This is a genomic window from Citreicoccus inhibens, assembly GCF_019039035.1.
In the GTDB taxonomy this organism is placed as follows: domain Bacteria; phylum Myxococcota; class Myxococcia; order Myxococcales; family Myxococcaceae; genus Citreicoccus; species Citreicoccus inhibens.
The window spans coordinates 115,344-173,014 of record NZ_JAHNZT010000008.1; the positions used below are offsets into that span (position 1 = coordinate 115,344).

The following is a 57,671-nucleotide window of genomic DNA, read 5'->3' on the forward strand; positions in this document are numbered from 1 at the left end:
CGAGCTTGCGGAAGTCGTCGAACTCCTTGCCCTGGATGGCGAGGAACGCATCGAAGGGGGCCACCGCGCCCACGCGCCCCAGCGCGCCGCGCAGCGCCTCCGCGCCGCCCTTCAAGTCCACCAGCACCGCGCCGGGCACCCGGCCACTGCGGAACAGGACGCGCATGTCCTTGGAGACGTGGGACACGGGCACGAGCGCGGCCTCGGCGCCCTTGGCCTCCAGCATCTTCAGGGCGGACTCGACGTTGGGCACCGGCACCAGCTTGAAGTGCTTCTGCGCGTCCAGGTCGCCGCCGAGGACGACGTGGGTGACGAACTTCGGATCCGCCGGGCCCGCGCCCTTCACCAGCGCGAGGCGCTTGCCGGCCAGCTCCTTCACGGTCCCCTTCTGGAGCGCCACGATGGCCCAGCGCTGCTGCGTCTCACCCGAGCGGGAGGCATAGGCGACGGGCACCGCGCGCGCGCCCAGCTGCGCGGCGGCCCACGCGTCCACCACCGCGAACTCCAGCAGGCCCTCGCTCACCGCGCGGGCGAAGTCCTCGTAGCGACCGAAGCTCTTGGCCGCCACGGGCCGCCCGAGCTCGGCCTCCAACTTCGAGGCGAGCGCCTCCGCGTACTGGAAGCGCTCCTGGCCATCCGCGAGCGTGGTGGCCAGGAAGACGCCCAACGTGGACTTCTTCGGAGCGGCGAACGCGGGGGTCGCCAGCGTGCCGAGGATGAGCGCGCCCAACAGGGCGACGATGCGATGGGCCTTCATGGGGTCTCCTCCGCGGCGGCCTCGGCCGGCGCACCGCTCGCGGACTCCGTCAGGCCGTACAGGCCCTGGAGCCGCTCCTTCCACTCGCGCACCTGAGCGGCGCGAGCACCCTGCCCCGAGGCCAGATAGCGGCGCCACGCGTCCACGGCCTCGGCCGGCTCGTGGCGGCGCTCCTGCGCGTCGATGCCCAGGTTGAGCGAGGCCGTGGCCACGGTGGGCTCCAGCCGCTTCCACACGGTGAGCGCCTCGGCGGCGCGGCCCTTGCGCCAGTCGACGCACGCCAGGTTGTGCTGCACGAACGCATCCTCGGGCTCGGTGGCGAGCGCCGCGCGCAGGGCCTTCTCCGCGCCCTTCATGTTGCCCGTGCCGTACGCGAGCGAGGCCTCGCGGCGCAGCAGCGCGCCGGTGAGCGAGGCCACCCACTTGGGCTGCCCGGGCATGGGCTTCTTCGCCGCCCCCGGCAGCAGCTTGCGCGCGGCGGGCACCTTGCCCTGGCGATAGAGCACCCACGCCTCCGCCAGGGGCCGCGTGTTGGGCCAGGCCCAGCGCTGCGCCGGAACCAGGGCGCGCTTCAAGCCCGCGCTGGCGTCCGCGTAGCGTCCCTCCTCGGCGCGGGCGAGGGCCCGGGCGAACTGCGCGAGCTTCGCGAGGTCCGCGCGCTTGCCTGTGCCCACCCGATCCACCGCGTCCAGGTCGCGGTTCGCGCTCGCCGCGTCCCCCGCTTCCAGCCGGCTCAGCGCCCGGCGGACCAGCACGCGCGGGAGGTTGGCCTCGGCCACCTGGGACGCGGCCTTGGACGGGCCCACCGCGGACAGCCGCTGCACGGCCGCGTCCACCTGGCCCAGCTCCACCTCGGCGAGCGCCGCGCCCACCGAGGCCTCGGCCTGCTCATCCGGCTCCTCGGTGGCCTTGCCCGCCTGGGTGAAGGCATCGAGCGAGGCCTGCGCGTCCTGCGCCCCCAGCCGCGCGTAGCCGAGCAGCAGGTGGTCGCGCCACGTCGCGCCGGGGAGCGCCACGCCCGCCTCCAGCGTCTTGCGCGCGTCCGCGTACTGGCGCGCGTCGAGCTGCGCCGCGCCCAGCCGCCGCGCCGTCGCGGTCGAGCGGTCCAGGTCGAACGCGCGCTTCAGGTCGCGCACGGCGTCATCCAGCCGCGACGCCTCCGCGCGGTCTCGCGCCCGGTGCGCCAGCGCGCGCGCCAGCCACAGCTTGGCGCCCGCGTGGTCCGGCTCCAGTTGGAGCGCGTTCGCGTAGTCATCGATGCACTGGTCCCACTGCCCGGTGGCGAAGTGGTCCGCGCCCAAGAGCACCCAACCCAGGGCCCGTCGCGGCACCATCTCCACCACGCGCCGATGCACCTCCACCGCGCGCTGGAATCGGCCCGCGCGCCGGTTGACCGAGCCGAGCGTGGACCACAGCTCCAGGCTGTTGCCGCCCGCCTGCACCGCGGCCTCCAGGAACCGGATGGCCTCCTCGTGGCGGCCCTGCGCCTGGAGCGACTTGCCCACGGCGATCTGCCCCACCACCAGTCCCGGCTGGAGCGTCAGCACCTGACGGAACTCGGTCTCCGCTTGCGCCGGCTGCTTCTGCGCGAGCCGCACGTCTCCCAACAGCAGGTGCGCCGCGGACGTGTTGCCCAACTTCACGAGCGCCTGGGCCTGGGCCTCGGCGCGCGGCACGTCCCCCGCCGCCAGGTACAGCCGCCCCAGCCGCTCCTTGGGCTCCGGCGCGGTCGGGAACTTCGGCGCCAGCCGCTCCAAGAGCGCGGTGGACTCCGGCATCCGGCCCTCCAGCTCCAGCACCGAGGCCAACCCCAGTTGCAGCGAGACCGCCTCGGGGCGTCCGGCCTGGGCCTTCTCGAAGGAGGCCCGCGCCTGCGCCGCGTCCCGCCGCAGCAGGTGCGCGCGGCCCAGGAGCTCCTGCACCTGGAAGTCGTTGGCCGCGAGCTTCTCCGGACGCAGCGCCAGGTAGCGCTGGAGCCGCGTCACGGCGCGCTCTCCGTCCTGCGCGTAGAGGTAGTAGCTGGCCAGGTAGTAGTGGACGATGAGCTGCTCGGGCTGGTCGGCGGCGGCCACCTTCTCCAGCACCGGCACGGCCTCGGGGAAGCGCCGCAGCTTGAAGTACGCCGCGCCGAGCGGATACGCGAGCGACAGCTCCTCCGGGTGCGCCGCGTACACCGGCTGCACCCGGTCCACCGTGCGCTGGAAGTCCTGCAGCGCGTTGGCCGCGTCGCCCACACCCGCCGCGGCGGCCACCGACTGAGGCTCGGTCGCGAGCGCCTGCTCATAGAGCTGGAGCGCCTTGCGGAACTTCTCCTCGGCGCCCTTCTTGTCACCCGAGGCGCTGGCGGCGTTGGCGGACACCTGGGCGGACTCGCCCTGGCGCACCAACCGCTGAGACTCGGACATGGGCGGCTCGCGGTACTGCGCGAGCGCGGGAGGCGCGGCCAGCGCGGCCAGGAGCACGAGCGCGGCGGCGGGGCGCGAAGACGAGGAACGTGGGCGCATGCGGTTCGTCACGGCGGGTCAGGTGGCGGGGCTGAACTCGGCGACGACGACGGTGATGTCGTCGCGCTGCGGCTGTCCGGCGCTGTAGGCCCGCACATCCGCGAGCAGGGCGTCGCGCAGCGCCTCGATGGAGAGGTGCGCGTGGGCCTGCACCGCGGCGGCGAGCCGCTGGGTGCCATAGAGGCGGTTGGCGCCGTCGCGCGCCTCGGTGAGGCCGTCCGTGAACCAGACGGCGATGTCCCCGGGCCGAAGCTGCGCCTGGCGCGAGGTGAACTGGGACGCCACGTTGGCGCCCAGGAGCGGGCCGCGCGCGGGCAGCGACGCGACCTGCCCGCTGTGGCGGTTGTAGACCACGGGGCTCGGGTGGCCGCCGGCCGCGTAGTCGATGACGCCGCTGCGCGTGTCGATGACGGCCAGGGCGCTGGACATCTGGTGCTCGCCCCGGCCCACGTTGGCCAGGGTGACGTTGAGCGCGGTGATGAGCATCTGCGCGTTGACTTGCGAGGGCTCGCGCAGCGTCATGGCGGAGGCGAACCCGCTCGTCGCGCTCGTCGCCACCAGCGAGGTGGACAGGCCGTGGCCCGTGACGTCGCCCACGCCAATCACCACGCGGACCTCGTCCAGCGCGGCGCGGAACCACCAATCCCCTCCGCACGCGTCCGCGGGCACCACCAGTCCGGCGATGCGCACCGCGCCCACCTGCACCGCGTCGCGGCCCGGCAGCAGCGTCTCCTGCACCGTGCGCGCGAGCGACACCTCGCGCTCCAGCTGCGCCTTGGCGCGCACGTCATCCAAGAGCACCTTGATGCGCTCGGCCATGTGGTTGAACACCACGCCGAGCGTGGTCACCTCGCGGCCCGCGCCCCGGGACGTCCCCGCGCGGGCGCTCAGGTCTCCGGCGGCCAGTTGCATGACGCGGCGGGTGAGCACGCCCAGCGGCCGGGTGATGCGGCGGCTCTGCACCGCCACCAGCACGCCCGCGAGCAGCACGAAGCCCAGGCCCAGCCCCAGCATGCGCACGGTGTTGGCGCGCACCGTGGCGCGCTTGCTCTCCTCCAGGGACTGGAGCTGCTTCTGGAGCTGCTCCAGCGAATAGCTGATGACGACCACGCCCTTGCCGCTCTGCGAGCCGTAGTCGAGCGGCTCCTGGAACTCGAAGACGGGCTGGCCCTGGAAGAAGGCGCTGGCCCAACGGCGCTCGGTGGAGCGCCCCGCCGAGGCGGTGCCCAGCTTCGCGTCCGCGTCGCTGTCCGCCACGAGCAGGCCGTCCGCGTCGAACATCTGCACGCGGAGGATGTTGCGGTTGTCCGCGATGATGGAGCGCGCCACCTCGGTGAGGAAGGCGTAGTTGTTGTCGCGCAGGCTGGTGGCGGACGTGAGCGCCAGGGTGTGGCTCACCGTCTGGCCCAACTCGCGGGCCTGCTCCTGGAGGCGCTGGGTGAAGCGGCTGGAGGTCTCCTCGAACTGCGCCTGCGTGGACACCGCGGACAGCCCCGCGAGCAGCCCCACGATGAGCACCACCAACGCGCCGGTGGTGAGGAGCAGGAGCTGATCCAACCGGAGCCCCTTGATGGCCGCCACGTTGGGCAGCTCACCCGCCTCCAGGGGCGCGAGCAGCGTGCCCGTCGCCTCCTGGGCGAGCCCCACGCTGCCCGTCAGGCGGGTGGCCGTGGCGTCCCCGCGCGTGGCGGTGATTTCACGCGAGTGCGTGCCGGTGTGGCCCGGAATCTCGACGGACGTGGGCACCGGCGCGGTGCCGGAAACGTCGTCGGACTCCGACTCGGAGTAAGGGTGCGGATTCGGTCTGGACACGGCGCACCTGGGAGAGCCGCGCGGGCGCGGGAGGCGGGCAAGGAAGCGCCGGGACTCTAGCGCACTTCGCGCGCGACGCGAGGGGCTGTGGCGCACGAAGCAAGGACCTGCCGCGTGCGACTACCATGGGTCCTGAATGCCGCCCCATTTCCGCGTGCTCGGGTTCCCCGTCCGCGTCCACTTCCTCTTCGCGCTCACGGCCCTCGGCCTCGGGTGGGCCCTGGGTGAGTCCGGCCTCTTCCTCGCGAGCTGGCTCGCCATCGCCTTCGTCGGGGTGCTCGCGCACGAGCTGGGGCACGCCCTCGCCCTGCGGCGCCTGGGCCACGCGGCCCGCATCGCGCTGCACGGGTTGGGAGGGACGACCACGGCCGGGAACACAGGCCGGCTGACGCACTTGCGGGCGGCCTGGGTGGGGCTCGCGGGGCCGATGATGGGGCTCGCGCTGGGCGGCCTGGTCTGGGGGCTGACGCGCGTGTGGCCGCCGGCGCCGGGCGGCACCGCCCACCACGTGGCGTGGCAGGTCCTCGCGGTCTTCTTCGGCTGGAGCGCCATCAACCTGCTGCCCCTGTGGCCCCTGGACGGCACGGACATCCTGGCCGAGTTCGTGGCGGAGCACGCGGGCGCACCCCGCCCGCGGGCCGTGGCGCTCGTGGGCGTCCTGGTGGCGGTGGGGCTCTGCGTCCTCGCGGTGGTGAAGGCCCTGAACGGGCTCGCCCTGTTGACGGTCCTCGCGGCGGTGGTGCATCTGGCTCGATTCTTCCAGCGGTGGCGCATGCCCGAGCCCGCGTGGACGGGCCCCACCGCGGGCTTGGAGCCGACCGTCCGCCGCGCCGGGTTCCGTCCTGCGCATCCACCCGAGCGCAAGGCCCCGGAGGCGGACGCGCTGAGCGCCCTGCTCGGCAGCCTGCCGGGGGCTCGCGTGACCGGGCGCGGGCAACGCGATGCGGCGCGCGCGCTCACGCGGCCGGACGACGGGCCCGAGCCGCCCCCCGACGCGGGCTTCGTGGGCGGCCTGCTGCTGGAAGGCGGGTTGGCCACGCTGGCGGTACGTCCCTTGCGCGAGGCGTTCACGCGGGCACCCTCGCCCCGCGGCGCCCAGGCGCTGGTGTCGGCGCTGCTCGCCTCCGGAGGACTCGCCGAGGTGGAGACGCTCCTGCGAGGCGCCCACGTCGCGCACCTGACGGACGCGACGCTCGAGGAGATCGTCCGCCATGCGGACTCCGTCGGCGCGTCCGAGCTGGCCCAGCGGGCCAGGGCCGTCGCCGCGGCTCGGACTCCTAAGAAGAATGAGACGCGCTGATTGCCGCGCCGCGCCACGGATGATGAACGCCCGACGCACGAGCATGCGGCCCTTCAGCGCGCTTGAGCGGACGGGCCGCGTTCGGGTTATAGGGGCATCCCATTTCAGCCTTCAGCCAGAGGATGTCGCGCGTGTCCCGACCCCGACTGATCAAAGAAGCCTCCGCGCCGCTCCCGCTCGAGCGGGAGCTGCTCATTCGCATCCATGACCTGATGGTCAAGGCACGCGTGCTCGAAGAGCGCCTCATCCAGATGTACAAGCAGGGCCACGGCTACTTCTGGATCGGCGGCCCCGGCGAGGAGGCGTTCAACGTCCCCCTCGGGTTGCTCATGAAGGTGGGCCAGGGTCCGGCCTACGACTTCCTGCACGCGCATTACCGTCAGTCCGCCACGCTGCTCGCCATGGGCGAGGAGCCCATCGGGGCGCTGCGGCAGATGAAGAACACGGCGTCGGACCCCTACTCCGGCGGCCGCAACTTCGCGGGCCACTTCTCCATCCGCGCCAAGAACGTGGTGCCGGTCTCCTCGCCCATCGAGGTGCAGTACGCGATGGCCCCGGGGACGGCGCTGGCCCAGAAGCGCCTGGGCGGCGACAGCATCACCATCGTCACTGGCGGAGACGCGGGCACGGCCGAGGGCGACTTCGCCTCCTGCCTGGTGTGGTGCAGCCGCCCCGCCGAGCCGCTGCCGGTGCTGATGATCGTCACCAACAACAAGTGGGGCATCTCCACGAGCGGAGCGGAGCAGCACGGCGAGCAGCGCGTGGCCGACCGCGGCCGGGCCTTTGGCATCCAGTGCAAGACCATCAACGGGAATGACCCGGTGGAGGCCTACCAGGAGCTGAAGGAGGCCATGGCCTACGTGCGCAAGGAGCGCCGGCCCTTCCTCCTGGAGGCCAACGTGTCGCGCCTCTACGGCCACTCGTCCGCGTCCGGCGCCAATCTGGTGACCGAGGAGGTGGACTGCCTCAAGCAGTTCGAGGCGCGCCTGGAGCAGGACGGCGTGCTCACGCGCCAGCAGATGGACGACACGCGCAACCGCTACGCCGAGGAGATGGCCGCGGCCGCGCGGCTGGTGCGCGACGAGCCGCTGCCCGCCCCCGAGACCATCTGGAACCACATCTACGCGGAGAAGAAATAACCATGGCCAACATGGCACAGGCCATCCGCATGGCCCTGCACTACGCCGAGGAGAACCTGGGCGTCACGGACATCTTCGGCGAGGACGTGGGCGCGCCCCTGGGCGGCGTCTTCACGTGCACGCAGGGCCTGAAGACGGCGTGGAACAGCCCGCTGGACGAGCGCGGCATCATCGGCATGGCCATGGGGTTGGCCATGGCGGGCTCGCGCCCCGTCGCGGAGATCCAGTTCTGCGACTACGTCTACAACACCATCGACCTGCTCAAGCTGGCGGGCAACACGTGCTGGGCGAGCAACGGCGACTGGAACATGCCCATGGTGGTGCGCACGCCGGTGGGCAGCGGCATCCGCGGGTCGATGTACCACTCGCACTCGTTCGACGCGACGATGACCCACATCCCGGGCTGGAAGATCGTCATGCCCTCCACGCCGCTGGACGCGTACGGGCTGCTCATCTCCGCGTGCCAGGAGCCCAACCCCGTCATGTTCCTGGAGCCCAAGGCGCTCTTGCGCGTGAAGGGCGAGGAGCGCATCCCGGGCGAGCCCGATGACGACCGCGCGCTGTCGAAGATGATCGACGCGCCGCTCGGGGACCGCAGCCAGTGGCGGCCGCAGTGGCCGAACCTGGAGGCGTTCGCCGTCCCCATCGGCAAGGGCAAGATTGTCCGTGAGGGCACGCAGCTCACCGTGGTGAGCTATGGCCGCACCCTGCCCCTGTGCGCGAAGGCCGCCGCCGCGCTCGCGGACGAGGGCATCAGCGCGGAGGTCATCGACCTGCGCTCGCTGTGGCCCTACGACTGGGAGATGATCCAGGCCTCCGTCCAGAAGACGGGCCGCGTGCTCTACGTCAACGAGGACACCGAGGTGACGAACTTCGGAGAGCACCTGGTGCGCCGCACCGTGGACGAGCTGTTCTACTCGCTGCTCGCGCCGCCCAAGCTGCTCGCGGGCAAGTTCATCCCGGGCATCGGTCTGGCGGACACGCTGGAGATGGCGTCGGTGCCGCAGCTCGGTGACATCACCGAGGCGATGCGCGCGCTCGCGGTGCAGCAGCCGTAAGCGCCGCACCTACACAATGATGTGCGGGCCGCCGTTCCTCTTTGGAGGTCCGGCGGCCCTGTCATTAGAATCCCAGGTCCCGTGTCCTCGCCCATCGTCCGCGCCACCCCTGTAGGTACCGAGGCCAACGCCTTCCGCATCCGCCGCGCTCGCCGGGGGGATGCCGAGGCCATGGCGCTGCTGCTTCGTGAGCTGGGCTATCCCCAGGGAACGGATCAACAGACGGTCCACTGGGTCATCAGCCATCCGGAGATTGAAATCTTCGTGGCCGGCGACGCGCAGGACCGCCCCGTGGGCATGGTGTCGTTCTCTCACCGCCCGCAGCTGCGGCTGCGCGGGCGCGTGGCCACGGTGGACGAGTTGGTGGTGTCCGAGCCCTGGCGTCGTCGGGGCGTGGGGCGGGCGCTGCTCGCGCAGGTGGTGGAGCGAGGCCGGGTGCTGAGCGTCAAGCAGCTCCAGCTCATCTCGCCGCTGGCCTCCACCCCGGAGACGCGCCAGTTCTACCAGGCCTGCGGGTTCAGCGAGATGGACTCGGGCATCTTCCGCCACGCCGAGACGGAGACGCGCCGCTAGTCAGCCGCCCGCGTGCCGGATCCGGGACGCACGCCGTACCACTCTCGGGAATCGCGGCCCCTCGCCGTGTTCAGCGGTTCCCGCGCGCCTGCGGGGTGGCACGATGCGCGCCACCATGCATCGACTCGTCACGGCGCTCCTCGTCTGTGGTGTCCCGTCCCTGGTGCTCGCGCAGGCTCCCTCGACGGAGCGCTGGGTCGTCACCACGGACCTCTGGGGCAACGCGCTCTACCAGGGGCTCACGTGGGAGCGCACGGGCAAGCGGCTCGGCGGCGAGCTCGATGGCGACGCGCTGGAAGGGGAACGCACCGGCAACGACGTGCGCTTCGTCGTCACGGACGCGCAGCACGCGCGCGCGACGTACACCGGCAAGGTGAGCGGCGACACGCTGCGCGGCACCGCGGACCTGCCCGACTCCAATCACCCGAACGTCCGCGTGAAGCACGCCTTCAGCGCGCGGCGGGTTCCCGAGCGCCCCGCCGGGCCTCCGCGCACGCACGACTTCAAGCCGACCACCTACTCCAACGAGTTCTCCGCGAGCCGCGAGCCCGTCCTCACCCTCTGGGCAGGTGACACGCTGCATACGACGACGCTCGACTCGGGCGGCGTGGACGAGCACGGCGTCACGCAGGCGCTGTTCGGCAATCCGCAAACCGGGCCGTTCTTCATCGGGGACGCGCGCCCGGGGGACACGCTCGTCATCCACCTCAAGCGCCTGAAGCTCAACCGCCGCTTCGCGGACAGCCTGGACACCGTCGTCGGGCGGGCGCTCACGCCAGCGCTGGCCGCCAAGGCGGCGGACCTGGGCAAGCCCGTGCGATGGAAGCTGGACCTGGAGCGCGGCGTGGCGAGCCCCGAGACACCCACGGAGCGCCTCAAGGCCTTCACGGTGCCGCTGCGCCCCATGCTCGGCGGGCTCGCGGTGGCGCCGGGCTTCGGGCTGCCCGCGTTCTCCACCGGAGACACCAGCCGCTTCGGCGGGAACATGGACTTCAACGAGGTGGTGGAGGGCAACACCGTCTACCTCCCCGTGTTCCAGCCCGGCGCGCTGCTCTACCTGGGCGATGGCCACGCCGCGCAGGGCGACGGCGAGACATCGCAGTACGCGCTGGAGACCTCGATGGAGGTCGAGCTGACCGTGGACGTCGTGCACGGCAAGGCCGCCTCGATGCCGCGGGTGGAGTCGCCCACGCACCTCATGGTGCTGGGACAGGCGGGCTCGCTGGATGATGCCTTGCGCGCGGCGACCAGCGGCCTGACGCAGTGGCTGGAGCAGGACTACGGGCTGACGCTCTCGGAGAGCGCGCAGGTGCTGGGCAGCAGCGCGCAGTACGTCGTGGCCAACCTGGCGGGTCGCAGCGTGGGCGTGGTCGCGAAGCTCGACAAGGCGCGGCTCGCGACCCTCAAGCCCGTGGCGAAGTAGGGGCGCGCGGGCCGCCAGGGGTGTCCCGTCCAGGCGAGGACGGGCCCCACCGAGCGCTCAGCGCTTGAAGGACTGCAGCACACGCGACAGCCGCGCGTGGTCCTCGTCGCTCAGGTCGGTGAAGCGCACGCCGATGGCCTCGGCCTCATCCCGCACCCACGCGATCACGCCGGTGAGGTTGAACTCCTCGCCACCAATCACCATCGCCAGCCGCACCTGCGCGCCCACGTCGTAGGCCTTGCGCGTGCGCAGGCACAGCCCTCCAGCCGACACGTTGAGCGAATAGGCACGCAGCGCGCGCGCGGCGTCCTGCATCTGTTCGAACCGCACCTCGAACCGAGCGGCCACCCGCTCATCCGTGCGTCGGTTCGCATACGGATTCGGCTCCCCCGCCGCGTCCGGTGCATCCGCCTTCGTAGTCATGCGCACCCGCTACCCCCACGGTTCAAGCGGCAAGTGTCCGCTGGTTCCCAGCCCCGGTTCAAGAGGCCCCGGCGAATGGATTTCGTCGTGTAAGTCCCATCGGACCTCCACGCCAGGAGTTCCGAATGCGTGTGCATGCCGTGTTGTCGGGTGGTGCCCTCCTCGTGGCGCTCTGGGTGGCCGCGTGCACGGGAGAGGTGGGAAGACGTCCACCGGTGGACTCGGGCCAGCCCTCGGGCCCCGGGCGCGACGCGGGCGATGGCGGCTCGCCCCTCCCCGACGGCGGACTGAACACGACCCCCTCGGATTTCACGTGCAACGTGGCCAAGCAGGAAGGTTGTGGGGCCGGAACGACCTGCCTCTTCGCGCAGCTCGCGGATGGTGGCACCGGCAGCCGCTGCTTCGCGGGCGCGTGCGACGCCGTCCGGCAGGACTGTCCGGCGGGGCAGCGGTGCACCTACGCGACGACGAGCGCCGGGGTGACGCAGCGCCAGTGCGTGGCGGAGGGCACAACGGACGAAGGCGGCGCGTGCACGATGTCACCGGACGTGTCCGGCCCCTCGTTCGACACGTGCAAGAAGGGCTTGTTCTGCAAGGACGAGGCGCTGACGGACGGCGGCACGGGCTTCTTCTGCCGCAAGCTGTGCGACGCCAACACCCAGTGCAGCGCGGGCACCGAATGCAACACCGTGCTGCGCCTGCAAGGCACCCTGGAGCTGCCGCTGTTGTGCGGCCCGCCCGCCAGGCCCTGCGATGCCCTGGGCCAGGACTGCGCCGCGCCCCTCGCCTGCTATCCGTCCACCCAGGGGCCCGTCTGCGCGAGCCGAGGCACGCTCTCTGAGGGCGCGGCCTGTGACTTCAGCAACCAGTGCGCCCCGGGCAGCACGTGTGTTCGCTCGGGAACGGAACTCCTGTGCCGCCCGCTGTGTCGTTTTCCCACCGGGAGTCCCGCGTGTGCCTCCGGCACCTGCCGTCCGGTGGACAACAATCCCAACGTGGGCGCGTGCGTTCCCTGACCTTCGCGCCTCGGCCTGGGAACACCGGCGACCTCGAGGGACAACGGGCTTCCCCGCGTGGGGAGCGCGGAGCCTCGCGCGCTCCCGTCTTCCGTCGGGAGGAGGAGACCTGAGTCGCTGGGCGGGGCCGCGCCGCGCCGCGCCGTCCTTGGCAGTCCGCGTGCAACGGGACGGGCCGGGAGGTGGCGACATGGCGTGGAGCGACAGGCTGCTGGGAGTCATGGGGACGCTCGGGCTGTTGGCGGCCTGCGGCCTGGGAGGCGACACCTCGCGCACGGAGTCCCTCGCGACGAGCCTCTCGTCGCGCACCGCGCAGGACGCGGCCCAGGCTCCGCTGGAGCCCACGCCCGTGTTGGACCTGCGCGATGACCGGCACACCACGCCTCGCCCACCGCCCGCCGCGAAGCCCACGTTCCAGCCAGGCTTCCATCAAGCCCTGCGCGGCTCCATCTCCACCGATGGACTGACAACGTTCCGCCTGCGCCTGCGCCTGGGGCGGGCGGGGGACCGCGTGCGCATCACGTTCCGCGCGGGCGACGGCGGACTCACGCTCCAGCGCGCCACCATCGCCCAGGCGGGCGATGACTCCGGCGCGCTCGCCTCGACGCCCGTCCCCATCGCCTTCCATGGCACGGCGGGCTTCTCCACCGAGGCGCGCACGCTGGTGACGTCGGACCCCGTCGCGTTCCCGGTGACGCTGTCCGACGAGGTGATCATCTCGTTCGAGGCCCAGGGCAACGTGGCCGCCAGCATCATTGACGCCTTCCCGGGCAGCTTCTCGCGCGCGGGAGCGTTCGCGATGACGCAGGGCCCGATGGGCGGCGCGCCGTGGGAGAAGGCCGTGGGCGTGGCCACGGTGGACGTGGAGGGCCCCCCCGGCCGCGCCTTCGTGGCCATTGGAGACAGCATCACGGAGGGCTACATGAGCAGCCACAGCGACACGCGCAAGGCGTGGCCGTCGCTGGTGGAGCAGCAGCTCGGCATCCCCGTGGTCAACTCGGGCGTCTCCGGCGAGGGCTTCTGGGACGCCCAGCTCAACCTCCAGCAAGAGGTGCTGTCGCTGGAGGGCGTCACGGACTGCATCGTGCTCTTGGGCACCAACGACTTGAGCAGCGGCCTGAGCGTGGGGGAGCTCGAGGACCGGATGACGCGCCTGCTCGACAGCCTGGAGCCCTTCTGTCGGCTCTGGGTGGGCACGCTGCTTCCCAAGGAGAAGACGCACTACGGCGACTATGGGCAGGTGAAGGCCCAGCGCCACGCCCTCAATGCGTGGATCCGCCAGCTCACGCGTGCGACCGTCATCGACCTGGAGGCCGTGATGCGGCAGCCGAGCAACCCGGACCTGTTCCTCCCCGGGCTCTCGGTCGATGGCATCCACCCGAGCGAACAAGGCCACCAGGTGATGGCCGCCGAGGTGGTCCGCGTGCTGCGCGCCAAGGGCGGCCTGTAGTCCTCAGCGCGCGCCAAGCACGCCGAACCGAGCGAGCACCCCCACCAGCGCGGGCGGCGCCAGCACCCAGTCCGTGCCCACGGCCAGCCAGCGCACGGGCGCACCGTGCGCCTCCAAGCGCGCGTTCACCGCCGCGAGCAGCGGCGCGAAGGTGGGTCCCGGGGCCTCCCTGGAAGCCCGAGGCGCCTCGACCTCGACCGCGTCGGGCGCCACGCGGAACGCCGCCTTCCCCGCCACCGGATGCACCGCCAGCTCCGGCAGATGCGGGCGTGTCGCCGCCACCAACCGCTCCAGCAGCCCGGCGTCTTCGTAGGGGTGGGTGCCGCCCCGGTCCAGGAAGGTGGGGAGCTGCGTCAGCAGCGCATCCTCCAGCGGGTGCTCGCGGCTGTCGCGCCAGTGGTGCTCGGCGAGCGCCACCGCCTCGAAGGGCAGGTGCAGCGACCAGCGCTCCAGCAGCGCGAGCAGCTCGCCCATCCGCTCCACCTCCGCGTAGGGAACCGGCGCCTTGTGCACCCACGCCACCTCGGAGACGGTCCGCCCGCGGCGCAGGCCCTGGACCCGGTCTCCCACGCGAAGCTGTTGCAGCGAGGGGCCCCCGGCCTCCGAGTCCGGATACAGCGCGGTGGGGAGCGCATCCCCGCCCTCCTCCGGCCGCAGCAGCGCGAAGCCGTGCTTCGCGTTCAGCTCCACCACCGTGAACGTCCCTGACGCCATCCCGTCGTCCACTTTCCCGAGCGCTAGCCCGTGTTCCGCATGCCCGCGGCGATGCCATTGAGGGTCAACAGCAGCGGGCGATCCACGTCCCCGCTCCCCTCGCGCTTGCGCCGCAGCAGCTCCACTTGCAGGAAGGACATGGGGTCCACGTAGGGATTTCGCAACGAAATGCTGCGCTGGAGCTGCGGCATGTTGTCGAGCAGCCGCGCCTCGCCGGTCAGCCGCTTCACCTGCCGCCGGGTGCGCATGTACTCGGCGCGGATGGCGCGCCACAGCGGACGCGTGGCCGAGGGCGCCAACGCCGCGTAGCGCGAGGCGATGGCCATGTCCGCCTTGGCCAGCACCATGGTCACGTTGTCGATGACGGAGCGGAAGAAGGGCCACTCCCGGTACATGCGCTGGGACAGGGCCGCGCCGCCGGGCCGCGCCGCCAGGGCCTCCAGCGCGGTGCCCACCCCGTACCAGCCCGGGAGGATGGCGCGCGACTGCGTCCACGCGAAGCTCCAGGGGATGGCGCGCAGCGTCTCCAGGCCCCCCGCCTTGCGCTTGCTCGGGCGCGAGCCGATGGGCAGCGCGGCGATCTCCTCCACGGGCGTGGCCGCCATGAAGAACGGGACGAAGCGCGGCTCGTCCCAGACCAGCGCCCGGTACGCGCGCCGCCCGTCCTCGGCCAGCGCATCGAACGCCGCGCGGTAGGTGGCCTCCTCCTCGGGCGGGGGCCGGGGCTGCGCATCGAGCGTGTGCAACAGCACGCCGCCCACCACCAACTCCAACGTGCGCCGCGCCAGCTCCGGCCGCGCGTACTTGTGGTCCATGGCCTCGCCCTGCTCCGTGGCCTTGTACGCTCCGGCCACCGTGCCGGGCGGCAGCGCGAGGATGGCCGTCTGAGCCGGTCCACCGCCGCGCGCCACGGTCTCGCCTCGGCCGTGGAACAGCCGCAGCGTCACGCCGTTCGCTCGCGCCACCTCGGTCAGCGCCACCTGCGCCCGGTACAGCGCGGCGCTCGCCGCCAGGAGCCCCACCTCCTTGCCCGAGTCGCTGTAGCCCACCATCACCTCCTGCACGCCTCGCGCGCGCAGGTGTCGGCGGTACACCGGGTTGGCGAAGAGCGCGCGCAGCACGTCCGGCCCCGCGTCCAGCGCCCCCAGCTGCTCGAACAGCGGGACCACGTCCACCGTGGCGCAGCCGCGCGCGTCGTCCCAGAGGCCCGCGCGGCGGGCGCACGCGAGCGCCGCCAGCACGTCCTCCGCGGTGCTGGCCATGCTGAGGATGAGCGTGCGGCACACCGCCTCGCTCCCCACCGCCTGCGCTTCCTTCAAGCGCTCCAGCACCGCCATCAAGCGCGCGCCCCCCTCGCTCGCGGGGGGGCCGCCCTCAGCGGCCCGCGTGGCGCTCACCGCGTCCTCGGCGGGCGCGCGGATCTCCAGCTCGGCCAGCCCCAGGCCCAGCGCGCGCACGCGCTCGTGCATGCGCCGCACCTCGCGCAGCCCCGCCTGGTCTCCCCGGGCCTCGGCCAGGGAGCGCTCCAGCACGCCCAGGTCCGCCATCAGCGCCTCGGGCGAGTGGTACGCCGCGTCCGGCAGCTTCGCGTCCACCCCCTGGCGCCGGGCTTCGACGAAGCGCAGGCCACGCAGGAGCCGCTCCTCCATGAAGCGCAGCTTGCGCCGCCAGGGTTCGCCCTCGGTCCGCGCGCCCTGGAGCTTCGCCACCTCGGGCAGCTCGCGCGCATCCTCCGCCAGGGAGCGCTCCAGTGCGTCACCCGGGGCCACGTGCCGCACCGACTGGGACAGCATGCCGCCCAGCCGCGCCACCTCGCGCAACAGCAGCCGCAGGCCCCGCGCGTGGTGCGCGCGCAGCGTGTCCGCGAACACCTCGGGCGTCACCAGCGGGTTGCCGTCCATGTCCCCGCCCACCCACGAGTGCACCCGCACGGGCGTGGCCACCGGCCCGAGCGGCTCGCCATAGGCGCGCTCGAAGGCCCACGCCAGCGACTCGGGCACGCAGCCCACCTCGTCCGCCAGCATCTCCTCCACGTACCAGAGGACGTTCTTCACCTCGTCACCCACCGTGGGCCGCTCGCGCCGCAGCTCGTCCGTCTGCCAGAGCGCGGTGATCTCCTCGCGCATGGCGGCCAGGTTCTCCGCGCGCTCTCGCGGCGTGAGGCGGCAGCGGTCTCGCTCTTCCAAGAGTTGCGCCAGGCGGTACAGCTTCTCCAGCAGCGTGCGGCGCACCGCCTGCGTCGGGTGGGCCGTGAGCGTCAGCGTCACCCGCATGCCGTCCAGCGCCTCGCGCACCCGCGCCGGAGGCACGCCCGCGCGCTTCAGCTCGCGCATCGTCGCCTCCAGTGAGCCGCGCTGAGGGCGCGTCACGCCCTCGCTGGCGTGGGCCCGCGCGCGGCGGATCCGGTGGTGCTGCTCCGCCAGATTGACGAGCTGGAAGTACACCGCGAACGCCCGCAGCACCGGCTCCGCCTGGGACAAGGGCAGCCGCTGGAGCACCTGCGCCAGCTCCGCCGCCGCCGCCCGGCGCCCCTCCATGGGCCCTCGCCGCCGCTGGATGGCCAGGTGCCGCACCCGCTCCTCCAACTCGAACAGCGCGGGCCCCTCCTGCTCCACGAGCACTTCGCCCAACAGCCGGCCCAACAGCCGGACATCACGCCGCAACGGGGGATCCACAGGTCGGATGCGCGCCATACCGCCGGGCACCGTACCCCCTTCCCTCGCGGCCTGTGTCGCCAAACACCCGCACCGACCACCGCTCGACGAAGCACCTCCTCCGACATTTCGCACATCGAAGTCATGTCGGACCTGACTGCTAATACGGCACTGTTTCACCTATGCCGTATTTCCAACACCTCATGTTTCGAATTAGAAACACGGATTACCCCCCGGACGGACATGGACATGAGGTCGCCTTCCCACCCACCGCAAGAGGAGCAGCAATGAGGAAGCCCAATCCGTGGCTCGCATGGAGCCTGATGACGCTGGCGGCGCCGGCGGCGCTGGCCGAGCAGCCCTGGTACGAGAAGCCGGAGATGGAGGCCGAGGCCCAGACGCAGCTTCGGCGCGCCTCCCCGGAAGTGTCGGATGACCTGCCGCACCCGCAGGGTGAGCGGCAGAAGGCCATGCGTCAGCGGGCCCTTCGCGAGCGGCTGCACGGTCAGGGCAACGGCAAGGTCCACAAGCTGGGCAAGGGCCAGTACGTGGAGCTGGGGCTCGAGCGCGAGGACAAGGTGTTCGTCATCCTCGTGGAGTTCGGCAACCAGGTGCACCCGGTCTACGGCAACCCCGCCACCAACCCGGGCGGTGACCTGCCCGGACCGCTGCACAATCAGATCGTCTCGCCGGACCGCACCAAGGACAACACGACCATCTGGCAGGCGGACTACAGCCGCGAGCACTTCGAGAACCTCTACTTCTCGACCACGCCCGGCTACGACTCGGTGGCCAACTACTACCGGGCGGCCTCCTCGGGTCGCTACACCATCAACGGCGTCGTGACGGACTGGGTGAAGGTCCCGTACAACGAGGCCCGCTACGGCCACGACCTGTGCGGTGGCAGCAACTGCTCCAGCGGCGTGTGGCCCCTCATCTCGGACGCCATCCACGTCTGGACGCAGAACCAGATCGCCGCGGGCAAGACGCCCGAGGAGATCTCCGCGTACCTGGCCACCTTCGACACGTGGGACCGGTACGACTACGACGGCGACGGCGACTTCAACGAGCCGGACGGCTACATCGACCACTTCCAGATCGTCCACGCCGGCATGGGTGAGGAAGTCGGCGGCGGCGCGCAGGGTGCCAACGCCGTGTGGAGCCACCGCTGGTTCGCGTACTCGAACCGCGCCAGCGCGGACGGCCCCGGCCCCGCGTACAACCAGAAGGGCGGCACGCGGTTCGCGCCGAACGTGGACTTCTGGGTGGGCGACTACACCATGCAGCCAGAGAACGGCGGCCTGGGCGTGTTCGCGCACGAGTACGGCCACGACCTGGGTCTGCCGGACCAGTACGACACGACGAACCTGGCGGACAACAGCACCGGCTTCTGGAGCATCATGTCCAGCGGCTCGTACCTGAACGACGGCACCACGGACATCGGCTCGCGCCCGGGTGACTTCTTCGCCTGGGACAAGCTACAGCTGGGCTGGCTGAACTACGACGAGGCGTTCGCGGGCAAGCGCTCGAACCACACCCTGGGCCCCGCGGAGTGGAACTCGCGCGCGGCGCAGGGCCTGCTGGTGCACCTGCCGCTCAAGCCCCGCCCCGAGCCCGTCGCCGCGCCCGTCACGGGCACGTACGCGTGGCAGGGCGGCCAGGGCAACAACCTGGACGTCGTGCTGGTGAAGACCGTCAAGCTGCCCAAGAAGCAGTCCGCGACGCTGTCGCTCCAGACGTGGTTCGACACGGAGGAGGACTGGGACTACGGCTATATCTCGTTGGCGGTGGATGACGGCGACTTCGTCAACCTGGCCTCGTCGGTGAGCAAGCAGACGAACCCCAACGGCAACAACCTGGGCAACGGCATGACGGGCGCATCCAATGGCTGGGTGCCGCTGAGCTTCGACCTCAGCGCCTACGCGGGCCACAGCGTCACCGTGAAGCTGCGCTACAAGACGGACCCCGCCTCGTTCGGCGCGGGCTTCCTCTTCGACGACGTGCGCGTCACCACCGACAAGAAGACGCTCTTCTTCGATGGCGCGGAGAGCGGCGCCGACGCGTGGGACCAGGCGACGTTCCGCCTCACGGACGGCCAGAGCACCTACTACGAGAACTACTACCTGGCCGAGTACCGGAGCTACCTCGGCTACGACAAGACGCTGCAGACCGGCCCGTACAACTACGGCTTCTCCGCGGACGGCCTGCCCAAGTGGGCCGAGCGCTATGCGTACAACGAGGGCCTGCTCGTCACGTACTGGGACACGTCCATGTCGGACAACAAGGTGTATGACCACCCGGGCGAGGGCCGCCTGCTGCCCGTCGACGCGCGCCCCATCCCGCTGCGCCGCGCCGATGGCCGCTACTGGTCCGGCCGCGTGCAGATCCACGACGCGACGTTCGGCGTTCAGCCCAGCCTCGGCCTGTCCATCAAGCCCAATGGCCAGCCGCGCGAGAACTACCCCTCGATGCCCGCCGAGCCCATCTTCAACGACCTGAACACCTTCTGGTACCCCGAGCAGCCGTACGCCGGAGTCAAGGTGCCCCACACCGGCACCATCATCGAGGTCGTCAAGGAGAAGCCGGCCGCGGACCTGATGAAGGTCCGCGTCTACCCGGCCTCCGAGCTGCACTAGCCCGCCGCGCCGACGGGCCGGGGCCGCGTCCTCCCTGACGCGGGCCCGGCCGTTGCAATCCACGGCTTCCGGGAGCGCCCGTCACGGTGCGCCCCCGGGAGCCGTGGCCATGAAGACGACACATCGTCTGCTTTTCACCCTCACGTGCGGCTGGCTGGCCGCGACCTCCGCGGTCGCTGAGCCCCTGTCCGCCACCCCCGAGGATCCCGACGAGGCCGAGGCCCGGCTGAGGGATGCGGACGCCCTGCCCTGCCCCCTCGCACCGGGCGGCCGGGTGTGGCTGGAGCAGATCGACGCCTGCGGCGCCTCCGCCTGTGAGGCGCTCACGCGCGCGCACGTCGGCGCGTGGACCTTCGAGGACTCAGGCCTCCAGGTGCGCTGCACGCCCGAGCGCGTGGAGCTCATCGCCCCGGCGTGGGAGCTGGCGCTCGCCCCCACCGCCACCGGGAGGCTGCGCGTGGACGACGAGGCCGCGGTGGAGCTGGCGCGCAGAGCGAGCACCGAACCGCTCGATGAAGCCGCCCGGCGGCACCTGGCCCGGTTGTATGAGGGGCTGCGCGTCGCGGATGGCGCGCCCCCTTACGCGCCCCGCACGCTCCGGGCCGGGCTCGCGCTGCTGCGCGCCGAGCTGGCCGTGGGACAGTGGGCCCAGGCCCGCGCGCTGCGTGAGGACCTGGAGGCCCAGGTGCCCGCCTCGGACATCGATGCCCGTGGCGAACTGTCCGCGCTCACCCCGCCCGCGCTCACGGAAACATCCGAGAGCCAGCTCTAGCAGGCTCGCCTCCGAGGTGAACGCGCGCCCCCCGCGGCGCGCGTCACTCCAGGCTCACCCGGGGTGCGCTCCCGCCCCCACCCCGGGTTGGAAACCGGGGGGGACGTGCCGCGCGGGTGACAAAACGCACATGGGACGCAACCCGCGCCACGCCGCGCCGAGAATGGGTCATCGCTCACCTTGCTGCGAGGCACCGCATGGCCATCCTCCCGTCCCGCTCCACGACCGCGCCCCGCGCCGCGACCCCCGCCGAGGCCCGCACGGCCCGGCCCTCGACGCAGGCCCCGGCGGCCGCCAAGAAGCCCCAGCGCCCGGTGGACGTGTTCACCCCGGCCGGCAAGGACCCGCGCTACGACGGGCTGAAGGACCAGGCCCTCATCCGCGCGCTGCACGACGCGGTCTCCAAGCACAAGGACCTCGGCTACAACCAGGCGCGCAAGGTCATCTTCACCGAGTTGGACAACCACGATGGCAAGGTGAAGTGCGTGTACACCGGCCGCGAGGTGACCACGAAGAAGATCCCCTCCAGCAGCGACATGAACGTGGAGCACACCTGGCCGCAGTCCAAGGGCGCCACGGGCGCGGCGAAGGCGGATCTGCACCACCTGTTCCCCACGGACAGCAAGGCGAACTCCATCCGGGGCAACTATCCGTTCGGCATCGTGAAGGACGTGAAGTGGAGCCAGAACGGCGCCAAGTTCGGCAAGGACGCCCAGGGCCGCACCGTCTTCGAGCCGCCCGATGAGCACAAGGGCAACGTCGCGCGCGCCCTCTTCTACTTCTCCACCGTCTACAGCAAGCACATCCCGCCCGAGGACGAGGCCATCCTCAAGCAGTGGAACAAGGCGGACGCGGTGGACGCGGCGGAGGTGAGCCGCAATGACGCCATCGAGAAGTACCAGCAGAACCGCAACCCGTTCGTCGACGACTCGACCCTGGCCGACCGCATCGCGGACTTCTAGAGTCCCGAGGTTTCATGTCCATGAACCTCGCGCCGCTGTGGGCGCTCATTCCTGGCCGCCCCGGCGTGCCGCTCGCCAAGGTGGGCGGCTTCCCCGAGCCCACGGGCCTGTTGAACTGGCCCGTGTGCGCGCAGTGCGGTGAGCCCCAGCAGTTCCTCTTCCAGCTCCCGCACACGCCCGGAAAGCTGGACCTGTCACCCTTCGGCAGCGTCCACGTCTTCCAGTGCCAGAACCCGGAGACGGTCTGCTTCCGCTGGGACGCGGACTCGGGCGCCAACGCCACCGTGGCGGTGCGCCCGGGTGCGCCTCGCGTGGAGGGCGCGCCCTCGAAGCGCGTCCCCCAGGCCGAGTGGCCGCTGAACTTCGCGCCCGCCCAGGAGGACACCGCCGCCCTGTCCGTGGATGTCAACGAGGCCACTGACGCGCAGTTGGAGGCCCTGGACCGCGCGCTGGACGCCGCGCCCGAGAGCAAGGTCGGCGGCGTGCCCGGCTGGCTCAACGGCGACGCGGCCCCCATGTGCTGCGAGGAGCCCATGCGCTTCGTCGCCCAGCTCTCGGCCATGCCGTTTGGCCTGGAGTTCGGTGACGCGGGCCGGGGCTACCTCTTCCGCTGCACGCAGGCTTGCGAGCAGCCCTTCCGCTTCCTGACCCAGGGCGCCTGAAGGCAGGTCCGCTCGCGGGGCGCCCGGTGCGCCCCGCGGTCCGGACTCCCGAAGCTCAGGTCCAGGCGGACACGCCGCCAATCCGCTTGAGCATCAGGATGGGGCCGTCATCCAGGCGGCGCCCGCGCAGGTCGATCTCACAGTCGAGGACCCAGTCGCCGTGGGACTCCGGATCGATGATGCGCTGCTGCGCCTCCCACTGGCGCTGCCCCGCCTCCTTGAGCTGCGTGTGCGCCGGCTTGCGCGCCTGCGGCGTGAGGAGCACCAGCTTGTGCTCCTCGAAGTAGGGCGCCATGGCCTGCTCCAGCTTGGGCGCGGTCCACTCGCCCAGCGCGTTGTCGAGCATGCCCAGCGCGTCCATGTAGCGGCGCTGTCCCAGCGCGCGCAGCAGGCGGTGCAGTTCCTCGCGCACGCGGGCGGCGAAGGCCTTGGGGTCCTCGGTGAGCTCCTTGGGCTTCAGGTCCACCACCGGCTTGGCCTCGATGACGGCCTCCGGGTTCTTCATCCGCTCCCACTCATCGATGAGGCTGGAGTCGACCTGACGCACGGTCGCGCGGAGGTGGTCGAGGATGTCCTCCACCTCCTCGTTGCGGAAGCGCTCCGGCACCGCCTGGAGCAGCGTCTTGTAGACGTCTCCCACGTAGCGCAGCAGCACGCCCTCGCTGCGCTGCAGGCCGTACTCGCGCACGTAGTCGTGGAAGGACATGAAGCGCTCGAACATGTCGCGCACGATGGACTTGGGCCGGATGTTCTCCTGGCCCACCCACGGGTGCTTGCGCGCGAACGCGTTGAAGGTGCCGTAGATGAAGTCTCGATTGGGCTTGGGCCACTCGAGCTTCTCCAGCTCCTCCATCCGGTCGTCGTACTCCACGCCCTGCGCCTTCAGCTCCTGGATCTTCTCGCCCTTGAGCTGGTTGAGCTGCGCGTAGAGCACCACGTCTGGATTCTCCAGGATGGACTCCACCAGCGTCACGACGTCCAACGCGTACGTCTCCGTCGCGGGGTCGATCATCTCCAGCGTGTCCAGCAAGTAGAGCGACAGGGTGTGGTTGAGGCTGAAGTCGCGCTGGAGGTCCTCAGCCACCTTCACCGTGCCGCCCGAGCCGTCGTGGCCCTTCTCCACCTCGACGATGCCCGCCGCGCGCAGCGTGCGGAACTGCGAGGCGGCGGTGCGCAGGTGCTTGCGGCGCAGGTAGTCCGAGCCGTGCGAGCGCATCACCAGCTGCACCAGCCGCCGGTAGCCGCCGCTGCCCTCCGTCTTGTCGCTCTGGAGCAGGTTGAGCAACAGGCCGTGGCTCACCTCGAAGCGCGACTCCAGCGGCTCGGGCAGGCCCGTCTGGAGGCGCTCGAAGGTGCTGCGGTCGTACTGCACGAAGCCCTTCTGCGGCGGCTTGGCCTTGGGCGACTTCTTCTTGCCCGCGGCCTCCTTCGCGGACTGGCGGATGTTCTCGATCATGTACTCGGGCGCCTGGGCCACCACGCTGCCTTGCGTGTCGAACCCCTTGCGGCCCGCGCGGCCGGCGATCTGCTGGAAGTCGCGGACGCTCAACGTGGCGAGCTTCTCGCCGTTGAACTTGAAGAGCTGCGTGAAGAGCACGGTGCGGATGGGGATGTTCACGCCCACGCCCAGCGTGTCCGTGCCGCTGATGACCTTGAGCAGGCCATTCTGCGCCAGCTTCTCCACCAGCAGGCGGTACTTGGGCAGCAGGCCGGCGTGGTGCATGCCGATGCCGTGGCGCAGGTAGCGCTGGAAGTCCTTGCCGTAGGGCGTGTCGAACTGGGCGTCCAGCAGCGCCTGGCGGATGGCCTCCTTCTCCTCCTTGGTGCAGAAGTCCACGCTCATCAGGTTCTGCGCCTGCTCGGCGGCGGCCCGCTGCGTGAAGTTCACCAGGTAGACAGGATAGCGGCCCCGGCTCACCAGCTCCTGCAAGGTCTCGTGCAGGGGCGTCTCGCGGTAGTCGAAGTCGAGCGGCACCGGACGCTGCGCGCTGCGCACGGTCGCCACCTCGCGGCCGGTGAGCTTCTCCAGGCTCTGCTCGATGACGTGCGTGTCCCCCAGCGTGGCGGACATCAAGAGGAACGTCGTGTCCGGCAGCGCCAGGAGCGGAATCTGCCAGGCCACGCCGCGGTCGCGGTCCGAGTAGTAATGGAACTCGTCCATCACCACGTAGTCCACGCGCGCCTTCGCGTCGCGCATCGCCAGGTTGGCGAGGATCTCCGCCGTGCAGCAGAGGATGGGCGCGTCGCGGTTGATGCTCGCGTCGCCGGTCAGCATGCCCACGTTCTCCGGGCCGAACGCGTGCGAGAGCGCGAAGAACTTCTCGTTCACCAGCGCCTTGATGGGACAGGTGTAGAAGGACACCTTGCCCTCGGCCATGGCCTTGAAGTGCAGCGCCGTGGCGACGAGCGACTTGCCCGAACCCGTCGGCGTCTTGAGGAACAGGTGCTTGCCCCCCAGCAACTCCAGGATGGCCTCCTCCTGCGCGGGATAGAGGCTCAGGCCATTCGTGGCCACGTAGCCCACGAAGCGGTTGAGGATTTCGTCGGCGTCCAGGGGGGGCTCCCCGCGCTGGGGAAGCAGGGCGGCGAGCGGGGCGCGGTTGTCGGATGGGGCCGTCATCAGAAGGAAAAGTGTAGGCGGGGACGCCCTGCCCCACCGGGAAAAACGCCTTCCGGACACCAGATGCCGCACGGTGGACGAATGCCGGCCGGGCATGTCAGACGCATCTGGTCAAGCTGTGGGTCCCGAGTTAAGAGCGACCCAAGCTTTCGCAAGAATTCCGTTCTTCCATGACTACATCGACCGCTGACGATCTTCCTCGTGGAACGATTCTTCGACAGACCTACGAAATCGAGTCGGTGCTGGGGCGCGGCGGCATGGGCACCGTGCACCTGGCGCGGCACCTGCGGCTGCCGGGCAAGCAGGTGGCCATCAAGGTTCTCCACCACTCGGCCTCATTGCCGGCGGACATCCCGGTGAGGTTCCGGCGCGAGGCGGAGATTGCCTCGCGGCTGGCGCACCCGAACATCGTCGAGGTGCTGGACTTCGACACCCTGGAGGACGGCAGTCCCTTCATGGTGATGGAGTACCTGCGCGGGGAAAGCCTCTCGCGGCGGCTGCGCAAGCAGAAGCGCCTGCCTTTGCAGGACACGCTGGTGTTGGCGCGCGAGATGGGCTCGGCGCTCCAGGCCGCGCACCGGGCGGGCGTGGTCCACCGTGACCTCAAGCCGGGCAACGTGTTCCTCATCCCCACGGAGGCCGGGGGCCGGGTGACCGTGCAGGTGAAGCTGCTCGACTTTGGCATCTCCAAGATTCTCGACTCGCAGACGGTGCAGACGTTGGACGCGGTGCTGATGGGGACGCCGCAGTACATGGCTCCCGAGCAAGCCCTGGGTCACAACAGCAGCGTGGACGCGCGCACGGACCTCTTCGCCTTCGGGTGCATCGTCTACGAGATGCTCGCCGGGCGAGGCCCCTTCGCGGGAGATTCCGTCGCGGAGCTGATGTACCAGATCGTGCACGAGCCGCCCGCGGACCTCTCCACGCTCGCGCCCGAGTTGCCCGAGTCCGTCGTCGCCGCGCTCCTGCACGCGCTGCAAAAGAAGCCCGAAGACCGCCCCGCGGACGCGAGCACCTTCATCGCGGAGCTGACGGGGACGCCGCTCGAGCTGCGAGCCCCCGCGTCTCCCGCGCTCCGGCCCGTCACCACGCCGCGCGCCGCGCCTCCGAGCGAGCCCGTCGCGCCCGCCGCTTCCCCCACGCCGGTCACTCGGGACGCGAGGCCCGCGGCCCCCAGCCCCGCCAGCGACCCCCCCTTGCTGCCGCCCGCCGACCGAGTCCGCGCCACTGCGCGACGCCGGGCCCTGCCCTGGGTCGCCGCCGGGGTGCTCGGGCTCATCGCGGCGGCGGCGTGGTTGCGCTCCCCCGTAGGGGACTCGGCGACCGCGGGAGAACCCCGCGTCGCACCGACGGCCCACGGCGCAGGCTCGCCTTCAACGCCCGCGGCTCCCACGCCAACGGGCGCGCGGGCAGGCCCGGGCGAGAACGCCCACGGCAACCCTGCTCAGCCACAGACGCTGCAGGAGAATCCCGCGCAGGTGGCGCTGCCGGGGCCCGGACAGAACGAAGCGCCGCAAGCCAATCCATCGCAGCCGCCACAGCCCGAAACCATCGAGCACGAAGCGCCTCCGGCCCATCCCTCGCAGGTCGCGCAGCCCGAACCCGGCACGACGAATGTCCCGACAGGCAATCCCTTGCAGGAGACACCCGGTGTCGCCACGCGAGTGGAAGCACCTCGCGTCTCCACCACGCCGAACAGCCGACCCGCGGCCGCAGAGCGAATCAGCGAACCCGTGCGCCAGGACCTCGCGGCGGCGGAGCAAGCCCTGGCCGCCGACGACATCGAGGGAGCGCTGCGCCTCATTCGCATGAGTCAGCGCAAGCAGGTGACAGGCGCGTCCTACGCGTTGATTGCACGCGTGCACTGCCGCCAAGGTGACCTCGCCAACGCGAAGGCCCAGTGGTCGCGAATCCCCTCCTCCGAGCGGCCCCGCGTGAAGCAATACTGCCGTCGCTACCACATCGACCTGTGAAGCCCGGGCTCGCAGCGGCCCTCGCGGCGAGCAGGGCCTGATGCTGGGGGACCGCTGTCGGCGACCGAATCGAGCTGTGCGGCGCGGACCCGCTGCGCTCACAGGACAAGCACCGCCTTGACCATGTCCGGTGCGAGTTCGTCGTGCGGGAGGATTTGAAACCCGAGCGCCTGACTGACCTGCTGCATCGCGTGGTTGCGCGCGAGGATGTCCGCGACGATGCGCCGCAATCCCCAGTCGCGCCCGATGGCCACGAGCCGGCGCAGCATCTCTTGCCCCAAGCCCCGCCGCTGCACCGCATCGCTGAGGGTGATGGCGAACTCCGCGTCCTGCGTTCCACGCAACCGCGTCAGCCGCCCCACCCCCACGATGGGCCCGGCCTCTCGGAGCGACGGGCGCTGCTCCGCCACGAGCGCCATCTCCCTCGCGTAGTCGATGAAGCAAATTCGCGCGAGCCGCTCGTGGGCCACGCGCTGACTGAGCTTCATGAGCCCCGCGTAGCGCAGGAACACGGTCTGCTCGGACAGCGTCTGGTGGAACTTCACCATGCGCGGCTCGTCCTCGGGGCGGATGGGACGCAGGAGCAGGTCCTGTCCATCTCGCATTCGGAAGCGCCCCACGTACTGGAGCGGATAGGGCTCGATGACCAGCGGAGGGAGCGTGGCCTCATCGACCTCTGGGCCGTGCAGCACCACGCGCGCATCCAGCGCCACCAGCCGCTCTGACGACGCGAGCAGCGGATTGATGTCCAGCTCGCGAATGAGGCGCTGCTCGACGACCAACTGACTGAAGCGCACGAGCAACCGCTCCAGCGCCCCCAGGTCCACCGGCGCCGAGCCTCGCACGCCGCGCAGCGCCTCGTGAATTCGCGTCCGCTCCATCAGCCGGCGCGCCAGCGTGGTGTTCAACGGTGGCAATCCGAGCGCCCGGTCCTTGAAGACCTCCACCCACGTGCCCCCTGCTCCGAACAACAGCACCGGCCCGAACTGCGCGTCCAGGCTGCTGCCCACGATGAGCTCCACCCCGTCGCGCCGCACCATGGGCTGAACCGTGACGCCATCGAACGCGTCACCCAGGCCTCGCTGCGCCAGCGCTTCGCGAATGCCCACGAACGCATCGCGCACGGCCCGCTCGTCCCACAGGTCCAGCTTCACGCCGCCCACGTCCGTCTTGTGCGTCACCGTGCGCGAGTGCAGCTTGAGCACCACGGGGAAACCCAGCGTACGGGCCTTCTCCACGGCCTCGTCCTCGTTGCTCGCCAGCCACGTCTCCACCGTGGGGATGCCGTAGGCCGCGAGCAGTTGCTTGGACTCGTACTCCGTCAGCAGCACCCGGCCCGCGGCGCGGGCCTCGCGGACCAGCTCGCGCGCCACCGCCTGTCCACTGCCCGTGGGCTCCTCGGCCAGCGTGGGCGTCTCATAGAGGCCCGCGAGGTTGTCCGTGTACTTCCACATGTAATTGAAGATGCGCGCCGCCGTGTCCGGGAAGCCGAACGTCGGGATGCCCGCGTCGTTGAGGATGCGCTCACCCGCCGCGACCTCCGAGCCCCCCATCCAGCTCGCCAACACCGGGCGATCCGTGAGTCGCGCATAGGGCTTGAGTCGATCCGCGGTCTGGGTGGGCTCGGTCATGTCCTGCGGCGTGAGGATGACGAGCAGACCATCGCTGTTCGGATCCGAGCCGGCGACCTCCAGGGCCTTCGCGTACCGCTCGGGGTCCGCGTCGCCCAGGATGTCCACCGGGTTGCCTCGGCTCCACTGCGCGGGCAGGAACGCATCCAGCTTCGCGCGGGTGTCGTCGGACAGCACCGCCAGCTCCCCCCCACCGGACACGAGCGCGTCCGTGGCCAGCACGCCCGGCCCTCCCGCATTCGTGAGCAGCGTGAGCCGCCGCCCCGAGGGGCGGGGCTGCCGGGCCAGCACCTCGGCCATGTGGAAGAGGTCGTCGATGGACTCCACGCGCAGCACGCCCGCGCGGCGGAACGCGGCGGTGAGCACCTCGTCGCTGCCCGCCAGCGAGCCCGTGTGCGACGTGGCCGCCCGAGCCGCCTGCACCGTTCGCCCCGCCTTGATGACGATGATGGGCTTGGTGAGGGCCACCTCGCGCGCGGCGGAGAGGAACGCGCGCGCGTCCCCGATGGACTCCATGTAGAGCAGGATGGAGCGCGTCATCGGATCATCCGCGAGATAATCGATGAGGTCGCCCCACCCCACGTCCAGCATCGACCCCACCGAGACGAACGCGCTGAAGCCCACCGCCTCGCGCTGACTCCAATCCAAGATGGCGGTGAGCAGCGCGCCGCTCTGGCTGATGAAGGCCACGTTGCCCGGCCGCGCCATGCCCCGCGCGAACGTGGCGTTGAGCCCACCCGGTGGCCGCATGATGCCCAGACAGTTGGGCCCCAGGATGCGCAGCCGCGCCGACTGCGCGACCTGGAGGATGTCCCGCTCCAACCGCGCGCCCGCCTCGCCCGTCTCCTTGAAGCCCGCCGAGATGATGATGGCGCCCTGGACGCCCAGCTCGGCGCACTCGCGGACGATGTCCAACACCTGGGGCGCGGGGACGACGATGACCGCCAGGTCCACCTGCTCCGGCAACGCCCGCAGTGAGGGCCACGCCTTGATGCCCAGCACATGCGGGCGCTTGGGGTTGATGGGATAGACCGTGCCGCCGAACGGGCTGCTCACCAGGTTCCACAGGACCGTGCGCCCCACGCTCCCCGCGCGCTCGCTGGCGCCCACCACCGCCACGCTGCGCGGCGTGAAGAGCACATCCAGCGGGCGGCGGCTCCGCGCGTGCAGCAGGTCGAGCGACGGGTCCGTCTTCGAGGGCGAGGCAGGGCGCGTTTCGTCCATGGTCTCGCCCTTGTTCGCGGATGCCCCCGGACCGATGCAACGACCGGCGGTCTGCTTCGTACGCCAGTCGTCAGTCGCGCGCGCGTTCAGGCCGCCCGGGCAACCTTCTCCACCGCGGGCAGGAGCACCGTGCGCGCGAACTGAGCCAGCGTGGTGGGCGTGGTGGTGTCCTTCGAGCGAGGCTCGGCGGCGTCCAGGCGTCCCTCTCCCGCGGCGGTGTACAGCTCCACCATGGCGTCCGCGAGCCACGCGGGTGCCCCCACGCCCAGCAGCGCCTGGCGCAGGCCGTCGCCCGGAATCCGCACGTACTTCACCGGACGTCCCAGGGCGTCGGAGAGGATGTCCGCCACCTCGGGATACGACAGGTGCTCGGGCCCGTGCGCGCCGCCGTGGCGATGTCCGGTCCACGCGGAGTCTTGCAGCAGCTCCGCCGCCTTCGCCGCGATGTCCGCCACCGTGACCAGGGGGAACTTCCGCTCCGGCGGCATCATGGTGAACAGCGAACCGGTGCGCGCAATCGCAGGCACATCGTGCAGCAGGTTCTCCATGAAGACGCCCGCGCGCAGCGCGTAGACATGCGGAAGCTCCGCCTGGAACACCTTCTCCACCGGGAGCAAGGAGCTGACGGGCCCGATGCCCGAGCCGTTCTGCGCGCCCACGCTCGACAGCACCACGGCCCGGCCGATGCCATGCGCCCTGGCCGCGCGTGCCGCCTCACGGGCGACGCCCTCGGACCACGCCACGTAGTCCGGACGGTTCGGCGGCGGGCTGAGCCAGAAGAGCGCCGTCGCGCCCTCGAAGGCCGCATCCAACACCGCGCGGTCCTCCATCGAACCCTCCACCCGCCGCGCGCCCGCCTTCACCAGATCCGCCACGGACTCCGGCTTGCGGCTGATGATGGTGACGCGCTTCCCGGCCTGAAGGAGCCGCTGCACGAGGGGACGACCGATGTTGCCGTTGGGCGTGTTGACGACGAATGACATGACTGCCTCCGAGGAACGACGGGATGGCGGCAATCTGTCCCCGGGCTGCACATGAAGCCACTGCATGCTACGCATGTGGACATGAGCCCCGTGCATGCCCGCGCGTCCACTGCACCTCGCCCCCGCGCCGCCCCCAAGAAGCCGCGCGAGTTGGATCTGACCGACATCGACCTCAACCTGCTCGTGGCACTCGACGCACTGTTGGCCGAGGTCAACGTCACGCGGGCGGCCGAGCGATTGGGGCTCACCCAGTCCGCGATGAGCCACGCGCTGGCGCGCCTGCGCGAGCACCTGGGGGATCCGCTGCTCATCCGCGGACGAGGCGGCATGGTGCTCACTCCGAGGGCCTCGCAGCTGACCGCGCCCCTCCATCACGGACTGATGGAGCTGCAACGCGCGCTGCGCGCCGAGCACGTCTTCGAGCCCGCCACCGCCGTGCGCAGCTTCACCGTGGCCACGCGGGACTACTTCGCCGCGGTGATGCTGCCGCCCGCCATGGCCCTGCTCGGCCACGAGGCGCCCCAAGTGGACCTGATGGTGCGGCACGTGGAGACGGCGAGCTACCCCAGCCTGCTGGAGACCGGCGAAGTGGACCTCGCCGTGGTGCCGTCCCACAACGAGGCGCCCGCGTTCTTGCGCCAGCAGAAGCTCTTCACCGAGGACTTCCTCTGCGCGGTGCGGCGCGGCCACCCCCTGGTGCGGCGCGGGCTGGACCTGGACACCTACCTGAAACTGTCCCACCTCCTCATCAGCCCGCAGGGACAGGGCCCCGGCATCGTGGACCTGGAGCTGGCCAAGCGCGGCCTGTCGCGCCGCATCGCCCTGCGCCTGCCGTACTTCCTCATCACCCCCGCCATCCTGGAGCGCACCGACTGCGTCGTCACCGCGCCCCGGCGCATGGTGGAGGCCTTCTCGCACCACCACGCCCTCGACGTCTTCCCGCCGCCCATCCCCCTGCGCACCTTCGACGTCCGGCAGGTGTGGCACGAGCGGTTCGAGAACGACCCGGCCCACCGGTGGCTGCGCGGACTGGTGGCCCGCGCCGCGGGTGTGAATCCCGGTGTGTCCCGGACGCCCCGAGCCTCACGCCCCGTCCGCATCCCGCAGTCTTCCTGACACTCTCATCCAGTGCCGCTGAACGGAAGTTCTCCGGTGGGGGCGCATCGCATGGGCGGCTCGGTGTAGGGTGGAGCGATATGAATCCAGAGAAGCTCGTTTTCGCCCAAACCGTGGAGGCGCTCTTTGTTCGCGCCCTCGAGAACCGCCTGACTCCCGCGTGTCGGGAGCACCTGCGGCGGGCGGGACTGGACCTCGATCAAAAGTTGGAGCGCGCCTACACGCTGGAACAGTGGCGCGAGTTCCTGCGCATCGCCGCGGGCCATGTCTACGGAGGCGTCCCCGCCGAGGCGGCGTACTACTCGCTCGGCGAGCGCTTCATGGACGCCTACTTCGGGACGTTCTTTGGCCGCGCCCTGCTCGGCGTCGTTCGCCTCGCGGGACCGCGCCGAGCCTTGCTGCGCTCGGGACTGGGCTTTCGTGCCGGCAATAACTTCAGTGAGGTCAAAATCGTTGAGCGGAGCCCCACGTCGCTAGAGCTGTGGATGAACGATGTGCTCGCGGATCAGCCCACGTTCGCCGCCGGCCTGCTGGCGCGCGCGGTGGAGCTATGCGGCGGGCAGCGCGTGGTGTCGCTCCCCGAGGAGTTCGATGGTACGTCCGCCACCTACCACGTGCGCTGGTCCGAGCTGCCCAGCGAGGCGGCCCTCAGCGCCACTGGGGGTGGCCCAGAAGGCGCGTCTCGACCTCGGGCGTGAGTTCAGCGCCGTGCGGGGCTCGGGAGGAGGAGCGCTTCCAACGCTCCAGCCACCGGGCCCCGAGGGGGGCTTCCAGGGATTCGAGCCGGGTGGAGGCCACCGTCGTCTCGCCCTTGGTTCCCGTGGCGGCCCCCGCACCCACGTAGAAACCCGCCAGGAGCAGCGTCACCCGCGTGGGGGTGGCCGCGCTGTAGGTCATCAAGAGGGCCCCCTCCCCCTCCTCGCGGCAGTGGCGGCGCACCTCGGCCAGCGCGTGCTCGGTCCACATGTCCGGGTTGGAGGCTGGTGAGAACGGATCGAAGAACACCAGGTCCGCCACCGGCAACACACCGCGCAGGTACGCCCGGGCCTCTCCGAGCTTCAGCTCCCAACGCAGTCCGTCCTCCTCCCAACGGCCGTCCCGGATGAGGGCCTCGGCGGCCTCGCGGAACGGTTGGAGGAAGGGAAAGCCCTGCGGATCCGCCAGGGCGAGCCGCAACGGGGCGAGGTCCACCTCGAAGCTGACGACGTGCAGCTCCCGCCTCCGCTCGGAGCCCAGCTCGCGCGCGCGGGTGAGCGCGGCCACCGCGTTGGTGGCCGCCCCCAGCCCCACGTCCAGGATGACCAGGGGGGCTCCAGGCTGGCGAAGGCGGTCCGCCAGGCGTGGTGGATCCACATAGAGGCCGAGCGCCTCCTTCCAGGGCCCCACCGAGGGGTGCATCACCTCGCCGTGCCCCAGGTGCCGCACGGCGCGGGAGCCATTCCTCAGGGTGACGAGCTCGAACTCACCGTCGCGGGGATTCTCGGACTCAGCCATGACGCAGGGCCACCTGGGCCGGGCCCGCGCTGCACCCTCCCCAGCGAGGAGGGCTCGACTTCGAAGGAAACATGTCGCGCCATTCTACGGGCGCGCGGGCCGCTCAGGTGATCTTCCCGTAGCCCTTGATGACCGGATCCGTCGCCAGGTAGGTCTTGCGGCGCACCTGGTCGCTCGAGTTCCCCTCGATGGTCTGGACGTACGTCTTGCCGCCCTTGGTGTAGACCTTCTCCACGAGGCCCACGTGGTCGGCATGGCCGTTCTTGCCCTGCCAATCGAAGGTGATGGCGTCCCCCGGCTGCGGGTTGTTGCGGCCCTTCCAGTTGCCCTTCTTCGCGATGGCGTCCTGCACGCCCTGGGCGGACGCCGTGTTCATGTGCAGACCCGCCTTCGTGGCCGCGTAGCTCACGAAGTCCGCGCACCACGCCTCGCCCGGGCGCCCGAAGAACTTGGAGAACGGGTTGGCGTTGCCCGCGCCCTCGTGGAACCCGATGTGCTTGGCCGCCTCGGCCAGCATCTTCTGCACCTTCTCGCTCTGCGGCGCGTTCGAGGGCTGCGTGACGCCCCCCGCGCCCTGGCTGCCGCCCGTGCTCCCGCCCGCACCGTGGCTGCCGCCCGTGGAGCCCCCCGCGCCCTGGCTGCCGCCCGGCTTCGGGTGTGCAGGGTCGAACCGGTCGCCCTTCAGGGCCCCCCACGTCTTGGGCCCCACGATGCCGTCCTGCGTCAAGCGGTGGGCTTTCTGGAAACCCACCACGGCCGCCTTCGTCTTCGGCCCGAACTTGCCGTCCAGCGGCCCCGGGTTGAAGCCCGCCGCCTTCAATTCCTTCTGGAGTTCCAACACCTTGGCGCCGTGACTGCCCGACTTGAGCAGCGGAGAGGTCGCCGTCTTGTTGGCCACGGCCGGGGTCTTGCCCAACGTGGTGGTCGTCTTGGTCTGAACTCGGGAAGCGGAAGTAACCGACATGACTACCCCTCCTGGAAAACGGGAAATGACTCTCCCGTTTATCGGAACTTGAGAGGCGATCGTTGCCGGTTATTTTGGATATGCGACTTTTAGCCGACTTCCTTGAGTGTCACATTTGCAACACTCGCCTCGTCCTTGAGGTCCTTGGGAGTGGCGATGGCGGCCTTCAGCTCGCGGGCGACCTCGGCATAGGTGCCCTGGAGGATGCCGGCGCGCAGCCGGGCCATGAGCATCTGGTAGTGCCGGACGTTGTGGACCGACAGCATGCGCGAGCCCAGGTGGTGCTTGCCGCGCATGAGGTGCTGGAGATAGCCGCGCGTGTACCCCTTGCAGACGTAGCAGTCGCACGTCGCGTCGAGCGGCTCGTCCGAGAGCTGGAACACGGAGCGGGTGATGCGCACCAGGCCCTGGAACGTGTAGGCGTAGCCCTGCTGGGCCATCTTGGTGGGGATGATGCAGTCGAACATGTCCACCCCGCGCAGCACCGCCTCGATGAGGTCGGTGGGGGTGCCCACGCCCATGAGGTAGCGGGGCTTGTCGCGCGGGAGGGACTCGGTGGCGCGCGCCGTCATCGTCTCGCGCTCGGCCTTCGTCTCGCCCACCGCGAGCCCGCCGATGGCGAACCCGTCGAAAGGAAGCTTCGTGAGGAACGCGGCGCTCTCGTCGCGCAGGTTCGGGAAGACGCCGCCCTGGACGATGCCGAAGAGGGCCTGGCCGGTGTCCACCTTGGATTTGGCCTCCAGGCTGCGCACCGCCCAGCGGTGGGTGCGCTCCATGGCCTCGCGCGTGCCCGCCTCGTCCGTGCGCGAGTCGATGCACACGTCCAGCACCATCATGATCTCCGAGTTGATCGCCTGCTGCATGGCGATGCTCGACTCAGGGCTGAGGAGCTGGCGGCTGTTGTCGTGGAAGCTGCGGAAGTGGGCGCCCTTCTCCGTGATGAGCCGGTCCTCCGGCAGGGAGAAAATCTGGAAGCCGCCCGAGTCGGTCAGCACCCCGCCCTGCCAGCCCATGAAGGGATGGATGCCCCCGAAGCGCTTGAACACCTGGGCACCCGGCCGGAGCATCAGGTGGTAGGTGTTCGCCAGGAGGATCATCGCGCCCGCCTCCTTGGCCTCCTCCATGGACAGGTGGCGGAAGCCGGCGTGCGTGGCCACCGGCATGAACATGGGCGTGGGGAACGAGCCCCTCCGGGTGTGGAGGATGCCCGCGCGGGCGCCGGTGGGGTCGGTGGAGAGCAGTTCGAAGCGGACGGCCATTGCCGCGCCTTATACCTGCCCCTGCCCGTCAGACACCCGCTTCCTGTCATCCGCCTCCCTGTCCGCCCCCCGGCGCGGCGCCCGGCCGGCATTTTCCAGCCCCTCCGGGAGGTTACAGGCAGTCCACCGGCATCTTGTCGGTGACGCTCTCACCGCGCGCCGTTGATCGCCGCGCCATTTCCGCTACAACGCCGCCGCCATGTTCAACGTCATCAACGTCTCCAAGGCCTTTGGGCCCAAGAAGCTCTTCGAGGAGGTCAACGTCACCTTCTCGCCGGGGCGCCGCTACGGCCTCACCGGTCCGAACGGGGCCGGCAAGTCCACCTTCATGAAGATCCTCGCCGGAGACGAGGAAGCGGACATGGGCAACATCATCCGCCCCCGCAAGCTGGGCATCCTCCGGCAGGACCACTTCCGCTACGAGAACGACCGCGTGCTGGACGTCGTGCTCATGGGCAACCAGGGCCTGTGGGCCGCGATGCACGAGAAGAACCAGCTGCTCGCCAAGTCCGACATCACCGAGGAGGACGGCAATCGGCTGGGTGAGCTGGAGGGCGTCATCGCCGAGGAGGACGGTTACTCGGCAGAGAGCGACGCGGCCACGCTGCTGGCGGGCCTGGGCATCGAGGAGTCCTTCCACGAAGGCCCCATGCGCCAGCTCACTGGCGGCCTGAAGCTGCGCGTGCTGCTCGCGCAGGCGCTGTTCGGCAAGCCCGAGGGGCTGCTGCTCGACGAGCCCACGAACAACCTGGACATCGACTCCATCCGCTGGCTGGAGACGTTCCTCCACGAGTACGAGGGCGTGCTCATCACCATCAGCCACGACCGGCACTTCCTCAACTCCATCTGCACGCACATCGCAGACATCGATTACGAGGCCATCATCCAGTACACGGGTGGCTACGACGACATGGTCCGGCAGAAGGCGCAGCTGCGCACGCGCGTCGAGTCCGAGACGGCCGAGAAGAAGAAGAAGATCGCCCAGCTCCAGGACTTCGTCGCCCGCTTCCACGCCGGCACGCGCGCCTCGCAGGTGCAGAGCCGCATCAAGCAGATCGACAAGCTGAAGACGGAGGACTTGAAGCGCTCCAACATCGCGCGCCCATTCATCCGGTTCGATCAGAAGGTCGTGAGCGGCAAGCAGACGCTGATGATCGAAGGCATCAGCAAGAGCTTCGACGGCACGCCCGTCATCCGCCCCTTCAACGCGCTCGTGTGCAAGGGCGAGAAGATCTGCGTCATCGGCCGCAACGGCGTGGGCAAGTCCACGCTGGTGAAGATGATCGCCGGCCAGCTCGAGTCCGACACCGGCAAGCTCACCTGGGGCCACATGGCCTCCGTGGGCTACCTGCCGCAGGACCACCACGGCGTCGTGCGCAAGGGCACCACCTGCTTCGGCTGGCTGCGCGACCTGCACGACAAGCTCACCAACGAGGAGATCTCCGGCGTGCTGGGCCGCATGCTCTTCTCCGGTGAGGAGCGCATGAAGAACACGGACACCCTCTCCGGTGGCGAGACGGTGCGCCTGTTGTTGTCCAAGCTGATGATCATGCAGGACAACGTGCTCGTGCTGGACGAGCCCACCAACCACCTGGACCTGGAGTCCATCGCCGCCCTGGCCGAGGGCCTCCAGAAGTACGAGGGCACGGTCATCGTCGTCACGCACGACCAGGAGCTCATCTCCGAGGTGGCCACCCGCGTGTGGAGCCTCGAGACGGGCAAGGAAGTGCTCGACTTCAACGGCCCCTACTCCGAGTTCCGCGAGAAGCACGCGGACGCGGCGCTCAAGCGCCGGTAGTCAGCCGGCGCACCAGTGCCGCGAGGCTGGGCCCGCGAGACCATCGCGGGCCCGGCGCTCAGAAGCTCTCGAACCCGAGCGTGCTCGGCCCGACGAACCAATCCGAAGCCGTGCTGTGGTCGGCGAGCGCTGCCGGGGACTGGAACGTATACGCGGCGTAGCTCGGCATCGAGGAGATGCCCCAATCCGCTGACACGTTGAACGCGCTCGGCGCGGAGCCGTAGGTGCAAGGCAGGCCCGCGCAATCGGCCGGGAGCCAGAGCCCCTGGGCCTGCGCGTCCTGGAGGAACCCGAGATAGGGCGCGTACTGCGTGCCCCCGCTCACCACCGCGAGCGCGTCCTGCGTGACGCCTTGAGGGTCATTGACGCGGAACAGATGGTTGCCTGGGTAGGCGATGTTGATGGGCCCGCCCAGGAAGTCCCAAGCGGTGTCGTAGTTGTCGGGGTAGTGCGCCAAGGCGAACTCCTGCGGACTCAGGAGCTCCGAGCGCGGGGGATCATTGGCCGCCGGCGTTCCGGGAAGCATGTGGATGACGATGACGTCCCCCGCCTGGACGTAGGCGCCCGGCAAGGTGGCGAGCGTGCTGCTCCCATCGACCAGGGTCATCCCATCCACGCTGCCCGCGCTCACGACGAAGAGCTCGAAGAGGTCGCGACCGCCATACAGATTGGGCGCCACCTCCGTCAGCCGCAGCTGGGCCGGAGGGCCGGAGCCCAGGAAGCCCGTGCTGCCGTCCTGGTCCATTGGCGTGCCCCGCGTGTCGCGAACGGTTCGAGTCGCCCAGAGGGTGTAGTGCGTCGTCGGGGAATGCTCGCCCGTGGTCAGCTTCACGTCCCGGCCGTTCACCGTGGCGGAGGTCACCGTGACGCCCGCCGGCGCCAGGGAGAACTGGCTGCCAGCCGCATCCACGCTGTCGGGCGCAATCGCGCGACTGAAGCGCACCGTCACCTCGCCCTGGCTCGTGGCCCGTGCCGACACCACGCGCGGGGCAGGACACGTGACCGACGACACGGCCGAGGAGTCCCAGGCCGAGGGCTGGACCATCACCGAACCGGCAGGGGGCGAATAGAGCCACAGCGGAGCCTGGACGGAGACCATGCACCCCGTCCCAAGGGCTTGCGCGGACTGGACGGACGCGAGCATCCGCAAGTGCAGGTTGGCGCTCGACGCGGGGCCCTGCGGCGTCCCGGCCGTGGAGAGGGTGGCCTGCACGAAGCCCGGCCCCGCGCCGCTGAAGTCTTCGGTGAGCGCCCCTCGCACATGGATGAGCTTCGCCTCGTAATTGGCCGCTGAACCCACGAGGTCCACCGCGCTCACGTCCTGAACGAGCGACACCAGGGGTTGGTTGCGCGCGAAGACTTGGAGGTCGGCGATCGCCACCGCGCGCTGCATCCCGTTGACGACCGCCTTCGCGGTGACCGTCAGGCCCACGAGGTCTCCCACGGCCAGGGGCGGCGAGAGGGTGGTGGGGTCCACCGCGACGAAGATTGCCGAGCCCCCCTGGCTTGCCTGGAGAAAGAAGCCCGCGGGATCGTTGAGCGCGTTGCCCCCCTGCGGCGTCACGCCCGTGACGAAGGCGCCCCCGATGGGCAGCTTCAAATCCGTGCCAGGGGTCGAGGTCCGGACCGCGGCGATCTGCGTGGAGACGGCGCCCGGCGAGTCGAGAACCGTATAGGACTGCGAGCCCGCGGACTCGACGTTGCCCAGCTTGTCCACCGAGGCATACCGGAGCTGCACCTTTCCGCGGAGCGAGATGGGATTCGCATAGACCAGCGCGGTGGAGCTGGTGTTCGGATCCGAGCCATCCAGCGTGTAGCGCGTCGTGGCGCAGCCGCTGCCCACGGCGTCATCGCAGCCGAGCGCGACGAAGAGGGGCGCCACGTAGGTGCCACCTCCGGGGTTCGCCTGGGTCGTCGGCGGGAGGCGATCGAACGCGTAGTGCTCGCTCCGGACCGCCTCCACGTTGCCCACCACATCCACCGAGTAGAAGCGCAGCGTGGTCTCTTCGGTCAGGTGCAGCGGCTCGGTGTAGCGCGGCGACGTCGTCGTCGGGATGCTGCCATCCCGCGTGACGTAGGTCGCATGACAGCCGTTGGCGTCCGTGCAGAGGAGCTTCACGTCCACCGGGTCCCGATACATCGCGCCCGCGGGGCTGGCCTGCGTGACGGGACTCACCGTGTCCAGGCTGTACATCTCGCTCACCACGGCGCCCGCCTTGCCGGTGGTGCCCACCGCGAGGAACCGCAGCTGCGTGCTGCTCGTGAGCTGGATGGGCGCGGTGTAGCGCGTGGAGGCCGGCGTGGGCACCGCGCCATCCACGGTGTAATGAATGGACGCGCAGGGCCCCAGGCCCGGTCCATCCACGCACGTGAGCGCCACCTGCGGCCCGTCCTTGAACACCCCGCCCCGAGGACTCGCCGCGGCCTCCGGCAAGGGCGGCTCCCACACGTACACTTCCGTCACCGGCGCCGAGGCGTTGCCCGCCAGGTCCACCGCGAAGAAGCGCACCGTGGTGGTCGCTGACAGGGAGAGCGGCGCGGTGTAGCGCTCGGAGGACGTGGTCGGCGTGGAGCCATCGCGCGTGAAGTAGAGGTCCTTGCATCCGGAGCCCTGGCCGTCATCGCAGGACAGCGCCAGGGACAGCGTGCCCTGGAACTTCCCACCGGGGCGTGCCGCGGACACCGAGGGCGCCTGGGTGTCGATGACATACGCCTCCGTCTTCACCTGCTCCACATTGCCGGCCTGATCCACGGAGAAGAACCGCACCTGCATGGACTGACCGACGATGAGCGGCGCGGTGTACCGAGGCGACTGCTTCGTCGGTGTCGAGCCATCGACCGTGTAGTACGTGGCCGCGCACCCCAACCCCAGGTCACGACACTCGAGCGACACGAAGCGAGAGCTGTTGAAGGCGCCCCCCGCGGGCGACGCGCTCGTCTCGGGCGCCACCGTGTCCACGGGCTTCTGCACGATGACGTACTGCTCCTGACGCGGAGCCTCGGCGTTGCCGGCCTTGTCCACCGAGAAGAAGCGCAGGGTCGTGTCCGCGCGCACCACGATGGCCGACTGATACAGGGAGGACTGCGTCGTGGGCGTCGAGCCATCGCGCGTGAAGTACGTGGCCGAGCACCCGCTGCCGCTGCCATCGTTGCACGTCAGTTCGACCGAGACCTGGTTCGAGTACGTGCCGGCCGTTGGGTTGGCGTGCGTGCTCGGCGCGCTCGTATCGGAGGACTGGGACGAAGGAGGTGGCTCGCTCTTGCCACCACATCCCCCCAGACACAGGAGCGCCAGCGGAGCCCAGATGGGCAGGAGTCGAACGGCGAACGGGCGAGGCATCACATCTCCGGGAGAGCAGTTTGCTTCGCCCCAGCCCAGCGCAACGCCTTGCATGCTCCGCGCGCCAGACAGGGACGCGCCAGCCTCTCACCGAACCCCGTCAACGCTCAACACCTTGGATTGCAGGCCACTCTCGTCAGCGGCTCTCTCCCCGCCGGAACAGGAACAGCCCCACCCCCAGACCCGCCACCCACTTCGCCGCCGCGGCCAAGGGCGTGCGCGCGAGGGCCACGGGTTGCGCCTCGGGCTCATCCGGAACGCCGTCCTGGGTCTGCTCCGTGACGGACATCCGAGGATGCGCGCGAGGGGCGGCGGGACTCCCAGGCTCCCGCGACCGACGTCCGAGGATGGCGTTGATCTCCGCGCCCAGCAGGATGACCTGCGCGGAGATCCACATCCACAACAGCAACACGATGACGCCTCCAATGGCGCCATAGTTCACGTCGTACTTGCCAAAGTTGGCCACGTACGTGGAGAAGCCCCACGAGGCGACGAGCCAGATGAGGACACCCACGACCGAGCCCGGGGTGATGAACCGGAAGCGCTGCGCCACGTCCGGCAGCACGTAGTACAGCACCGCCCACAGGAACATCATCATCAAGCCGGCGACCGGGAGGCGCAGCCACAGCAGCACGGCTTGGGCGTGCGCGCCCAGCTTGCCCGCGACGGCGGGCGTCGCCACGGCCACCACCGCCGCCAGGATGGCCACCAGCGCGGTGACCAGCGTGGTCGCCACCGCGATGCCGCGCGTCTTCCACAAGGGCCGCGTCTCCTGGACGCCGTAGGCCGTGTTCAGCGCCGTCATCAACGCGGAGATGCCGCCGGACGCCGCCCACACCGCGCCCACGCCACCTACCGTCAAGAGCCCCACCGGCCTGCTGTCCGCGAGCGCCTGGATGCGCTGACTCAGGATGGCCGTCACCTCCTTGGGCGCCACCCGTGACAGCTCATGAATGAGTGTCTGGGCTTGATGCGGGTCAATGAGCACCCCCGCCAGCGAGACAAGGAACAGGAGGAACGGAAAGAGGGCCAGGATGCCGCGGAACGTCAGAGAGCCCGCGACGTCGCTGACATTGTCCCGTGTCCACTCGTTCTTGAGCTCCACGAGGAATGTCTTCCACCCTATTCCCTTGCCGGGCAGGACCATGGGGCCTCCTCCGGGAGACGACCTGCGAGTGACCTGGAAGAGCATGGGCATCACCCGCCGCGCAGGCCGCCCCCTCGGCCCCGAGCCCCCGGCCGCCCGGTCGCCGGCCCACCGTGCCACCCGCAAAGCAAAACATGTTATCCCTCCCAGGCAGGTGCCATGCGCACGGTGCTCCCCTAGGCAGGGTGCCGTGCTTGGACGTTAGACCCTGGTGGGGGGGACGGTGGCCTGGGGCGCGATGCCTCCCTGTCTGAAGTGTCTTCTGAAGAGGACGCCATGTTCGTCTCATGCCTCCTGACTGTCAGCCTGGCGCTCGCCGCGGGCGCCACGCCCGCCGAGCCCGCCACGGTGTGGCTCGTGCAACCGCTCTACCCCGGACAGGACGCGCTCGTGCAGCGCACCGAATCGGGCATCGCGGCCCTGCTCCCGCCCGAAACGCGCGACGCGCAGCGCGTGGGCCGCGACGCGCTCACCGCCTGGCTCAAGGGACGACGCGGCGATCTGCGCTGCGTCTCCGGGACAGCCAGCTGCCGTGAGCCCTTGGAGAGCTATGTCGCCTCGCTCGGCATCGAGCGCGTGGTGCTGGTGCAAGGCGGACAGGATGACGCGGGCTATCGCTTCCGCGCCGTCAGCGTGCGCACGGACACGGGCGCGCGCACGCAAGCGGAGGCCGCCAATCCGGTCTTCGAGAAGGCGCTCGCGGGCGCGCTGGTGAAGTTCCTCTCCATCAACGCCACGGTGGAAGCGGTGAGCCAGCCCTCGGGCGCCACGGTCTTCATCGACGGCGTGAAGATGGGCACCAGTCCCTTCACCGCCGAGTTGCTCCCAGGCGAGCACACGTTTCGCTTCGAGCTCGCGTCGCACCTGCCCTGGGAAGTCACCCGGCAGGTGGGCTCGCGCGAGAAGGTGAAGGTCGAGCGCGCGTTGGAGAAAGTGCCCGCGCGGCTGGTGGTGAAGGCCGCGCCCGTGGGCACTGAGATCCTCGTGGACGGGCAGCGCGTGGGCATCAACGCGGTGGACCAGGGCATCCAGCCGGGGACGCATGTGCTCACGCTGACGCAGGAAGGCTATCTGCCCCACGAAGTCCAAGCGGTCATCCAGCCGGGAGAGACCTTCACGCTGGAGCAGGCCTTGAAGCCCACCGGGTTGCAGTCCTTCAAACTCGCCATGCGCGCGCGGCAGGAGGCCACGTATGACTTGAAGAGCTACCTGGAGGTCTCCATCGAGTCGAACCGCCTCACCGGGTCCTCCGTGGAGACGCGCCCCGTCAACTCGCCGGATCCGCTCCAGGCCTTCCGCACGCAGGACGTGCGCGCTCCCGGCCGGCAGCGCGTTCAAGGGTTCGGGCTCGAATACGGGCGCTACGGCAAGTTCTTCGGCGTGATGTTGGTGGGCGGCAGCTACTACACCACCGGCGACACCTGGACGCTGGGCGTCACGGTGCCGGACGAGGCCGCTGGAGAGAGCGTGGACGCGGTGAAGAGCCGCGGCTCGCTCGACGTGAAGGCGCAGTTCCTGCGCGTGCGCGCGCTCCAGCCGCAGCTGCGATGGGTGGTCGGCCCCGTGGCCCTGGCCGCGCAAGCGGGGCTGGAGCTGCAAGGCGTGCTGCTCAAGGAGCGCGGCGAAGGACAGCTCTTCTCCGATGGCCTCTACACGTTGGACGTACACGCCATGGGGCAGGCCACCTTGCGCGTGTTCCTCTACGAAGGGCTCTACGCCTCGGCCGCGTACCAGCACAGCTTCTCGCTGACGAAGAACATCTCGGGCACCAGCAACTTCCGCGGAGGATTCGGCTATGCGTTCTGACCTGCGCCGCGTGTGTCTCCTTGCCGTCCTCGCGCTGTCCACCGCGAGCCTGGCGGAGCCGCTGGTGGGCCCCTCGGTGGGCAACGGCGACGGGCTCGTGGCCGAGGGCCAGCGCCTCTACAACAAGAAGAAGTATGCGGAGTCCTCGCGCCTGTTCCTCCAGGCCACCCGCGCCAGCCCCACCACGCTGCCCGCGTATCTGGGATTGGCGCGCTCGCGGCTCGGGGCGAAGGACGTTGCGGGCGCGTGCGTCGCGTACCGCGCCTATCTGCGCAGCGCGCCGGACATCCAGGACCGCGGCAAGGCCAAGCGCGAACTGGAGCTGTGCGAGCGGCAGTTCAAGGCGGCGTACCGCAGGAAGAAGGCACCGGTCGACCTCACCGCGCGCCATGTGGAGCTGAAGTCCGCGTTCTTCGCCGCGCTGGAAGCGGGCAAGCTCGTGGGGCCGGGCTCGGCCGGAGACGTGCTGGCCACGCTCGTGTCGCAGGGATACCTGGGCGTGGACCTCGGGGGAATGGGGACTCGGTTGAGCGCGGCGTGTCGCGCGGCCACCGAGACGCTCCATGGCAACGCGCTCTCCGGTGAGGCCGTGGAGCCGGAGCGGCTGCGCGAGTCTCGCGCCTTGTTCGACCTCGCGCGCGACACGGGCGAGCCCGCGGCCCAGGCCGCCTCGCAGCTCCCGTTCCTGGAGGGTCAGGCGGCGCTGCGCTCGGGCGATGCGCGCAAGGCCCAGGCCCTGTTCGCGCAGGCCGCCGCGGCGGCTCCCGCGCGTCCCGAGTACCGCGTCTGGCGCGCATCCGCGCTCCAACAGGCGGGAGATCTCCCGGGCGCGCTCGCGGTGATGGAAGCGGAGCTGCCCCAGGACTCGCGCACCGACGTGCTTCGCGCGGCCACGGCGCAATCACAGTCTCCCGAAGCCGGTGCGCGCGAGTTGGAGCGGCTGCTCTTCCAACGCTACGCCGCCACCTCCACCCGCTGACGAGGCGCGTCCGGACCTATGCCCATCCACATCTGCCAGCGCTGCGAGGCCCAGCACGACACCTGGAATGGCGCCTGCCCCGCGTGCGGCGGCACCCACTTGCTCACGCTCGCGCCCACCGAGGACCGGATGTTGGGCCGCGTGGTGGCCGGGCGCTACCGCATCCTGCGGCGGTTGGGTCAGGGCGGCATGGGCTCTGTCTATCTGGCCGAGCAGGTGGGCATTGGCCAACAGGTGGCGCTCAAGTTCCTCAACAGCGGCTTGTCCATGGATCCAGACGTCGCGCGGCGCTTCCTCAACGAGGCGAAGAGCTACGCGCGCGTGGCGCACCCCAACGCGGTGATGCTGCACGACTTCGGGCAGGACGAGGAAGGCGGCCTCTACATTTCCATGGAGTATGTGGAGGGAGACGACCTCAAGCGCGTGCTGCACGCGGCTGGGCGCCGGCCACCCCATGAGGCGGGCGACATCATGCTCCAGGTCGCGGACGTGCTCGCGTACGCGCATGCACGACAGGTCATCCACCGCGACCTCAAGCCTGAGAACATCATGGTCCGGCAGGGCCTGCGCGGCTTCCACGTGAAGGTGCTCGACTTCGGCATCGCGCGCATCGCGGACGGCGCGCCTCGCCTCACGGTGCAAGGCGCGGTGGCGGGGACGCCTCGCTACATGGCGCCGGAGCAGGTGCTGGGGTTGGACGCCGACGCGCGCGCGGACGTGTATGCCGTGGGCATCGTCCTGTTCGAGATGCTCACGGGCCGCCAGCCCTTCGACGGGACCACCATCCCGGAGATCATGCAGAAGCAGGTGCACCAGCCCATGCCCCGGCTGGCGGAGCTCTGCCCGGATCTCCAACTGCCCGCGCTCGACGCGGTCATCCAGAAGGCCACCGCGAAGAACCGCGTCGAGCGCTACGCGACGATGGAGGCCTTCGCCTCGGACTTGAGCAACGCGCTGCCCACGTTGACGGGGCGCTCGGCGCTCAGCCTCACCCCGGTGCCAGGAGGCGCGCCCGGTGCGCCTCAGACGCCCGGCACCCTGCTCTACGGCGATGGCACCGAAGCCACCCTCATTCGAGGCGCCACGCCCGCCGCGGCCATGCCCGCGGTGCCCATTCAACTCACGCAGCCCGCGCCCGGTGCAACGCCCACGTCGGCGCCGTCCGGCGCGCGCGCGCCATCCGCGACAGGCACCACGCCCGACGCCGCGAGGAAGGCAGGGCCTCCGTCCCTCGGACAGCCCGCCCAGGGTGCCACGCCCACCTCCGCAATGCCCATCTCCCGTCCCATGTCCGACGGGCTGGACAAGACCGCCCTCCCCGCGTCGCCTTACGCCCCCCCCGCGAACCGGCGAGGCGGCCTGCTGAGCGCCATCGTGGTGGGCGGCATCATGATGGCCGCGGGCCTGGGCATCGTGCACCTGCGCACCATGTCTCCCGCGGGGCCTTCGACCCAGGTGGCTGCGCGGCCCGCGCTCGACCCCGCGGCGGGGACGGCTCCAGCGCCAGGCGCGGCTACCGCAGACGGCACGTCAGCCCCCACGCGCGAGCCCCATGAGGAAGGCGCTGCGCGGCCCGCCCCCGGAACCGAACCAGCCACGGCAGCGCCGACGACGGTCGGAGGCGAGGCGGCGACGGGCGCGACGCCCCATGGCCGCACGGTGACGCCCTCAACCGACACCGTGCCCGCCATCACGGCACCCACGGGCGGACCGGGCGCAGACTCCGCGCCATCCACGGCGGACGCGGTGCCTCGCCCTTCAGGCCCCGCGACGCCCGATGAACAGCGTCAGGCGCGCGAGCTGCTCTTCCGCGCCAACCTCGAACTGGCCACGGGCAAGCTGGGAGATGCCCAGGCCATCCTCGACAGCGCGCCAGAGCTGGCGGCGGCCGAGCCGCGCCTGGAGGAGCTGCGCACGAACGTCTCGAAGGCCACCGCGCTGATGAATCGCGGCAACACCCAGGCCCGCGATGGCGCCTGCGAGTCCGCCATCCGCACGTATCGCGAGGTCCTGAAACTGTTCCCCAAGGCGCGCGATGCCCAGTCCGCCATCGCGCGATGCCGCGCCGACCTGCCGCCCGAGATCGCCCCCTGAGGGCCGTCCCTCACCCAGCGAACACGGGCAGCACGGGAGCATCCTTGAGCCGAGGCGCCCGAGCATCCTTGGGCGACAGGAGCGGCGGATTCACGGGCCAGGGAATGCCCAGGTCGGGATCATTCCACGCGATGCCGTGCTCGCAGTTCGGCGCGTACAGCTCCGTGCACTTGTATGAGAAGTCCGCCGAGTCGCTGAGCACGCAGAAGCCGTGCGCGAAGCCCGGAGGCACCCAGAGCTGACGCTTGTTGTCCGCCGACAGCTCCACCGCCATCCACTGACCGAAGTGCGGCGACCCGCGGCGGATGTCCACCGCCACGTCCCACACCGCGCCCGCGAGGACCTGCACGAGCTTCCCCTGCGCCTGCGGCTCCTGGAAGTGCAGCCCGCGCAGCGTGCCCTTCACCGAGCGCGACAGGTTGTCCTGCACGAAGGGCCCAGGGATGCCCACGTCCGCATAGCGGCCCGCATGGAACGTCTCCAGGAAGAAGCCCCGGTCATCTCCGAACACCTTCGGCTCCAGGAGCAGCACTCCGGGAAGCTCGGTGGGAATCACCTTCACGACACCGCTCCTCGATTCTCGCTGAGCGCCAGCAGGTACTGGCCGTACTCGTTCTTGCGCATGGGCTCGGCCAGACGGGAGAGCTGCACCGCGTCGATGTACCCCATGCGAAAGGCAATCTCTTCCAGGCACGCCACCTTCAGGCCCTGCCGCTGCTCGATGATCTGGATGAAGTTGGACGCCTGCATGAGCGACTCGTGCGTACCCGTGTCCAGCCACGCATACCCGCGCCCCATCAACTCCACGGTGAGCTGCCCCCGACGCATGTACTCCGCGTTCACGTCGGTGATCTCCAGTTCGCCCCGGCGGCTCGGCTTCAGGTCGCGGGCGATCTCCACCACCTGGTTGTCGTAGAAGTACAAGCCCGTGACGGCGTAGTTCGACTTGGGCCGCGCCGGCTTCTCCTCGATGCTCAGGGCGCGCTGCTGGGCGTCCAGCTCCACCACGCCGTAGCGCTCCGGATCCTTCACGTAGTAACCGAACACGGTCGCGCCCGAGTCCCGCCGCGCCGCGCGCTGCACCTGCTCGCTCAATCCGTGCCCGTAGAAGATGTTGTCGCCCAGGATGAGCGACACCGGATCCTTTCCGACGAAGTCGCGCCCAATCACGAACGCCTGCGCCAGCCCTTCGGGTCGCGGCTGCTCGGCGTACTGGAAGGACACGCCCCACTGGGAGCCATCGCCCAAGAGTTCGCGGAAGCGCGGCAGATCCTGCGGCGTGGAGATGATGAGCAACTCTCGGATGCCCGCCAGCATCAGCGTGGACACCGGGTAGTAGATCATCGGCTTGTCGTGCACGGGCAGCAGCTGCTTGCTCACCACGCGCGTCAGCGGGTACAGGCGCGTGCCCGAGCCTCCCGCCAGGACGATTCCCTTCATGGCCGCACCTCGCGCGCCGCCTTCCATGCCGCGTGGAAGCGCGACAGGGAATCGCCGAGCGCCATCGGTCGCTGCGTCAACTGGGCCCGCGCCTTGTCCGTCTTCAGGCCACTGCGCAGCGGCCTCGGCGCGGGGAGCTTCAGGTCCGCCATCCGAGTCGGGACGATCAGCGCCGGGTCAAAGCCAAACACCGCGCACACCGCGCGCCCGAAGGCCACGCGGTCCAACACCTCGGCGCCGCACGTGTTCCACACGCCGCCCAGACGCCGCGTGCCCAACTCCACCAGCATGGCCGCCACGTTGTCCGCGAGGCTCGGGGACACCACCTGGTCCTCGAAGAGCTTCACCGGCTGGCCCTTCTCCAGCGCGCCCACCAGCCACGCCCCGAAGTTCACCCGCCCCTCCACCGCGGGCCAGCCATACACCACCGCCGTACGCGCAATCGCACAGCCCGGCGCGAGCACCCGCGCGGCCTGCTCGCCCATGTGCTTGGTGATGGCATACACGCCCCGAGGGTTCGGCACCGCCGCCTCGTCATACGGCCCCGCGTCTCCATCGAAGACGTAGTCCGTGGACACATGCACCAGATGCGCGCCCGCCTTCTGCGCGGCCCGCGCCACGAAGGCCGTCGCGGACACGTTGCCGGCATACGCCGCCTCGGGGTCCTTCTCGCACGCGTCCACTTCGGTCATGGAGGCGCAGTGGATGACGACCTCGGGTGAAGCCGCCTGGAAGGCCTCCACCACCTCTGCCTCGCGCGTCAGGTCCACCGACGCGTAGCGGAAGTCGCCGGGGGCTCGGCGCGGGCCTCGGCCCAGGCCCACCACTTCGTGTCCCTCCTGGGCCAGCAGCGCGCACGCCCGCCGCCCCACCAGTCCGTTCGAACCCGTGACGAGAAAGCGCATGGTGGCCTCAGGCTCCCCGGCCGTGGAGCCGCGTCTGGTATTGCGTGTCGAAGTACTGCCGATACGCGCCGCTCATCACGCGCTCCCACCAGGCCGCGTTGTCGACGTACCAACGCACCGTCTGCTCCAGGCCCTGCTCAAAGGTGTGCGCCGCCTTCCAGCCCAGCTCCGCGCGAATCTTCGACGGGTCAATGGCATAGCGCCGGTCATGTCCCGGCCGGTCGGTCACGAAGCGGATGAGGGACTCGGGCTTGCCCAGGAGCGCCAGGATGTTCCGGACGATCTCCAGGTTGCGGCGCTCGGCGCCCCCGCCAATGTTATACACCTCGCCCGCCCGCCCCTTCTCCAGCGCGAGCAGCAACGCCTGACAGTGGTCCTCCACGTGCAGCCAGTCGCGCACGTTGCCGCCATCGCCATACACAGGCAGCGGCTTGTCATGCAGCGCATTGACGACCATCAGGGGAATCAGCTTCTCGGGGAACTGGTAGCGCCCGTAGTTGTTCGAGCAGCGCGTCACCACCACGTCGAGCTGGAACGTATGGTGGTACGCGAGCGCCACCAGGTCCGAGCTCGTCTTCGAGGCCGAGTAGGGGCTGGAGGGCTGCAGCGGCGAGGACTCGGTGAAGGCGCCCGTGGGGCCAAGCGAGCCATAGACCTCGTCGGTCGACACCATGAGGAAGCGACGCACGCCGCGCGCGCGAGACGCCTCCAGGAGCTGCTGGGTGCCCAGCACGTTCGTGGTGATGAACACCTCGGGCCCGAGGATGGAGCGGTCCACGTGGCTCTCGGCCGCCAGATGCATCACCGCGTCGATGGCGTGCTGGGCCATCAGGTGCTCCACCAACTCGCGGTTGCCGATGTCTCCGCGCACGAAGACGTGGCCTGGGTCACCCTCCAGGTCCGCGAGCGTCTCCAGGTTGCCCGCGTAGGTGAGCCGGTCCAGGTTGACGACCTTCCAGTCCGGTCGCTCGCGGCGCAGGTACTTCACGAGGTTGGAGCCGATGAAGCCACAGCCGCCTGTCACCAGAACGTTCATTCCCAATTCCCGAGGGCCCGCCACGTGAGAAGACGAGCCTGCGTACTGGAGGGGGTCCCCCCCGTCAAGGCACCGCGCGAGGCGCCCCTGTACGTCGGGACAGGAGGATTGTAAGGGTGCCGCCCGTGAAGACTCGGCCAGAGGCGGCGGGGACCAACGGGCCCCGGCACATCCACCAGTTCGTTGCCCGGTTGGCCTGGGGAGATGCGGTCGGCAACCAGGTCCGCTACCTGCAAAGCCTGCTGCGCTCGTGGGGCCATGTCTCGGAGATCTACGCGGAGCAATGGGACGACTCGTGCCGGGAGCAGGTCCGCCCCGCGCGAGATTACCCCCGCGAGGCCTCGCGAGACTCGGTGCTCATCGTCCACCACAGCTTCGAGTCGCGCATGGTGCCGATGATTGCCCGGTCGCCTGGCCGCAAGCTGCTCGTGTACCACAACGTCACGCCCGCCCGACTCTTCGAGGGTTTCGAGCGCAAGGTGGCGATCGCCTGCGACGCGGCCCGCGCGGAGCTGCTCGCCATGCGCGAGCACATGGACGCGGCCTTCGCCTACTCGCGCTTCAGCGCCGAGGAGCTGGCTGCCGCCGGATACCGCCACGTCGCAGTGCTGCCCTTCGCCATTGACTGGAGCTGCTTCGACACGCCCCCGGACGCCACGCTCCAGGCCGAGCTGGACGACGGCTGCGCCAACATCCTCTTCGTCGGCCGCGCCGTGCCCAGCAAGCGCATGGATGACGTGCTGCGCGTCTTCACCGCGTACCAGCGCCTGTACCAGCCCCGAAGCCGCCTGCTCATCGCGGGCGCGCTCAACCGCGACTCGCCCTACGGCGCATTCCTCCTGGGCCTCAAGGACCTGCTGGGCCCCGAGCGCGTCCACTTCCTCGGCCGCGTGAGCGCCGCGCAGCTCTCCGCGTGCTTCTCGGTGGCCACGGCCTACCTGTCCATGAGCCGCCATGAAGGCTTCGGCGTGCCTTTGCTGGAGGCCATGTACCGAGGCGTCCCCGTCGTGGCCCACGCCGCGGCCGCCGTGCCCGAGACGATGGCCGGCGCGGGCATCGCCACCCTCTCGCGAGATCCAATGGAGGTCGCGCAGCTCCTCGCCGTGCTGGAGCGCTCGGCCCCCCTCCGCACGCAAGTCATCGACGCGCAGCGGGCCCGCGTGGCCGCGTTCTCCCAGGACCTCGTCGCCGAGCAGGTGCGCGAGGCCTTGTCCGCCTGCTTCGAGGGGCGCATGCCCGCCCTTCCCGCGCCCCCGGAGCCCGCCCGCGTCGAGCTCATCTGCCCGGGCTACTCACTGCGCCCGGACGCGCCCATGTCCCGGCTGACGCGTGCGCTGGCTTCGCGCGTGCCCGGAGCGCGCGTGCTGGCCCTGCGCCCACGCACCCTCGCGCCGCGCGCTGCCCCAGGCCCCGAGCACATCGACGGCCCGCCCGTGTGGCACTTCACGGCGGATCAACCCGTGGGACTTCCCGCGGAGCCCTTGCCTGGCTCGTCCGCGATGGAGACCGCCGCGCGCGCATCGTCCGCGCCCCATGTCTACTTGGGCGTGGACACCGAGGTCGCGGCCACGCTTTTGCCCCTTGCCTCCGCGCCGGCCTGGGGCGCGCGCTCCGCCACCGAGGCACGCGCGGAGGGCGACGCATCCCAGCGACTGGGAGCACGCCTGTTCGAGCTTGCGCCCGACAGCCTCGACGCCACGGTCGAAGCCTTGCTCCAATCCCTCTCTTCCCGAGGCGGCCCCCTGCATGAACGCGGATGATCTGCTGACCCAGTCGCCCACGGCCGAGGCCGTCGCCGCGCACACCCGTCAGCTCCCCGAGCCCGACCCGAAGGCGCAGCAGGCCCTGCGCGAGGCACTGGAGTCCTCCACGCGGACCCCCGTGGCCGCCGAGTGGCCAACCCTGCTCCAGGAAGCGCGCGGGAAGATGGACTCGCGCCATGCCGAGCCCGCCACGTCCCACCGTCCCGGCGTGGGCCCGGTGCTGGTGGCCGTCAAGCGCGCCTTCCGCTTCACGTTCCAGCCCTTCATCAACGAGATGCTGCGGCGTCAGGTGGAGTTCAACGAGTCCATCCTCGACGCCCTTGCCACCGTCATCGAGAACCAGCGCGAGCATGCGCGCACGCAGGCGCAGTGGCGACGGGACGTGGAGGCACGCCTCGCTCGCCTCGAACCGGGCCCCAAGGGGCGCGGCGCAACGAAGCGCTGACTCGCGTCACTCCGTGGGGACGGAGGCCGGGCTGGCTTGCGGCATTGAGCGCAGGCGCAGCCCCAGGAGCGCGGACGCGACCTTCGTCATGAAGCGCAGGCTCTTGATGCCGCTGAGGCTGGACGTTCCCGTCGTGCGAGGGCTCATCACCACGGCGGTCTCCTCCACGCGCAGTCCGTTCAAGGCCACCAGCGCGATGGACTCGGGCTCCGGGTACTCGTCCGGCATCCAGCGAAGCAGCGTGGCCATGGCGCGCGGCGAGTAGACGCGGAAGCCCGACGTGGGATCCGACACGCGCGCACCGCGACCAAAGAGGCCCAGCAGCGTGCTGACGACAATGCCGCCCGCGCGGCGCATCCGCGTGGTGCTCGCCAGCGTGTCCTTGCCCTCGGCGCCCCCCCCCGCGAACCGCGAGCCGATGAGCAGATCCACGGAGCGCTCACGGGCCACACGCACCACATCCGGGATGGACTCGATGGGGTGCTGGCCATCCGAGTCACACTGCACCGCGAAGTGCGCGCCTGTCCGCTGCGCGATGAGGAAGCCCGTGCGCAGGCCGCCCGCCACGCCGATGTTCGTGTGGTGCGTCACGTGCTGGTGGGGCGCCAGGCGCCGCAGCACCGCGGGCGTCGCATCCACCGAGCCGTCGTTGACGATGCAGAAGTCCAGGTCCAACTCAGGCGTCGCGCGCTGGAGCGCCGTGAGGCGCGGCACGAGCACCGGGAGGCTCTCCGACTCGTTGTAGCAGGGCAGCACCACGAGCACCCGAGTCCGCGGGTCCGAGGCCTCACGCTCACGGGCCGGGAACGTGTCCGCCGCCAGTGAAGACACCATGCGCACCATCTGCCGGCGCAGGCCGTTGTTCTCCGCGTACTGCTCCAGCATCTGCACGAACAGGAACATGGTCAGGCCCGCGAGGACCATGTTGCTGACCAAGGTGATGCCCAACAGATGCGCCACCGGCAACAGCCAATCCGGACGAATGGCCGCCACCAGGATGAAGCCGCTGACCAGGTACCAGGTGACGGCATGCCGCGCCGCCAGCCACGAACCGAACTGGGAGAAGATCCACCCAAAGAAGGCCACGGCCACGCAAATGAATAGCAGCGACACGATGGAGTCCTCCCCGCCCTTCGGTCCGGCCCCGTAGGCGTGCGTGCAAGCGGGAGATGCACCGCATCCTCCCGTTTGAATTCAAGCTTCCTTACGGTACGAAGCCCTGCGATGCAATCCCCCGCGCCCTCGGCTCCCACACCTGTTTCGCTCGCGCATTCTCGGCCATCCGCATGGCAGGGCCCGCTGAGTCTTCTGTTGTCTGGCGCGGTGCTGTGGACCTTCGCCGTGCATGCCTGGCCGCGGCGCGGCCCGGCAGGCGCCCTCGAGGGGGGAGCGTTCCTCGTCATCGGGCTGACACTCGCGTACCTGCTGCATCGCTTCGCCCTGCCCTTCATCGCGGCGCAGCTCACCACGCGTCCCCCCCGGCTCCGGCTGGTGTGGTGCGTCACCTGCGCGGTGATGTCGTTCGGCTTGCTGCGCGCCCTTCCTCTGCACTTCATCCGGTCTCCGGATGCGATGACCTTGGAGGTCACTGCGACGCAGGAGCACGCGCCGTCCACGGGCCACAGCCAGGTCTGGGTCAAGGCGTTGAGACGCGCCGATGGGAGCACGGTGGAGCCCAACGAATGGCGCCCCGAGAAGGCAGACAGCTGGGAGCTTCGCGACGACGGCGTCTGGGTCTCAACGCCACAGCAACCCACGAAGCTCCAGTGGCATGGATTGGTGTCCGGCGCGATGACGCTCGTGCTCCAGGCTCCCCCCCACTCAAGCGTCACCGAGTACACATGGAACAACCGCACCGAGCGGGTGGACCTGCACGAGGGCGAGCCCTCGGAGCGGATGGTGCCGTTGGCTGTGCCCCCCAGCAGCACATTGGACCGACTGTGCTTCCACGCCGCGCATGTGCTCGCCCTCAGCGCCCTGCTGCTCTTCCTGGGGCTGTGGCTGTCGAGCCGCCCGAGTTGGGAGCCGCGCCTCACCACGCCCGCGAGCTGGCAAGACGCGGCGCACGCTGTGCCCCTGGTCGCGGTTGCTTGCCTGTGGCTTCTCGCGGTGTACCCCGGCGTGCTGACCTCGGATTCGGCGGACCAGTGGAACCAGGCGAACTGGGGGTCCATGAACGATGCGCACCCCGTCTTCCACACCTTCATGCTGCACTGGCTCTTTGTGTTGTGGCGAACGCCCGCCATCGCGGTGCTCGCGCAGATTCTCACCGCAGGCGGGCTCCTCGCGTGGGGCACCCTCCTGTTGAAGCGAGCTGGCGCGCCCCGGTGGGCGCTTCTGCTCACCGCCGCGGTGATGGCGCTCTCGCCGGTCAATGGCGTGATGCTCTCGACCTTGTGGAAGGACATTCCCTTCAGCCTGGCGATGCTCGCGCTCAGTCTCCTGGTGTTTCGCGCCGCGACTCGCACCGAAACGCCAGGGCTTGGATTCTGGGCCGGCGTGATCATCACCGGAGCCCTCACCCTCCTCACCCGGCACAATGGCGCTCCCGCGGTGCTCGGCACGGCCCTCGCGTTGATCGCGCTTCGCCCGCGCGAGTGGAGGCTCGCGGTCTTGGTGCTCGTCACCACCTTCGCACTCAGCGCGGGGAGCCGCGCGCTCATCTTCCGCGTCTATGACGCGGTCCCCGGCCCCGCGGGCACCACCCTGCTCGGATACCTGGGCGCCCATGTCGCGAGCGGCACGACCGTGACCCCCGAGGAGGCCGCCATCCTCGACGACATCCGTCCGCGCGCGGACAGGTGGAACTACCACTGCTTCAGCAACGTCTTCACGCTGTTCGACGGGCACATCAACGTGGAGGCACTCCGCCGCCACGCGCCAGAGCTCCCAGCCCTGCTGGGGCGCCTCACGCTGCGCGATCCAAAGCCCGTGATGAACCACTTCGCGTGTGCCAGCTCTGTCCTTTGGCGAATCCACCAAGGAGCCGACTGGATGAACACCAACCCGGCATGGAGGGACTCGACAGGCCAGTTCACGACCATGCCCGTCGGAATGGCCGCGGAGCTACACGAGCTGCACCCCGCCCCCATCCTGCCGGCGCTGGGCCAACGCCTGTTGACAGGTGTGGAGGCCTCACTGAACCCAGACGTGTCGTGGGTGCTGTGGCGCCCCGCGGTGCCGCTCTACCTCGCGCTCCTTGCGTGCATCGTGGTCTGCGTCCGGCAACGGACGTGGCGACAAGCCACCGTCCTCATCCCGCTGCTGCTGCACACCGCGGGACTTGCCCTGTTCATCCCATCGCCGGACATGCGCTACCAATATCCAGCATTCCTCATCGCGATGATGTTCGTCCCCGCGTGGCTCGCGGGCGGCCGGAACGGCACGGCCCGGACCTGAGGTCTCCACGAGGGCGGGGCTCCGTGAGCCCCGCGCGCGTCACGGCTCGTCGTGGCCAGCGACCTTCTTCAGCCTGCGGTGCAAGAAGGGCACGCGCTTGAGCGTGGTGTTCACCCGATCCACCACCGAGTAGCGCAGCGGCACGCTCTCGGAGCCTTCTCGGTTCGTCAGCCCCACCACCTGTTTCAGCATGGGGTGCACCAGCGGCACCTGCTTGATGGCGGAGTTCATCATGTCCACCACGTTGTAGCGCAGGGGCCGAGCCTCGACTCCCACGCTCGGAGGCACCAACGCGGGCGCGGGCACGGCGTCCCCTCCAGCGGCGGGGTGCAACGCCCCAAAGGGGTCCGTCATCGCGTCGCGCGAATGCGACAGCAGCGCGAACAGACGCACCGAAGGATGCAAAGGGCCGGTCAGCCCTTCGTACATGCTCACCAGCAGTTGGAAGTGCTGCCGCCGGTCCATCGGCGAGCGCATCGAGCCAGGGCGACGCCGGTGGAAGAAGTGCACCTGGTTCGTCACCAGCAAGCGGTGGCCCCCCTGCACGAGCCGCAGGAACAGGTCCCAATCCTCGTAGGTGTGGAGCGACTCGTTGTAGCGGTACTGCTCGAAGACCGAGCGTCGCAGGAGCGCCGTGGCGCACGACATGCGGTTCATCACCAGGGAGTACGTCGGGCAGTCCCCCAGGAAGGTGATGAAGTCCACGAACTGCCGCGCCGCCAGCTCCTCGTCCGAGTGGAAGGAACCCGCCGTGGGCACCACGCCCGAGAAGTCCTGACGTGCCTCCAGCGCCGCCACCGCGTGCGCGAGGAACTCCGGCCCGATGCAGTCGTCGGCATCCAACGGGAGGACGTACTCGCCACGCGCGGCCCGCAGGCCCAGGTTGCGCGCCCCCGGCAGTCCCCGATTGATGGGCGAGCGGAGCACTCGAACCCCCGCGTCGCCCGCGCGCTCCAGCCGCGACAGCACGTGCGCGTCGAAGGGGTCCGTCGAGCCGTCGTCCACGACGATGACCTCGACCTCCGGATAGGTGCTGGCCGCGACGCTGCGGATCGCCTCGGGCAGATAGCGGCCCAGGTTGTAGTTCGTGATGACCACGCTCACGAGCGGCGTGCGCGCGGGCGCCTTCACGGGCGTGGGCTTGCGCGTCTCCCAGAAGGGCCGCGCCACGCTCCATGCCACCGGCGGCAGCAGGGGCCCCTCCAGCGCGCGCCGCATCGCCTCGGCCAGACCATCCAAGCCGCCGTCGTACTTCTGGCAGTTGACGCCATCGACGAACGGGCTGTCGTCTCCGAAGGCCAGGCACTTCCCGTTGAGGACCACCTGACTGCCCGCCGCGGACGCCTCGTAGGCCGTCAGGTTGAGCGACTCGAAGTCGGAGGTGATGACCACCACCCCCGAGCGCATCAGCGCCTCGCGGTCCGGCCCCGGCTTGGTGAAGACGAAGCGAGCGCGGAGATCCGCCGGGACCAGGGACTTGATGTACGTCAGGTAGTCCGGCTCGAAGCAGTGGCAGGCCAACACGGCCAGGCCCTCATAGGCCTTCCACGTTCGCATCAGCAGCACCGCGGCTCGCACGAACATGTCCGGCCGCTTCACCTGCTGAATCTTGGTGATGAACAGCAGGTTGCGCTTGTGCGGCGGCACCCGAGCCAGCGCGTCCCCGGGCGGTGGCGCGTCCACGACCACCGGAGGGAACTCCACCGTCACCTTGCGCATCCACGACGCATCGAAGCCGTAGTAGCTCCGATTGAACTCCGCGATGCAGCCCAGGTGCGCCACCACGTGGTCCGCGTCGAGCAGCGACTTGCGCTCGATCTCGAACCGGCCCACGTTCTCCACCTCCAGGGTGTTGGGCTCCTGGTTCATCAGCACGCCGTAGCTGGTGTGCAGCCGCACGGCGATGGTGGTGTCCCGGAACGCCAGCCCCAGGTGCTTCTCCTGCAGCGAGCAGAAGGCCCACCCGTGGAAGTCGGGAAACTCAATGACATCGAAGCGCAAGCCCTCGGCCTCGCGGGCCTTGAGGAAGCGCATGAACTCCAGTGACTCGCCATGCCAGCGCGCGTGCCGGAACGCCGCGAGGGGTGGGTACGTGCCATCCGCGTCAGCGGTGCGCTGGTGCGGCGGCCGATAGCGAACGACGTGCGCCTTCACCCGGCCGCCAAAGAACAGCTCCACCCGCTCCGGCTGGATGCCCACCGAGTCCGGGAGGAGGACGTGGAACTCCACGTCCGGGGCGTGCTGGAGCGAGTCCTGGATGAGGTTGTGATTGATGCGGCCGATGCCGCCAGCGGTGAAGGGGTACAGCTCGTCAGTGACGAGGCAGACGCGCGTGACGCTCATGGCTGCGTGAACTCGAGATAGCGGTGGACGGCCTCGGAGCAGAGGACGCGGATATAG

General features: G+C 70.2%; 42 protein-coding genes (2 of these 42 cut by a window edge). 21 read left to right on the forward strand and 21 right to left on the reverse strand.

Features of this window, described 5'->3' with window-relative positions:
- The 3 genes in view from KRR26_RS12860 to KRR26_RS12870 are tightly spaced (at most 18 nt apart) and all read right to left on the reverse strand, a layout consistent with a single transcriptional unit that may run on beyond the window.
- Positions 1–757 carry the 5' portion of a PhnD/SsuA/transferrin family substrate-binding protein gene (locus KRR26_RS12860; RefSeq protein ID WP_120208855.1) on the reverse strand. The gene continues 155 nt to the left of window position 1, outside the view, so the window shows 757 of its 912 coding nt (coding positions 1–757); its start codon is at positions 755–757; its stop codon lies beyond the left edge, outside the window.
- Entirely contained in the window at positions 754–3,261 is a 2,508-nt protein-coding gene (locus tag KRR26_RS12865; protein ID WP_217079949.1) for a tetratricopeptide repeat protein, read from the reverse strand. The genes KRR26_RS12860 and KRR26_RS12865 overlap by 4 nt, the downstream gene beginning before the upstream one ends.
- Before the next feature lie 18 nt (positions 3,262–3,279).
- Positions 3,280–5,073, reverse strand: a complete 1,794-nt coding sequence (locus KRR26_RS12870) for a PP2C family protein-serine/threonine phosphatase (RefSeq protein WP_407931715.1) — start codon at positions 5,071–5,073, stop codon at positions 3,280–3,282.
- Between the two features lie 136 nt (positions 5,074–5,209).
- On the opposite strand from KRR26_RS12870, the gene KRR26_RS12875 reads away from it, so the two are divergent.
- From KRR26_RS12875 to KRR26_RS12895, 5 genes are all read left to right on the forward strand, one after another.
- On the forward strand, positions 5,210–6,373 hold the full coding sequence (locus KRR26_RS12875; protein WP_120208850.1) for a metalloprotease: 1,164 nt from the start codon (positions 5,210–5,212) through the stop codon (positions 6,371–6,373).
- Between the two features lie 131 nt (positions 6,374–6,504).
- A complete protein-coding gene (locus tag KRR26_RS12880) occupies positions 6,505–7,512 on the forward strand; it encodes a thiamine pyrophosphate-dependent dehydrogenase E1 component subunit alpha (RefSeq protein ID WP_120208966.1) in 1,008 nt (335 codons plus the stop codon).
- 2 nt (positions 7,513–7,514) lie between these two features.
- Positions 7,515–8,570 (forward strand): alpha-ketoacid dehydrogenase subunit beta, encoded by a 1,056-nt coding sequence (locus KRR26_RS12885; protein ID WP_120208849.1) that lies wholly within the window; start codon positions 7,515–7,517, stop codon positions 8,568–8,570.
- 81 nt (positions 8,571–8,651) lie between these two features.
- Positions 8,652–9,143, forward strand: coding sequence for a GNAT family N-acetyltransferase (locus KRR26_RS12890; protein ID WP_120208847.1), 492 nt, complete (start codon positions 8,652–8,654; stop codon positions 9,141–9,143).
- A 115-nt stretch (positions 9,144–9,258) separates the two neighbouring features.
- Positions 9,259–10,566, forward strand: coding sequence for an acetamidase/formamidase family protein (locus KRR26_RS12895; protein ID WP_120208965.1), 1,308 nt, complete (start codon positions 9,259–9,261; stop codon positions 10,564–10,566).
- Positions 10,567–10,623: 57 nt separating this feature from the next.
- Here KRR26_RS12895 and KRR26_RS12900 read toward each other — a convergent pair whose 3' ends face one another.
- A complete protein-coding gene (locus tag KRR26_RS12900) occupies positions 10,624–10,989 on the reverse strand; it encodes a TIGR02266 family protein (RefSeq protein ID WP_120208846.1) in 366 nt (121 codons plus the stop codon).
- A gap of 125 nt (positions 10,990–11,114) precedes the next feature.
- Here KRR26_RS12900 and KRR26_RS12905 point away from each other — a divergent pair, with 125 nt between their 5' ends.
- Positions 11,115–12,005 carry a hypothetical protein gene (locus tag KRR26_RS12905; RefSeq protein WP_217079950.1) on the forward strand — a complete coding sequence of 297 codons (891 nt, stop codon included), beginning with the start codon at positions 11,115–11,117 and terminating at the stop codon, positions 12,003–12,005.
- 190 nt (positions 12,006–12,195) lie between these two features.
- The gene (locus KRR26_RS12910) at positions 12,196–13,455 is read left to right on the forward strand and encodes an SGNH/GDSL hydrolase family protein (protein ID WP_217079951.1); all 1,260 of its coding nucleotides are present in this window, start codon (positions 12,196–12,198) and stop codon (positions 13,453–13,455) included.
- Between the two features lie 3 nt (positions 13,456–13,458).
- Here the strand turns inward: KRR26_RS12910 and KRR26_RS12915 are convergent, their stop codons facing one another.
- Together KRR26_RS12915 and KRR26_RS12920 are read right to left on the reverse strand one after the other, a co-directional pair.
- Positions 13,459–14,169, reverse strand: a complete 711-nt coding sequence (locus KRR26_RS12915; RefSeq protein WP_217079952.1) for a hypothetical protein — start codon at positions 14,167–14,169, stop codon at positions 13,459–13,461.
- Between the two features lie 23 nt (positions 14,170–14,192).
- On the reverse strand, positions 14,193–16,862 hold the full coding sequence (locus KRR26_RS12920; RefSeq protein ID WP_120208839.1) for a phosphoenolpyruvate carboxylase: 2,670 nt from the start codon (positions 16,860–16,862) through the stop codon (positions 14,193–14,195).
- Between the two features lie 248 nt (positions 16,863–17,110).
- Here KRR26_RS12920 and KRR26_RS12925 point away from each other — a divergent pair, with 248 nt between their 5' ends.
- The 4 genes from KRR26_RS12925 to KRR26_RS12940 all read left to right on the forward strand — a co-directional run bounded on the left by KRR26_RS12925 (position 17,111) and on the right by KRR26_RS12940 (position 21,855).
- On the forward strand, positions 17,111–19,459 hold the full coding sequence (locus tag KRR26_RS12925; RefSeq protein WP_217079953.1) for an immune inhibitor A domain-containing protein: 2,349 nt from the start codon (positions 17,111–17,113) through the stop codon (positions 19,457–19,459).
- A gap of 109 nt (positions 19,460–19,568) precedes the next feature.
- Positions 19,569–20,231 carry a hypothetical protein gene (locus KRR26_RS12930; RefSeq protein ID WP_217079954.1) on the forward strand — a complete coding sequence of 221 codons (663 nt, stop codon included), beginning with the start codon at positions 19,569–19,571 and terminating at the stop codon, positions 20,229–20,231.
- A gap of 197 nt (positions 20,232–20,428) precedes the next feature.
- The gene (locus tag KRR26_RS12935) at positions 20,429–21,193 is read left to right on the forward strand and encodes an endonuclease I family protein (protein ID WP_120208834.1); all 765 of its coding nucleotides are present in this window, start codon (positions 20,429–20,431) and stop codon (positions 21,191–21,193) included.
- Positions 21,194–21,207: 14 nt separating this feature from the next.
- On the forward strand, positions 21,208–21,855 hold the full coding sequence (locus KRR26_RS12940) for a hypothetical protein (protein WP_217079955.1): 648 nt from the start codon (positions 21,208–21,210) through the stop codon (positions 21,853–21,855).
- A 55-nt stretch (positions 21,856–21,910) separates the two neighbouring features.
- Here KRR26_RS12940 and KRR26_RS12945 read toward each other — a convergent pair whose 3' ends face one another.
- Complete coding sequence (locus tag KRR26_RS12945; protein WP_120208831.1) at positions 21,911–24,475, reverse strand: DEAD/DEAH box helicase; 2,565 nt, start codon at positions 24,473–24,475, stop codon at positions 21,911–21,913.
- Between the two features lie 170 nt (positions 24,476–24,645).
- On the opposite strand from KRR26_RS12945, the gene KRR26_RS12950 reads away from it, so the two are divergent.
- On the forward strand, positions 24,646–26,448 hold the full coding sequence (locus KRR26_RS12950; RefSeq protein WP_217079956.1) for a serine/threonine-protein kinase: 1,803 nt from the start codon (positions 24,646–24,648) through the stop codon (positions 26,446–26,448).
- A gap of 98 nt (positions 26,449–26,546) precedes the next feature.
- Here the strand turns inward: KRR26_RS12950 and KRR26_RS12955 are convergent, their stop codons facing one another.
- Together KRR26_RS12955 and KRR26_RS12960 are read right to left on the reverse strand one after the other, a co-directional pair.
- Positions 26,547–29,303, reverse strand: coding sequence for a bifunctional acetate--CoA ligase family protein/GNAT family N-acetyltransferase (locus KRR26_RS12955; RefSeq protein ID WP_120208827.1), 2,757 nt, complete (start codon positions 29,301–29,303; stop codon positions 26,547–26,549).
- Positions 29,304–29,389: 86 nt separating this feature from the next.
- On the reverse strand, positions 29,390–30,286 hold the full coding sequence (locus KRR26_RS12960) for an NmrA family NAD(P)-binding protein (protein WP_120208826.1): 897 nt from the start codon (positions 30,284–30,286) through the stop codon (positions 29,390–29,392).
- Positions 30,287–30,367: 81 nt separating this feature from the next.
- Here KRR26_RS12960 and KRR26_RS12965 point away from each other — a divergent pair, with 81 nt between their 5' ends.
- Both KRR26_RS12965 and KRR26_RS12970 read left to right on the forward strand, forming a co-directional pair.
- Positions 30,368–31,402: a LysR family transcriptional regulator gene (locus KRR26_RS12965; RefSeq protein ID WP_217079957.1), complete on the forward strand. Its 1,035-nt coding sequence runs from the start codon at positions 30,368–30,370 to the stop codon at positions 31,400–31,402.
- An 80-nt stretch (positions 31,403–31,482) separates the two neighbouring features.
- Positions 31,483–32,100, forward strand: a complete 618-nt coding sequence (locus tag KRR26_RS12970) for a DUF2378 family protein (RefSeq protein WP_217079958.1) — start codon at positions 31,483–31,485, stop codon at positions 32,098–32,100.
- Here KRR26_RS12970 and KRR26_RS12975 read toward each other — a convergent pair.
- The 3 genes from KRR26_RS12975 to tgt form a co-directional block, all read right to left on the reverse strand.
- On the reverse strand, positions 32,051–32,896 hold the full coding sequence (locus KRR26_RS12975) for an MnmC family methyltransferase (RefSeq protein ID WP_217079959.1): 846 nt from the start codon (positions 32,894–32,896) through the stop codon (positions 32,051–32,053). The genes KRR26_RS12970 and KRR26_RS12975 overlap by 50 nt on opposite strands.
- 103 nt (positions 32,897–32,999) lie before the next feature.
- A complete protein-coding gene (locus KRR26_RS12980) occupies positions 33,000–33,860 on the reverse strand; it encodes a peptidoglycan-binding protein (RefSeq protein WP_217079960.1) in 861 nt (286 codons plus the stop codon).
- A gap of 89 nt (positions 33,861–33,949) precedes the next feature.
- On the reverse strand, positions 33,950–35,119 hold the full coding sequence (gene tgt, locus KRR26_RS12985) for a tRNA guanosine(34) transglycosylase Tgt (RefSeq protein ID WP_217079961.1): 1,170 nt from the start codon (positions 35,117–35,119) through the stop codon (positions 33,950–33,952).
- Between the two features lie 199 nt (positions 35,120–35,318).
- Between tgt and KRR26_RS12990 the strand changes: the two genes are divergently transcribed.
- A complete protein-coding gene (locus KRR26_RS12990) occupies positions 35,319–36,917 on the forward strand; it encodes an ABC-F family ATP-binding cassette domain-containing protein (protein ID WP_120208815.1) in 1,599 nt (532 codons plus the stop codon).
- Between the two features lie 58 nt (positions 36,918–36,975).
- Here KRR26_RS12990 and KRR26_RS12995 read toward each other — a convergent pair whose 3' ends face one another.
- Both KRR26_RS12995 and KRR26_RS13000 read right to left on the reverse strand, forming a co-directional pair.
- Positions 36,976–40,257 carry a chitobiase/beta-hexosaminidase C-terminal domain-containing protein gene (locus KRR26_RS12995; protein WP_217079962.1) on the reverse strand — a complete coding sequence of 1,094 codons (3,282 nt, stop codon included), beginning with the start codon at positions 40,255–40,257 and terminating at the stop codon, positions 36,976–36,978.
- 136 nt (positions 40,258–40,393) lie between these two features.
- Positions 40,394–41,404, reverse strand: a complete 1,011-nt coding sequence (locus tag KRR26_RS13000) for a YihY/virulence factor BrkB family protein (RefSeq protein ID WP_120208812.1) — start codon at positions 41,402–41,404, stop codon at positions 40,394–40,396.
- 276 nt (positions 41,405–41,680) lie between these two features.
- On the opposite strand from KRR26_RS13000, the gene KRR26_RS13005 reads away from it, so the two are divergent.
- Genes KRR26_RS13005 through KRR26_RS36760 form a run of 3 tightly spaced genes read left to right on the forward strand, consistent with a single transcriptional unit; the run spans position 41,681 to position 46,283 of the window.
- A complete protein-coding gene (locus tag KRR26_RS13005) occupies positions 41,681–43,210 on the forward strand; it encodes a PEGA domain-containing protein (RefSeq protein ID WP_217079963.1) in 1,530 nt (509 codons plus the stop codon).
- Positions 43,200–44,189 (forward strand): tetratricopeptide repeat protein, encoded by a 990-nt coding sequence (locus KRR26_RS13010; RefSeq protein WP_217079964.1) that lies wholly within the window; start codon positions 43,200–43,202, stop codon positions 44,187–44,189. The genes KRR26_RS13005 and KRR26_RS13010 overlap by 11 nt, the downstream gene beginning before the upstream one ends.
- Before the next feature lie 18 nt (positions 44,190–44,207).
- On the forward strand, positions 44,208–46,283 hold the full coding sequence (locus tag KRR26_RS36760) for a serine/threonine-protein kinase (RefSeq protein WP_236068562.1): 2,076 nt from the start codon (positions 44,208–44,210) through the stop codon (positions 46,281–46,283).
- A 10-nt stretch (positions 46,284–46,293) separates the two neighbouring features.
- On the opposite strand, the gene rfbC is transcribed toward KRR26_RS36760, so the two are convergent.
- From rfbC to rfbB, 4 genes are read right to left on the reverse strand one after another with little or no spacing between them, the layout of a single operon-like run.
- Positions 46,294–46,845, reverse strand: coding sequence for a dTDP-4-dehydrorhamnose 3,5-epimerase (gene rfbC, locus KRR26_RS13020; RefSeq protein WP_120208806.1), 552 nt, complete (start codon positions 46,843–46,845; stop codon positions 46,294–46,296).
- Complete coding sequence (gene rfbA, locus KRR26_RS13025) at positions 46,842–47,723, reverse strand: glucose-1-phosphate thymidylyltransferase RfbA (protein WP_120208963.1); 882 nt, start codon at positions 47,721–47,723, stop codon at positions 46,842–46,844. The genes rfbC and rfbA overlap by 4 nt, the downstream gene beginning before the upstream one ends.
- On the reverse strand, positions 47,720–48,628 hold the full coding sequence (locus tag KRR26_RS13030) for an SDR family oxidoreductase (protein WP_217079965.1): 909 nt from the start codon (positions 48,626–48,628) through the stop codon (positions 47,720–47,722). Before KRR26_RS13030 ends, rfbA begins: the two co-directional genes overlap by 4 nt.
- A gap of 7 nt (positions 48,629–48,635) precedes the next feature.
- The gene (gene rfbB / locus KRR26_RS13035; protein WP_120208803.1) at positions 48,636–49,664 is read right to left on the reverse strand and encodes a dTDP-glucose 4,6-dehydratase; all 1,029 of its coding nucleotides are present in this window, start codon (positions 49,662–49,664) and stop codon (positions 48,636–48,638) included.
- Positions 49,665–49,789: 125 nt separating this feature from the next.
- Here rfbB and KRR26_RS13040 point away from each other — a divergent pair, with 125 nt between their 5' ends.
- Both KRR26_RS13040 and KRR26_RS13045 read left to right on the forward strand, forming a co-directional pair.
- Entirely contained in the window at positions 49,790–51,424 is a 1,635-nt protein-coding gene (locus KRR26_RS13040) for a glycosyltransferase (protein ID WP_217079992.1), read from the forward strand.
- Positions 51,411–51,872, forward strand: coding sequence for a hypothetical protein (locus KRR26_RS13045; protein ID WP_217079966.1), 462 nt, complete (start codon positions 51,411–51,413; stop codon positions 51,870–51,872). Before KRR26_RS13040 ends, KRR26_RS13045 begins: the two co-directional genes overlap by 14 nt.
- Before the next feature lie 6 nt (positions 51,873–51,878).
- On the opposite strand, the gene KRR26_RS13050 is transcribed toward KRR26_RS13045, so the two are convergent.
- Entirely contained in the window at positions 51,879–52,985 is a 1,107-nt protein-coding gene (locus KRR26_RS13050) for a DUF2304 family protein (protein WP_120208801.1), read from the reverse strand.
- Positions 52,986–53,183: 198 nt separating this feature from the next.
- Here KRR26_RS13050 and KRR26_RS13055 point away from each other — a divergent pair, with 198 nt between their 5' ends.
- Complete coding sequence (locus KRR26_RS13055) at positions 53,184–55,271, forward strand: hypothetical protein (RefSeq protein ID WP_217079967.1); 2,088 nt, start codon at positions 53,184–53,186, stop codon at positions 55,269–55,271.
- A 39-nt stretch (positions 55,272–55,310) separates the two neighbouring features.
- On the opposite strand, the gene KRR26_RS13060 is transcribed toward KRR26_RS13055, so the two are convergent.
- Positions 55,311–57,614: a glycosyltransferase gene (locus KRR26_RS13060; RefSeq protein WP_217079968.1), complete on the reverse strand. Its 2,304-nt coding sequence runs from the start codon at positions 57,612–57,614 to the stop codon at positions 55,311–55,313.
- Positions 57,611–57,671, reverse strand: the end of a protein-coding gene (locus KRR26_RS13065) for a class I SAM-dependent methyltransferase (RefSeq protein ID WP_217079969.1). It continues 1,964 nt past the right edge of the window; 61 of the gene's 2,025 nt are visible here — the last part of the coding sequence; its start codon lies off the right edge, out of view; the stop codon is at positions 57,611–57,613. The genes KRR26_RS13060 and KRR26_RS13065 overlap by 4 nt, the downstream gene beginning before the upstream one ends.

What these genes read in the sequence shown, in the direction of transcription:
- rfbB (WP_120208803.1), bottom strand. Translation starts at nt 49,664, where the DNA reads ATGAACGTTCTGGTGACAGGCGGCTGTGGCTTCATCGGCTCCAACCTC.
- KRR26_RS12995 (WP_217079962.1), bottom strand. Translation starts at nt 40,257, where the DNA reads ATGCCTCGCCCGTTCGCCGTTCGACTCCTGCCCATCTGGGCTCCGCTG.
- KRR26_RS12925 (WP_217079953.1), top strand. Translation starts at nt 17,111, where the DNA reads ATGAGGAAGCCCAATCCGTGGCTCGCATGGAGCCTGATGACGCTGGCG.
- KRR26_RS12960 (WP_120208826.1), bottom strand. Translation starts at nt 30,286, where the DNA reads ATGTCATTCGTCGTCAACACGCCCAACGGCAACATCGGTCGTCCCCTC.
- KRR26_RS13000 (WP_120208812.1), bottom strand. Translation starts at nt 41,404, where the DNA reads ATGGTCCTGCCCGGCAAGGGAATAGGGTGGAAGACATTCCTCGTGGAG.
- KRR26_RS12975 (WP_217079959.1), bottom strand. Translation starts at nt 32,896, where the DNA reads ATGGCTGAGTCCGAGAATCCCCGCGACGGTGAGTTCGAGCTCGTCACC.
- rfbA (WP_120208963.1), bottom strand. Translation starts at nt 47,723, where the DNA reads ATGAAGGGAATCGTCCTGGCGGGAGGCTCGGGCACGCGCCTGTACCCG.
- KRR26_RS13010 (WP_217079964.1), top strand. Translation starts at nt 43,200, where the DNA reads ATGCGTTCTGACCTGCGCCGCGTGTGTCTCCTTGCCGTCCTCGCGCTG.
- KRR26_RS12920 (WP_120208839.1), bottom strand. Translation starts at nt 16,862, where the DNA reads ATGGCGCGCATCCGACCTGTGGATCCCCCGTTGCGGCGTGATGTCCGG.
- KRR26_RS12930 (WP_217079954.1), top strand. Translation starts at nt 19,569, where the DNA reads ATGAAGACGACACATCGTCTGCTTTTCACCCTCACGTGCGGCTGGCTG.
- KRR26_RS12900 (WP_120208846.1), bottom strand. Translation starts at nt 10,989, where the DNA reads ATGACTACGAAGGCGGATGCACCGGACGCGGCGGGGGAGCCGAATCCG.
- KRR26_RS12915 (WP_217079952.1), bottom strand. Translation starts at nt 14,169, where the DNA reads ATGGCGTCAGGGACGTTCACGGTGGTGGAGCTGAACGCGAAGCACGGC.
- KRR26_RS12970 (WP_217079958.1), top strand. Translation starts at nt 31,483, where the DNA reads ATGAATCCAGAGAAGCTCGTTTTCGCCCAAACCGTGGAGGCGCTCTTT.
- KRR26_RS12910 (WP_217079951.1), top strand. Translation starts at nt 12,196, where the DNA reads ATGGCGTGGAGCGACAGGCTGCTGGGAGTCATGGGGACGCTCGGGCTG.
- KRR26_RS12950 (WP_217079956.1), top strand. Translation starts at nt 24,646, where the DNA reads ATGACTACATCGACCGCTGACGATCTTCCTCGTGGAACGATTCTTCGA.
- KRR26_RS12990 (WP_120208815.1), top strand. Translation starts at nt 35,319, where the DNA reads ATGTTCAACGTCATCAACGTCTCCAAGGCCTTTGGGCCCAAGAAGCTC.
- KRR26_RS12940 (WP_217079955.1), top strand. Translation starts at nt 21,208, where the DNA reads ATGTCCATGAACCTCGCGCCGCTGTGGGCGCTCATTCCTGGCCGCCCC.
- KRR26_RS13005 (WP_217079963.1), top strand. Translation starts at nt 41,681, where the DNA reads ATGTTCGTCTCATGCCTCCTGACTGTCAGCCTGGCGCTCGCCGCGGGC.
- KRR26_RS12980 (WP_217079960.1), bottom strand. Translation starts at nt 33,860, where the DNA reads ATGTCGGTTACTTCCGCTTCCCGAGTTCAGACCAAGACGACCACCACG.
- KRR26_RS13045 (WP_217079966.1), top strand. Translation starts at nt 51,411, where the DNA reads ATGAACGCGGATGATCTGCTGACCCAGTCGCCCACGGCCGAGGCCGTC.
- KRR26_RS12865 (WP_217079949.1), bottom strand. Translation starts at nt 3,261, where the DNA reads ATGCGCCCACGTTCCTCGTCTTCGCGCCCCGCCGCCGCGCTCGTGCTC.
- KRR26_RS12895 (WP_120208965.1), top strand. Translation starts at nt 9,259, where the DNA reads ATGCATCGACTCGTCACGGCGCTCCTCGTCTGTGGTGTCCCGTCCCTG.
- KRR26_RS13030 (WP_217079965.1), bottom strand. Translation starts at nt 48,628, where the DNA reads ATGCGCTTTCTCGTCACGGGTTCGAACGGACTGGTGGGGCGGCGGGCG.
- KRR26_RS12875 (WP_120208850.1), top strand. Translation starts at nt 5,210, where the DNA reads ATGCCGCCCCATTTCCGCGTGCTCGGGTTCCCCGTCCGCGTCCACTTC.
- KRR26_RS36760 (WP_236068562.1), top strand. Translation starts at nt 44,208, where the DNA reads ATGCCCATCCACATCTGCCAGCGCTGCGAGGCCCAGCACGACACCTGG.
- KRR26_RS12885 (WP_120208849.1), top strand. Translation starts at nt 7,515, where the DNA reads ATGGCCAACATGGCACAGGCCATCCGCATGGCCCTGCACTACGCCGAG.
- KRR26_RS13060 (WP_217079968.1), bottom strand. Translation starts at nt 57,614, where the DNA reads ATGAGCGTCACGCGCGTCTGCCTCGTCACTGACGAGCTGTACCCCTTC.
- KRR26_RS12905 (WP_217079950.1), top strand. Translation starts at nt 11,115, where the DNA reads ATGCGTGTGCATGCCGTGTTGTCGGGTGGTGCCCTCCTCGTGGCGCTC.
- KRR26_RS12935 (WP_120208834.1), top strand. Translation starts at nt 20,429, where the DNA reads ATGGCCATCCTCCCGTCCCGCTCCACGACCGCGCCCCGCGCCGCGACC.
- KRR26_RS12955 (WP_120208827.1), bottom strand. Translation starts at nt 29,303, where the DNA reads ATGGACGAAACGCGCCCTGCCTCGCCCTCGAAGACGGACCCGTCGCTC.
- KRR26_RS12965 (WP_217079957.1), top strand. Translation starts at nt 30,368, where the DNA reads ATGAGCCCCGTGCATGCCCGCGCGTCCACTGCACCTCGCCCCCGCGCC.
- KRR26_RS12945 (WP_120208831.1), bottom strand. Translation starts at nt 24,475, where the DNA reads ATGACGGCCCCATCCGACAACCGCGCCCCGCTCGCCGCCCTGCTTCCC.
- tgt (WP_217079961.1), bottom strand. Translation starts at nt 35,119, where the DNA reads ATGGCCGTCCGCTTCGAACTGCTCTCCACCGACCCCACCGGCGCCCGC.